Consider the following 44982-nt stretch of genomic DNA (forward strand, 5'->3'; position numbering starts at 1 on the left):
CCGCCACCCCCGGCGCCCTGCCCGCCAGTTCGGCGCTGCCCGCGACCGTCCCTGCCGTCGCCGCGGCCGTCCACCCCGTGGAACCGGCCGAACAGGTCACCACCGACCAGGACGCGTCCGACCGGGACGCAGTTGAGCGGGACACGACCGGCTCTCGGAACGATCAGGCCGGCACCGCCCAGCGCGACGCCCCTGCCCAGCACCCCACCGGGCGCGACACCACCCCGGACGCCACCGGACGCGACACAGGGCCCGGCTCCGCCCAGAACGCGGGAAGGGACACGTCCCCCGACACCCGGCAGGAGACCTCCGACCCGAACACCCGGCGGGCCCCCGTCGCGGCCACCGACCAGCAGACGATCGTCGCCCCGCCGCGTACGGACACGACCGCGCCGCCCCCGCCACCCGCGCGCCAGGCCCACGGCGACCGGCCCGCCGACGTGATCGTCGCCCCTGCCCGGCCGCACGACGTGCCAGGACTCCCCGCCCATGACCAGGCCCCCGCGGCGAGAACGCAGACGCCCCGCACACCCGCCCCGGAGACCGACCCGCCCGCGCAGAACGGACGGCCCCAGGGCGAGGACGGCCGCCGGCCGGCCGACGCGAGCCCGGCCGGCGAGACCGGCCAGTCCCCCGAGCGTGGGCCCGGCCAGTCCCCGGAGCGGGTGGGGGCGCAGCCGCCCGAACGGGTAGGTGCCCAGTCGCCGGAGCGTTCGGGCGAGACGGCCGGTCGCGGCGCCGCGCACGACCAGAACACCCGCCCCAAGGCGGCCGAGCACGCGCCCGAGGCGGGAGTGGCGCCGCAAGAGGCGCGGCGGCCGCTCGTGGCGGCGTCAGGCGGGCCGGATGCCGTGCTGGTCGGCGGGCACCCGGCGGTGGCGCCTTCGCGGCCGCGCAGCTTCGCCGAGGCCGCGGCGACGTTCCACCGCTGGACCCCCGGCAACGGCGAGGGCCTGGCCGACGGCCCCAACCGCATCGAGCGGCTGCTCACCGGCCAGGGTGACGGACGGGCAGGCGTCACCCGGCCGGATCCCGAGTTTTTGCTGCCCGGCTGGGCCCTGATCAACGAGCTGCCCACGGTGCGCGCCGACGAGGCGACGGCCCTGACCCTGGCGCAGATGCACGCGAGCCTGCCGAGGGAGAATTCGAGGGTCGCGGTCGAGAACCTGGCAGAGGAGCTGTTCAACAACAGGTACGCCGTGGACGCCGTGGTGGAGCTCTACCAGGACGCCCAGCGCCAGGGCATGGCACCGGAGGCGGCACGCGGCAGTGCCATGCTGGCCGACGCGCTCCGTCTCGCGATGCCCCACGACGCTCTCCGCTGGCTCGGCTACCGGCATCGGGCGCTGCTGGACGTGACGACCCCGGAGGACGCGCGCACGCTCGGGCTGCTGGTCAACATGATGTCGCCGCACCTGAGCGTCGAAAAGCTCCACACCTACCTGTCCCCTTGGATGCAACAAGAGGGGCTCATCCGCTACCACCAGGTGCTACCGCTCGTCCGGGCGGCGGACGCCGCCGGATTCCTTCCTCCTGGGCTGCACTCCGTGGGCGAGTTCCATGCGGTGATGGCGGCGTTCCGGCAGGTGGAGCCGGAGCTGTGGACGGGCGTGGTGGCGTCGGTGAAGCTGGGCGTCGACGGGCTCAGCCCGGCCGACGCCCGGATGCTCGGTTCGCTGCACGGCATCGCCGGGGTGCCGGACGTGCCGCCGGGGATGCCCCATCGGCAGCCGCTCGAGAGCCTGGCGCACCAGCTGGGTCAGGGAGGATCGGTCGAGCAGCTGCTCCGTCTGGCCGCGGACGCCCGTGAGCACGGCTCCGACCCGACGCGGGCGGCAGACCTGCAGGAGCTCCATGAACTGCTGGCGACGCATCGGGCGCGCGATCCCCACCTGTGGGACGGCCTGCGGCTGGCCGACGACCACCACCTTCCCGCCGTGCGCGACGACCAGGCACGTGTCCTGGGCAGGCTGGCGGAGCTCGCCGGGCCTGCCCCGGATCGGCCGGCCTGGGTGTTCGACCCGCTGCGCCGGCTCGCGTACGACGCCGGGCTCGGGCACTCGGTGCCGGAGCTGGTGCGGCGGGCGGAGCAGGCCGGGCGCGCCGGCCTCGATCTCTCCCGCCTGGTGAACCGCCGGCAGGTGGTGGACGCGCTGCGGGACCTGGGCCCGCGCGACCCGTACGGCGTGGCGGGCGACGGCCGCCCGATGCCCCTGCGTGACGCCGAGCCCGGCCTGCACAACGTGTCGCCCGAGGAGGCGCGCGCCGCGCGGCGGTTCGCGGAGCACCACTGGGAGGAAGCCTTCCGGGACGTGAATCGCATCTTCAACCGCGGCGCCCACACGGCTCCCGAGGAGTGGCGAGCGGCGAAGGCCGAACTCGGCATGTGGAGTGATCACTGGAGGGCGTGGGGGCGCTGGCCGGACGTCCCCGAGATGTCGTTCACCGGCGATTTCGCCGCCTACCGGCGCGCTTACGAGCGGGCACTGGCGCGGGTGGCCGACGGCGAGACGCTGATCCCGTACATGATGCATGACGTCACCGCGGGCCTCGGTACGCATGACCGCGGGTACGGGTTCGCCGTGAAGATCGAGTTCGACCTGCCGGCCAGGATCAAAGACGACGCCCTCGCGACCATCGACGCTGCCCTGCGCCAGGCCCGGCTGATCGACGGCGAGCACGGGTGGCAGCTGCTGAGGAGCGCCCCGGCGCACAGCGTGCTGGTCTCACCCCTCATGCACGACGTGCGCTCGACGTGGTCGAACCTGAAGCAGGCCGTCGAGATCATCAACGCTTTCGGCGGCGTCGCGACGTACCGGACCGCCGCCCGCGTCGAGGTGAGCACCGGTCCCATCGGCCACATGGTGGACGCTCAGCGCGCCCTGGCCACATATGTCGATCACCACGCCGACACGCTCTTTCGGCTGGCGCAGAACCCGGAACGTGAGGAGCACAACGGGTTGTGGCGGCGCGAGCCGAATGAGGAGCCGCTCGGCCGGGACGCCTCGGTGGAGGAGATCCTGCGCGGGCACGGCCGGTTCGACGCGATCGACATGACCGGCATCCGAGGCGGGGATGATGACCGGGTCGAGTTCCGGCTGTGGGATGGCTCGCTCGATCCGGCCGTCATCCAGACGCAGGTGAAGCTCTCGCTGGCGATCGTGGAGGCCGCGGTGCGCAACGCGGGCATGGAGGCGCTGCCGAACGGCGGCCACCTGGACGCCGTCGGCAGTCACGACGTCTACCGCGAAGCGGGCGCCGCGGGGGACCTCACGGAGATGGGCAGCCTGAGCTTCCGGATGCTGGCGGACGAACTGTTCTGGCGGGCCGATGACAAGGAGCAGCTGCTGGCGCTGTTCGCGGCGACCCGCTGGCCGTCGAGGCAGCCGTGGCAGGGGCCGCCGACCTTGCCGGCGAGGCCGACCAGAGAAGACTTGTCCGTTGTATACGATAAGTTCCTCTATGACTGATCTGACGCTGGGCGCGGCCCATCGGACCTTGCGCGACAAGGTCACCAAGGAGCTTCGCCGCCGCATTCTCTCCGGCGAGCTGGCCCAGGGTGAGCGACTGGTCGAGGACCGGCTGGCCGCCGCACTCGGCGTCTCGCGCAACCCCGTACGCGAGTCCATCAGGGTCCTGGCCGCCGAGGGCTTCATCGAGGTCGTCCCCCGGCTCGGCGCCACCGTGGCGCGTCTGTCGGCGGAGGAGGGCGAGGAGCTCTTCGACGTCCGCATGGCGATCGAGGGTCTCGCGGCGCGGCTGGCCGCGCGCAAGCACACCCCCGAGGCCGTGGCGAAGCTGCGCCACGTGCTGGAGCAGGCCAAGGCCGCGGTGGAGAGCGGCAGACTCGAAGAGGTCGCCGACCTCAACACCGCCTTCCACCTGGCGGTGGGCGAGGCGGCGGGCAACTCCTACCTGGCGCTGATGATGACGCCGATGCTACAGCGGGCGCAGTGGGTCTTCAGCCAGACCGCCTCCGTACGCGGCCCGCACTCGTGGCAGGAGCACCTCAGCCTGTGCGAGGCGATCGAGGCAGGCGACGAGGACGAGGCGCAGGCCAGGGCGGTCGCGCACGTGGCGGCGGCACGGCGGTCGTTCCTCGCGGCGGCGAGCCGGAAGCCAAAACCGGCAAACGATTAGGAAACACTCAGGTAACGACATAGGGTAACGAAACACCACTGAAATGTCAGACCTTGTATACAGTCTCCTAAACGTTTAACCGGAGGCACCATGCGACCGTCACCCAAGGTCGTCGCGGCGCTCGTCACTCTCCCCCTTGCCCTGACGGCCTGTGGCGGAGGCGGAACGAGCAGCACCCCCGCGGCACCTAGTTCCATAGCGACCGCCTCGGCCGACCACCGGCCGGTCAAGGCCGGTGGCACGCTCAACATCGCGCTGAACGCCGACCCCGACGCACTGGACCCGAGCGTCTCCACCACGCTCGTGGGCCGCGAGGTCTTCACCAGCATGTGCGAGAAGCTCTACGACATCGACGCCTCATCCGCCCTCGTCCCGCAGCTCGCCGCGGCCCCGCCCGAGCTGTCCGACGACGGCAAAGAGGTGACGATCAAGCTACGCGAGGGCGTGAAGTTCAACGACGGCACGCCGCTGGACGCCGAGGCGGTCAAGAAGTCGCTGGACCGGCACCGTACGTGGGAGAAGTCCGCCCGGCAGGCCGACCTGGCCGCGGTGTCGAAGGTGACGGTGGCGGACCCGTCCACGGTCAAGCTTGAGCTGACCCAGGCGTTCACGCCGCTGACCGCGCAGCTCGCCGACCGCGCCGGCATGATCATGTCGCCGAAGGCGCTCGACTCCGAGGGCGACAACTTCGGCGCGAACCCGGTGTGCGTGGGCCCGTTCACGTTCGCGAGCAGGACCTCGGGCAGCCAGATCGTGCTGGAGAAGTCGCCCGACTACTACGACGCCGCCAAGGTCAAGCTGGACAAGCTCGTATACAAAATCATCGTCGACCCGAACGTGCGGGCCGCGAACCTCAAGTCCGGCGACGTGCAGGTGGCCGACCAGCTCGCCACCAACACCGTCAAGGGCGTTCAGGCCGACCCCAACCTGACCGTCGTCTCCGGTGGCGGCCTGGGCTACTACGGCTTCCAGATCAACATCGGCAACGTCAAGGGCTCGACCGCGAAGCCCGGCCCCGTGGACACGCCGCTGGGCAAGAGCCCGCAACTGCGCGAGGCGTTCGAGCTGGCGCTCGACCGGGACGCGATCAACAAGACCGTCTACAACGGGCTGCACGAGGTGGACTGCTACCCGGTGCCCGGCGACAGCCCGTACCGGGCGAAGGACCTGCCGGCCTGCCCCAAGCGTGACCTGGCCAAGGCCAAGCAGCTCGTGGAGGCGTCCGGCGTGCCGACGCCGATCACGGTCACCATGGCCACCCCGAACGACGCCGTCAACCAGCGCCTCGCGCAGGTCATCCAGTCGATGACCAAGGAGGCCGGCTTCGACGTCAAGGTGCAGACGGCCGAGTTCGTCAGCGTGCTGGAGCAGGGCAAGGCGGGTAAGTTCGACGTGCTGCTGAGCGGCTGGTCGGGCCGGGTCGACCCGGACGGCAACCTCACGAACCTCATCACCACGCAGGGCAGCAACAACTACGCCGGCATGTCGGACCCCGGCATCGACGACCCGATCAAGCAGGCCGCGGCCGAGACCGACCAGGCCAAGCGCGCCGAGCTCTACGGCGCCGCCATGAAGAAGGCCGCCGAGCTGCGGGGCGTCGTGTACCTGTACCACAACCTGTACTACCTCGGCATGAACAAGAACGTCGCGGGCGTCCAGTACTTCAAGGACGGCCTGCCGCGCTTCGTCACCGCCGGGTTCGCCGCCTGATGCTCTGGTTCATCCTCCGGCGCTGCGGGTCGGCCGTGATCGTGCTGTTCCTGTCGAGCGTGCTGATCTTCCTGGGCGTACGGGCGCTGCCCGGTGATCCGGCCACCGTCATGGCCGGCCAGGAGGCGTCGCCCGCGGCGATCGAGGCGATCAGGCACGAGTTCGGCCTGGACAAGCCGCTGCCCGCGCAGTATCTCGACTACCTCGGCCAGACGCTGACCGGCAACTTCGGGCGTTCGACGCAGGACCAGCTCCCGGTGGCCGACATCCTCCTGGAGCGGCTGCCGGTGACGCTGGAGCTGTCGGCGCTGGCCATGCTGGTCGCGGTGATCGTCGGCGTGGGCGCGGGCATCGTGGCCGCCGTACGGCGCGGCAAGGTCGCCGACTACCTGGCCACCGGCTTCGGCCTGGCCGGGTTGTCGGTGCCGCACTTCTGGCTAGGCCTGCTCGGCATCCTGCTGTTCGCGGTGACCTGGCGGGTGCTGCCCGCCTCCGGGTACGTCCCCTTCACCGAGGACCCCGTGCAGAACCTGCAGCGGATGATCCTGCCCGCCGTCGTGCTCGGCACCGGCTTCGCCGCGATCCTGATGCGGCAGACCCGCTCGGCCATGCTGGGCGCGCTGTCGGCCGACTACGTCAGGACCGCGCGCTCGAAGGGCCTGCCCGAGGTCAAGGTCGTCGGCGCGCACGCGCTGCGCAACAGCCTGACGACCGTGGTGACCGTGCTCGGCCTGCAGCTCGGCGCGCTGATCAGCGGCGCCGTGGTGACCGAGCAGATCTTCGTCATCCCGGGTTTCGGCAAGCTGACCGTGGACGCGGTGCTGACCAGGAACTATCCCGTCATCCAGGCGGTCGTGCTGGTCACGGTCGTCGGATACGTGCTGGTCAACCTGCTGGTCGACATCGCCTACGCCTTCCTCAACCCGCGGATCCGGTTGTCGGGAGGCGGCCATGACTGAGGTGATGCGCAGGACGCGGCTGTGGCGGCGCTTCCGCCGCAGGCCGATGCCGATGGCCGGGCTCGTGCTCGTGGTCGCGTTCGTGCTGCTGGCGCTGCTCGGGCCGCTCGTGACGGGCGACCCGGCGGCGCAGGACTACATGGCCACGCTGGCGCCGCCGTCGGGCGCCCACCCGATGGGCACCGACGACCTGGGCCGCGACGCGTTCGCCAGGATCGCGCACGGCGCGCAGGTCTCGCTGCAGGCGGGCGTGCTGTCCACGCTGCTCGCGATGGTGGTCGGCATCCCGATCGGGCTGGTCGCCGGGTTCTACCGGCGCTGGCTGGACCCGATCGTGATGCGGCTGGTGGACGTGACGCTGGCCTTCCCGTTCCTGGTGTTCGCGGTGGGCCTGGCCGCCATCATCGGCCCCTCGCTGAAGGGCGTGGTGCTGGCGCTGGGCTTCTCCCAGCTGCCCGCCGTCATCAGGATCACCCGGGGCGAGGTGCTGGCGGTCAGGGAGATGGACTACGTGGCCGCGGCCGTCGCCGACGGAGCGGGAGACGGGCACATCATCTTCCGCTACGTGCTGCCGAACTGCCTCAGCCCGCTCATCGTGCAGGCCACGGTGGCGATCCCCGCCGCGATCATCGGCGAGGCCACGCTGTCGTTCCTCGGCCTGGGCGTGCAGCCGCCGACCCCGTCGTGGGGCGTGATGCTGACGACCGCTCAGCAGTATCTGAGCGACGCGCCCTGGCTGGCGATCTGGCCCGGCCTGATGATCGCCCTGGCCACGCTCGGCTTCAACCTGCTGGGCGACGGGCTGCGTGACGTACTGGACCCGAGGAGCGCCCGATGAGCCTGCTGGAGATCAGCGATTTGAGCGTGGGCTTCGCCACCGAGGACGGGCTCGTCCAGGCGGTCAGGGACACCTCGCTCACCCTGGACGAGGGCGAGATCCTGGCGCTGTGCGGCGAGTCCGGCTGCGGCAAGTCGGTCACCGCGATGTCGGTGCCGCGGCTGCTGCCGCCCGAGACGACCCGGCTGAAGGGCTCGATCACGCTGGACGGCCGCGAGCTGACCACGCTGCCCGAGCCGGAGATGCGGCGGGTGCGCGGCAAGACGGTCTCGGTCGTCTTCCAGGAGCCGATGACCTCGCTCAACCCGTCGTTCACGGTCGGCTACCAGATCAGCGAGGTGCTGCGGCGGCACGAGAAGCTGTCGCGGCAGGCCGCCGCCGCGCGCGCGGTCGAGCTGCTGGAGCTGGTCGGCATCCCGGCGCCGAAGCGGCGCATGAAGGAGTACCCGCACCAGCTGTCCGGCGGCATGCGGCAGCGCGTGATGATCGCGATCGCGGTGGCCTGCTCGCCGCGCGTGCTGATCGCCGACGAGCCCACCACGGCGCTCGACGTGACGATCCAGGCCGGCGTGCTCGACGTCTTCCGCGACCTGCGCGACCGGCTCGGCACCGCGATCATCCTCATCACGCACGACCTGGGCGTGGTGGCCGACATCGCCGACAGGGCCGTCGTCATGTACGCCGGCCGCGCCGTCGAGCAGGCCCCGGTGACCGAGCTGTTCGCCAACCCGCGCCACCCGTACACGCTGGGCCTGATGAAGGCCCTGCCGTCGGCGGCGGTCAACGGCCGGCTGGCGGAGATCCCCGGCATGGTGCCGTCGCCGCTGTCGGACCCCGACGAGTGCGCCTTCCACGACCGCTGCCCGCGCGCCCAGGCGGACTGCCGGCTGTCCAGGCCGCCGCTCACCCGCCAGGGCGATGGCCACCTGGCGGCCTGCTACCACCCGGGAGGTGACCGGTGATCCTGCGCATCGACAACCTGGTCAAGCACTACGGCCCCGTACGCGCCGTGGACGGCCTGTCGCTGGAGATCGGCGAGGGCGAGGTGCTCGGCCTGGTCGGCGAGTCGGGCAGCGGCAAGTCCACGGTCGGCAAGTGCGTGCTGCGGCTGACCGAGCCGACCGCCGGTTCGATCGAGCTGGCCGGCCGGGACATCACCCACCTGTCGCGGCGGGCCATGCGGCCGCTGCGCAGGGACGTCCACATGGTCTTCCAGGACCCGTTCTCCTCGCTCAACCCGCGCTTCACGATCGAGCAGATCGTGGCCGAGCCGCTGCTGCGGCACAAGGTGGGCGACCGGCGCGAGGTGGCGGCCAAGGTGGCCGCCATGCTGGAGAAGGTCGGCCTGCGCCAGGAGATGCGCAGGCGCCACCCGCACGAGCTGTCCGGCGGGCAGCGGCAGCGGGTGGGGCTGGCCAGGGCGCTCGTCCTGGAGCCGAAGCTGGTGGTGGCCGACGAGCCGGTCTCGGCGCTGGACGTGTCGGTGCAGGCATCGGTGCTCAACCTCATCACCGACCTGCAGCGGGACATGGGCTTCTCGTGCCTGTTCATCACCCACGACCTGTCGGTGGTGGAGTTCCTGGCCGACCGGATCGCGGTCATGTACCTGGGCCGGATCGTCGAGTCGGGGCCGACGGCCGAGATCTTCGCGCAGCCGCGGCATCCGTACACGCAGGCCCTGCTGTCGGCGGCGCCGGTGGCCGACCCGGTCAAGCAGCGGGAGCGGCGCAGGATCGTGCTGGGCGGCGACGTGCCGAGCCCGGTCGATCCGCCGGCCGGGTGCCGCTTCCACACGCGGTGCCCGCTGGCGTACGACGAGTGCCGCACCACCGAGCCCCTCTTGAACGACCCACGTGGCAGCGCTCACCCCGCCGCCTGCCACCTGGTAACGGCGGATCGCGTCCCCGACGCCGCCGCCCCCCGATGAGAAGGAGAAAGTCTTGTTCACCACCAGGCCCGAGCTGTCGGGCGACTTCGGCATGGTCGCCAGCACGCACTGGCTGGCCTCGGCCACCGGCATGGGCGTGCTGGAGCGCGGCGGCAACGCCTTCGACGCGGCGGTGACCGCCGGGTTCGTGCTGCAGGTCGCCGAGCCGCACCTGAACGGCCCCGGCGGCGAGGTGCCGATCCTGCTGTGGAGCGAGGAGGAGCAGAAGGTGTCGGTCGTGTGCGGGCAGGGTGTGGCGCCCGCCGCGGCCACCATCGAGCGCTTCGCCGAACTGGGCCTGGACGTCGTGCCCGGCACGGGCCTGCTCGCGGCCACGGTGCCCGGCGCGTTCGGCGGCTGGATGCTGATGCTGGAGCGCTGGGGCACCTGGGAGCTGGCGGACGTGCTGGCGCCGGCCATCCACTACGCCGAGCACGGCGTGCCGGTGCTGGAGCGCATCTCGGCCACGATCTCGTCGGTCGAGGGCCTGTTCAGGGACGACTGGCCCACCTCGGCGGCGACGTGGCTGCCCGGCGGGAACGTTCCCAAGCCGGGCGCGAAGCTGGCCAACCCGGTGCTGGCGGCGACGTACCGGCGGCTGGTCGCCGAGGCCGAGGCGGCGTCGAGCACCCGTGAGGGCCGCCTGGAGGCCGCCAGGAAGGTCTGGTACGAGGGTTTCGTCGCGGAGGCGATCGCCGAGTTCAGCGCCAAGACGGCCTGGCGCGACAGCTCGGGCGAGGTGCACGGCGGCCTGCTGACCGGCGACGACCTCGCGGGCTGGCGGGCGTCGGTGGAGGAGCCGCTGACCTACGACTACCAGGGCCACACCGTGGCCAAGACGGGCCCGTGGGGTCAGGGCCCGGTGTTCCTGCAGCAGCTCGCCCTGCTGGACGGCACCGGCCTGGAGTCGATGGAGTTCCTCGGCGCCGACTACGTGCACACCGTGACCGAGGCGGCCAAGCTGGCCTTCGCCGACCGCGAGGCCTGGTACGGCGACACCGGCGTGCCCATGGGCGACCTGCTGCGCCCGGCCTACAACGCCGAGCGGCGGACGCTGATCGGCGCGCGGGCCAGCCTGGAGCTGCGGCCGGGCGCCCCCGGCGGGCGCACGCCCAGGCTGCCGGTCTTCCCCGGCCCCGGCACGTTCAGCGCCGCGCCCGGCGTTTCGGGCGGCCGCAAGCCGCAGGGGGTCGGCGAGCCGACCGTGGCGCGTGACGGCATGGTCAAGGGTGACACGTGTCACGTGGACGTGGTCGACCGCTTCGGCAACATGGTCTCCGCCACGCCCAGCGGCGGCTGGCTGCAGAGCTCCCCCACGATCCCGCAGCTCGGCTTCTGCCTGGGCACCAGGGCGCAGATGTTCTGGCTGCAGGAGGGCGTGGCGACCGCGCTGCGGCCGGGCGCGCGGCCGCGTACGACGCTGTCGCCGTCGTTCGCGCTCAGGGACGGCAAGCCGTGGCTGGCGTTCGGCACCCCGGGCGGCGACCAGCAGGACCAGTGGAGCCTGAACTTCTTCCTCGCGGTCGTGCACGGCAAGCTGAACCTCCAGGAGGCCATCGACGCCCCCATGTTCCACAGTGAGCACTTCCCCAGCTCGTTCTTCCCGCGCGGCTCCCGTCCCGGCGTCATGCACGTCGAGGACCGCGTGGACCCTGCCGTCGTCGCGGAGCTGCGGCGGCGCGGGCACGAGGTCGAGACGCAGGGCCCGTGGTCGCTCGGGCGGCTCAGCGCGGTGGCCCGCGACGGCGACCTGCTCAAGGCCGCCGCCAACCCGCGTGGCGCCCAGGGCTACGCCGCCGGCCGATGACCCTCCACGACCTGCTCTTCCTGGCGGGGGCGGGCCTGCTGGCCGGCGTGGTGAACGCGCTGGCCGGCGGCGGCACGCTCGTGTCCTTCCCGGCGCTGCTCGCGCTGGGCTACCCGGGCCTGACCGCGACCGTGACCAACGCGGTCGCGCTCTGGCCCGGGTACCTGGGCGGCGTGCTCGGCTACCGGGCCGAGCTGCGCGGCCAGCAGCGCCGCGCGACCGTCCTGTCGGTCGCGGCGGTGCTGGGGGCCTGCGTGGGCAGCGCGCTGCTGCTGCTCACGCCGGGCCGGCTGTTCGAGTCGCTGGTGCCGTGGCTGGTGGGCTTCGCCAGCCTCGCGCTGCTGGCCCAGCCCTGGCTGCGCAAGCACCTCGGCGGTGAGGAGGGCGGCGGGACCAGCCGCCTGGTGTACGCGGGGGTGTTCGTCGGCGGCTGCTACGGCGCCTACTTCAACGGCGGCATGGGCGTGGTGCTGCTGACCGTGCTCGGCATGTTCCTGCACGACAACCTGCACCGCGTCAACGCGGTACGCGCCGCGCTCTCGCTGGTCATCAGCTCGGTCTCGGTCATCGCCTTCTCGCTGTTCGGCCCCGTGCGCTGGCAGGCCGTGGCGGTGATCGCGCCGGCCAGCCTCGCGGGCGGCTTCCTCGGCACCCGCGTGGCCCGGCTCATGCCGCCCGCCGTGCTGCGCGGCGTGGTCGTCGTGTTCGGGCTCGGCGTGTCCATCGCCCTGGCCCTGCGCTGACGGGCTCAGGCGACCGGCTCAGGCGATCGGTTCACGCACCCGGTTCATGCGACGGTGGCCTCGATGAGGTCGTCCACCACCTCCGCCAGGTCGTTGCCCCGCTCGTACGCCCTGCGCTGCCGCATCGCCCCCGACCCGGCACGCAGCAGCCGGTCGAGGCCCTCCTGGACGAACCGCAGGTCACCGGCGTCGGCCAGCGCCGGGCGTACGTGCTCAAGTAGCCGCCCGGCCAGCACCGCCGCGGGGAGGAGCGAGCCGTCGCGCACGTCGAGGATCTCGCCCTGCAACCCGTAGCGCGCCGCCCGCCAGTACGCGGCGCGCAGCACCTCCCCCGGCACCGGCGGCCCCAGGTCACCGCGCCTGACCGCGCCGAGCGCGGTGACCACGAGCGCCCGGATGAGCCCGATCATGGTGAGGCTGTCGGCCACGTCGAGCGGCACGTCGGCCACCCTGATCTCCACGGTCGGCAGGAAGGGCGACGGCCTGGCGTCCCAGTAGACGGTCTTGGCGTCGAGCAGCGCCCCCGACCTCGCCAGGGCCTGCAACGCGCCCTCGTACGCCCCATAGGAGGGGAAGTACGGCGGCGCGCCCGAGACCGGCCAGCGCCCCCAGCTGATCACCCGCCAGGAGGCGTAGCCGGTGTCGCGGCCCACGAAGAACGGCGAGTTGGCGGCGAGGGCGATGAGCGTCGGCAGCCAGGGCCGCAGGTGGTTGCCCACGTAGACGGCGTGCTCCGGATCGGGCACGTCCACGTGCACGTGCAGGGCGCAGATGCTGATCTCGTCCTGCAGCGCCCGGTAGAGCACGCGGCCCTGAAGGTAGCGGTCGTCGTCGGTGAGCGGCGGCGGCATCACGTTGCCGAGCACCGGGATGCCGCTGGCGACGACCGCGAGCCCACACGAGCGGGCTGCGCCCGCCACCTCCTTGCGTGCCGCGCGCAGCCGCCGGCCCAGTTCGCCCAGGTCGGCGGAGGGCGGTGTGCGCGCCTCCACCTGGAAGCGGGTGATCTCTTGCACCACGTCGAGCACGTCCGTAGCGGCGGCCAGGACCTCGGCCGCCCGGGGGGCGACGTGGCGGGTGCGGGGATCGACGACGAGGTATTCCTCTTCGATCCCGATGAGCGGAATCATGCCCACACCTCGCTGGGAGTCCACATCTCCGTAGGGAGTTGTGCCCCCACCTCACCGCCCGGAAAACCCGGGTTGTCAGGGTGTGAACTCGACGGGGCCGTAGAGCGCGTGGTCGTTCTTGGTGGACATCGCCCAGTAGCGGTCGCCGTAGGACCAGTGCCACCACTCGGTGGGGTAGTTGACCAGGCCGGCGGCCTCCAGCGCGACGCCGAGCAGCTTGCGGTGGGCGCGGGCGTCGTCGGAGATGTCGGGGGCGGCCGTGTAGCAGGCGCCCTCGCTCTGCTCGGGGTTGTCGTTGACCTCGGTGCCCATGTCGTACTCGGCGCCGTCGGGCGAGACCAGGGTGAGGTCGACCGCGGCGCCCGCGGTGTGCGGGGCGACCTCGACGGGAGAGACGTAGCGGCTGGCGGCGACGTACGACTCCTCGGGCGTCAGCCCGGTCAGCGTGGCCCGGTAGCCGTCGAAGATGCGGCGCTGGGTGGCGACCGGCCGGTAGCCCTCGACGACGAGCAGGTGGTATCCGGCGGGCAGCAGGCTCTCGGCGTGTTCCAGCCGCCGCAGCACCCCGGCCCGCAGGTGGGCGTAGGCGCCCTGGTCGTCGGCCAGGCGGGTGTCGACGCGGAGCCGCCCGCGTACGTCGACCAGCGGTTCGCCGATCTCCTTGACCGGGATCGAGGTCACACGGGAGTCGGAGATGAGCACGACATCGTTCGGGGACTGCCACATGGGCAGTGATTCTCACACAGTGTCGGAGAAGACCTGCTCCCGGGCCTGCTCCAACGCCGCCACGAGCGCGCCGCGCAACACCGGGTTGCCCGCCACCCGAGTGGTGACGACGGTCGGCGGGGTGGGGCAGAGCCTGGCCACCGCCTCCTGCACCTTCGCGGCCAGGCGCGCGCCGCCCGCCCTGCCGACGTCGCCGCTGAGCACGATGAGCCCGGGGTCGAGCACGACGCTGACGGCCGCCGCGCCGACGGCGATGCGCGCCGCGACCGCGTCGAGGAAGCCGTCGTCGCCCCCGCGCAGCAGGTCGGGCACGGTGTTGCCGGTCACGCCGTGCGCATCGGCGAGGCCGCGCAGCGCGGCGTGGCCCACCAGTCGCTGGTAGGAGCCCGACTGCGGCTCTGCGACGTCGGTCGGCAGCGGCTCGCCGGGCACCGGCAGCCAGCCGATCTCGCCCGCGCCGCCGGTGCTGCCCCGGTGCAGCCGGCCGCCGAGCATGACGCCCATGCCCTGGCCGACGCCGGCCCAGATGACCACGAAGTCGTCGTGGCCGACGGCCGCGCCGTAGCGGTGCTCGGCGAGCGCGACGAGGTTGACGTCGTTCTCGATGGTGACCGACGCGCCGAGCGTCTGGCGCAGGCTGGCCAGCACGCCGACGTGCCAGGAGGGCAGGTCGTACGACCAGCGCACGTCCCCGCTGCCGGGATCGACCACGCCGCGACTGCCGATGACGAACGCCCGCAGCCGCGACAGGTCGATGTCGGCCGCGTCGCAGGCCCGGCGCACGGCGGCGTGCACGGCCTTGACCGGGTCGCGCCCGTCGGCGGGGTCGAGGGTGATCTCGATCACCGTGCGGCCTGTGATGTCCGCCACACCGACCTTGAGGCTGTCGGGCAGGACTTCGAGGCCGGCGACGTACGCGCTGGACGGGACCACGGCGTACAGGGCCGCGTGCGGGCCTCTGCCGCCCGCCCGCTCGCCTGCCACCTGGACCAGGCCCCGCTCTTCCAGTCGAGCGAGAAGCTGACCTGCCGTTACCTTGGACAGGCCGGTCCGCTCGCCGAGCTCGGCGCGGGTGAGCGGGCCGTCTCCGAGGAGCAGTTCGAGTGCCGCGCGGTCGTTCAGCCGGCGCAGCAGCCGGGGGGTTCCCGGGTCTCGGCTCATCGGTGCCCTCTCTCCGTCACGATCGGCTAACGAGCGTTTCTTTTAAGAAAGTTTCTTGTTAGTTTAACACCATCGTTCGGCATATGACGATCAGCCTGGTGCGGACCCCTGGCCAGCACCCGGGAAGGGAGAACCCTGTGAGGATCGCGAAGATCACAGCCGCTGCGGCCACCTCGGCCGCACTGGCTTTGGGCCTGGCCGCCTGCGGCGGAAGTGAAGAACCCACCACGTCCTCACCCAGCGCCGCCGCCTCGGGCCCCGCCTTCGCGGGCAAGACTTTGAGCGTGTGGCGTCTCGGCGACAGCAACCCCGCCGCGGCGAAGTACATGGAGGAGCTCAACGCCGAGTTCAAGGCCAAGACGGGCGCGGACGTCAAGCTCGAGTGGATTCCGTGGCCCCAGGTGGCCGACAAGTTCGCCGCCGCCGCCACCGGCACCGGCCCCGACGTGACCGAGATCGGCAACGACCAGGTCCCCATGTGGCAGAGCCAGGACGCGCTTGAGCCGCTCACGGACATCGCCCGCGAGGGCGACCGCGCCCAGATCCCCGAGAACCTCTACGGCTACGAGACCGTGGACAACGAGATCTACGCCATCCCATGGGGCGCCGGCGCCCGCGCCGTGCTCTACCGCAAGGACTGGTTCGAGGACCTCAAGATCGAGGTCCCGAAGACCTGGGACGAGCTCGTCGCCGCCGCCAAGAAGATCCAGAAGGAGAAGGGCGAGGGCGTGGACGGCTTCGCCTTCAACGGCGGCTCCGACGCCAACCACCTCCTGGCCGCGTTCGCCTGGTCCGAGGGCGGCGAGTACGCCGTCAAGGAGGGCGACAAGTGGGTCGGCAAGCTCACCGAGCCCGGCTTCGCCGCGGGCTTCGCCACCTACACGGGCCTCGTCCAGGACGGCCTGTCCAGCAAGGCCAACCTCACCCAGAACACGACCGACATCCGCAAGCGCTTCGCCAACGACAAGGTCGCGATGTACCTCACCGCCGGCTGGGACCTGCCCGGCATCGAGGAGGACTCCAAGGGCAAGCTGAAGGGCGACAAGCTCGGCTTCTTCCCGCTGCCCGCCAAGAGCGGCGGCGTGGCCCCGTCCTTCTTCGGCGGCAACGACATCGCGCTGTGGGGCGGCACCCAGCAGGCCGAGCTGGGCAAGGAGTACATCAAGCTGGCCACCAGCAAGACCTGGGCCGACCGCTACGCCAAGGAGGGCGGCCTGCTCCCGGTCTACCCCGACACCCTCTCCGCGCTGAACGAGGACCCCGCCCAGGGCGCCTTCGCCCAGGCCTTCGCCAAGGCCAAGGCGTTCCCCGCCGACCCCAACTGGTCGGAGGCCGACGCCACCAAGGCCGTGCTGCAGAACGCGGCCCGCGACGTCATCGAGGGCAAGAAGGACGCCAACACTGCCCTGGCTGACGCCAACAAGGAACTCGAAGAGATCCTGAACCAGTAACGATGGCCGACACGACGACGGTCGCCCGGGGCACGGACTCCTCCCCCGCCCCGGGCCACCGGAAGAAGAACCGCCGGGCTCCGCGCGCCGGGGGCCTGCCGGACTGGAGCATCCCGTACGTCCTGCTCGTCCCCGGTCTGCTGGTCATCGCCGGGCTGCTGCTCTACCCGATGGTCCAGCTCGGCGTCATGGCCTTCCAGAAGGTCGGCCTCGCGCAGATCAGGGGCACCAGGCCCGCCGAGTGGGTGGGGCTGGAGAACTTCGAGAAGGTCCTCAGCAACGACATCTTCTGGTCGGCCCTGCGCAACACCGTCGCGTTCGCGGCCGTCGCCGTCAGCATGACGCTCGTCGTCGGCACCGCCGTCGGCGTGCTGCTGCACCGGCTCAGCAAGCGGATGTCGCTGTTCGTGGTCATCGGCTGCATGTTCGCCTGGGCCGTGCCGCCCGTCGCGCAGGGCGTCATCTGGCGCTCCCTGTTCGACGCCGAGTCCGGCATCATCAACTGGGCGCTCAACCTGCTGCCCGACTGGCTCGCCGCGCCGCCCGACGGCCAGACGAGCTGGACCGGCACCCCCTGGCTCAACGACACCATCCCGCTCTACATCGCGCTGGTCGTCTGCGTGGTGTGGGCCGGCTTCCCGTTCGTCGCCGTCTCGGTCCTGGCGGGTCTGAAGGGCATACCCAACGAGCTGTACGAGGCCGCCAGGGTGGACGGCTCCGGCCCGTGGCACACGTTCAGGAAGATCACGCTGCCGCTGCTCAAGCCGGTCTTCGCGGTCCTGACGATCCTGTCGATCATCTGGGACTTCAAGGTCTTCAGCCAGCTCTACGTCCTGATGAACGGCCCGACGAACCGCGACGGCTTCAACCTGTCCATGTACGCGGTCGCCGAGGCGTTCCGCCCCCCGCAGAAGCTGGGCACCGGCGCGGCCATCTCGGTGGTGCTGACGATCATCCTGCTCATCGTCACCGTCGTGTACGTCCGGCAGATCGTGAAGCAGGAGGAGATGTGACCCCCCTCGCCCGCAAGAGGCTCGGCAAAGTCCTCCTGAACACCGCCGGAGTGCTGGTCTTCCTGTGCGCGGTCTTCCCCGTCTACTGGATGGTCTCCACCGGCTTCAAGGAGAACGACCAGATCTTCACCACGGAGTTCATCCCGTTCCCGACGCACTTCACCTTCGACCACTTCGCGCGGGTGCTGACCGAGGGCGTCGCGAACAACTCCATCTGGCTCTACATGCGCAACAGCGCGATCGTGGCGCTCGGCACCGTGGTCATCGGCTCGGCCTTCGCGCTGCTGTCGGCCACCGCCATCGCCCGCTTCCGCTTCAAGGGCCGCGGACTGTTCCTGGTGGTGCTGCTCGTCGTGCAGATGCTGCCCTCCGAGGGCCTGCTCATCCCGCTCTACATGATGGTCAAGCGGGTCGGTCTCGGCGACCAGCTCGTCGGGCTGATCGTCACCCAGGTCGCGCTGACGCTGCCGTTCGGGGTGTGGATGCTGCGCACGTTCGTCGCCGCCGTGCCCAAGTCGCTGGAGGAGGCGGCCTGGATCGACGGCGCGGGACGCATGACGACGTTCTGGCGGGTGCTCTTCCCGCTGGTCGCGCCCGGCCTGGTGGCCACCAGCATCTTCTCGTTCATCACCGCGTGGAACGACCTGGTCTTCGCCCTCTACCTGATGTCGGGGTCGGAGGGATACACGATGCCGGTCGCCCTGCAGTACTTCTTCGGTCAGAAGGGCGTCGACTGGGGCGCCATCATGGCCGGCTCGACCCTGATGACGCTGCCCGTCGTCGTCTTCTTCCTGCTCGTGCAGCGCCGCATGGTCTCCGGCCTGGTGGCCGGCGCCGTCAAGGGCTGAACGACCCGCACTGGGTCCACGCACGGGGTCCACGCACGGGGTCCACGCACGGGGTCCACGCACGGCCCTTCGCCGTGCCCAATCTTCCTGCCAACTGATGAGGAGCCATGAGTCAGAGTGATCGGGGGCTGCGCCGCCTCGCGGCCGGCACGCTGCTCGTCGCCTTCCAGGGCACCACGGCGCCCCCGTGGGTGCTGCGCGAACTGGAGCACGGCCTGGGCGGGGTGACGCTCTTCGGGTTCAACGTGGCCGATCCCGGCCAGGTGCTCGACCTGACCACCGCGCTGCGGTCCGCCGGCGAGCCCGTCATCTCGCTGGATGAGGAGGGCGGCGACGTGACGCGGCTGGCGTACCACGTCGGCAGCCCCTACCCCGGCAACGCGGCGCTCGGGGCCGTGGACGACGTCGAGCTGACCAGGCGCGTCTACCGCGCCATCGGCTCCGAGCTGGCCGCCTGCGGCATCAACCTCGACATGGCGCCCAGCGCCGACGTCAACAGCGAGGCCGACAACCCGGTCATCGGCACCCGGTCGTTCGGGCCCGAGCCGGGGCTCGTCGCCCGGCACACCGTCGCCGCCGTCGAGGGCCTGCAGTCCGTACGCGTGGCCGCCTGCGTCAAGCACTTCCCCGGCCACGGCGCCACCCGCGTCGACTCGCACCTGGCCGTGCCCGTCGTGGACGTCGGCATGGACGTGCTGCGCGAGCGCGAGCTGGCGCCCTTCCGCGCCGCCATCGGGGCGGGTGCCAAGTCGGTGATGACCGCGCACGTCGCGGTGCCGGTCGTGACGGGTGACACGCCCGCCACGCTGTCCGGCGCCGCGCTCACCGGGCTGCTCAGGGGCGAGCTCGGGTACGACGGCGTGGTCGTCACCGACGCGCTCGACATGCACGCCATCACCCGCAGCGTCGGCCTGGCGGGCGGTGCGGTCATGAGCATCGCGGCCGGGTCCGACCTGCTGTGCCTCGGGCCCTTGCCGACGTACGACGACGTGCAGGGCATCATCGACGCGGTCGTCGCCGCCGTGCGCGAGGGGCGGCTGCCGCTGGAACGCCTGGAGGAGGCCGCGGGCCGGGTCGCCGCGCTGCGGTCCTGGTTCGGCGAGGGGGAGCCGATCGCGGCCGAGCAGAACGTCGTCGGCCTGCACGCCGCCCGCCGCGCCGTCCGGCTCACCGGCCGCGCCAAGCCGCTCGTCGAGCCGCTGGTGATCGAGGTGGACACGCCGCCCACCATCGCCGTGGGCGACGTGCCGTGGGGGGTGGGGCCATGGCTGCCCGAGGCGGAGATCGTCCGCGTCAAGCCGGCCGCCGCCGACGCGCCCGCCCTGCTCGCCAAGGCGGTGGACCGCTCGCTCGTCGTCGTGGTCAAGGACGCGCACCGCCACCACGAGAGCCGCGAACTGGTCTCCGCCCTGGTGACCGCCCGCCCGGACACAACCGTGATCGAGATGGGCCTGCCGGTCTGGCAGCCGGACACCGCCGCCTACATCGCCACGTACGGCGCCGCCCGCGCCAACGCCCAGGCCGCCGTGGAACTCCTCACCGCCTGACCGTGTCCCCGCCCTGCCGGCGCCCCGGCGGGGCGGGGGTCAAGGGGCCAGGAGTTCTTCGCGGGCCTCGTCGAGGGCGGCCAGGACCGCGCCGCGGCGTACCGGATTGTCGTCCGTGACCGTGGTCGTCACCACCTGGGGACGTACGGGGCAGATGCGGGCGACCGCCTCCTCCACCCGGGACGTCAGCGCCTCCCCACCGGCGTGCCCCACCTCGCCGGACAGCACCACGAGCCCGGGGTCGAGGATCACGCACACCGCCGCCACCCCCAGCGCCAGCCGGTGGGCGATCTCGTCGAGCAGCGGCTCGCCCTCGGCCCCCGCCGCCACCGCGACCTTGACGCACTCGGTGGCGCTGCCCACCGCGAACCCGTAGCTGCGCGCCAGCTCGGTCACCGCCTCCGCGCTGACCAGTGACTGCAGGCCGCCCGCCAGCGAGGGCAGCCGCCCCGGCTCGGTGCGGATGTCCTCGGGCAGCGGCACTCCGGGCACCGGCAGGTAGCCGATCTCGCCCGCGCTGCCGGACCGCCCGCGGTGCAGCCGCCCTCCGAGCATGATGGCCAGCCCCAGCCCCCGGGACGCCCACAGCAGCACGAAGTCGTCCAGACCCTTGGCCGCTCCGTCGGCCCGCTCGGCGATGGCGGCGAGGTTGACGTCGTTCTCGATGGTGACCTTGCGCCGCAGGTCGCCCGCCAGCGCCTCGTGGATGCCCTCGTGCCAGCCGGGCAGGTCGAAGGAGAAGCGCACGTCGCCGCTGCGCGGATCGACCACGCCGGGGGTGCCGATCACCACGCCGCGCAGCTTCGACAGGCTGACCTTGGCTCCTCTGCACGCTTTGACGATGGCGTCGTGCACGACGGAGACCGGGTCGTCGTCGGCGCCTGGCTCGACCACGACCTCGGAGATCGTGCGGCCGTGGATGTCGGCGACGGCCGCGGAGATCAGCTCGGGCCCGACTTCGAGGCCGGCGACGTACGCGCTGGAGGGGATCACGGCGTAGAGCGCCGCGTTGGGCCCCCGCCCGCCCGCCTGGGTGCCGACCACCTCGACCAGCCCGCGCTCCTCCAGCCGCGCCAGCGTCTGGGATGCCGTCACCTTCGACAGCCCGGTCAGCTCGCCGATCTGGCCACGCGTCATGGGGCCGGTCGCCAGCAACAGGTCCAGCGCGGCCCGGTCATTGATCTCCCTGAGCAGTCTGGGCACACCAGGGCGTCGCTCCACGCTGAATCCCGCCGTCGCACTCGAAGGACCGTTATCGAAAAGGTTGTTGGAAGTTTAGCGCTCCGCCTTTCACCCGCCGTCGCAGGTGACACGTGGCCAGGTATGGCCGATGATCGCAGTTTCCCACCCGTTCTGACGACCTTGCGCCTAACCAGTCTTGACCAGGAGGGATAATCGAGAACATGCGCCTATCCGCTCGTGTCGACTACGCCCTCCGTGCCGCCGCTGAACTGGCCGCCGCCGGTGCAGGCCCGACCACTGTGGGCGAGCTCGCCAAGGAGCAGGACATGCCGCCCAAATACCTTGAGAACATCCTGCTGCAGATGCGCAGGGCCGGGCTCGTCCGCGGCCAGCGCGGCCCCGAGGGCGGCTATGTCCTGGCCCGCCCGGCGGCCGAGATCTCGCTGGCCGACGTGATCCGCGCGGTCGACGGCCCGCTGGCCAACGTGCGGGGCGAGCGCCCCGAGCACGTCGGCTACCGCGGGCCCGCCGAGTCGCTGCAGCAGGTGTGGATCGCGTTGCGGGCGACCGAGCGGTCGATCCTGGAGGAGGTCACACTGGAGCAGGTGGCTTCCGGCGCCCTCCCCGAACGCATCCGCCAGCTGGCCGCCGACCCCGCCGCCTGGGACTGACCCCCCTCAGCCCGCCGCGCCGTCAGTGGGGGTGAGTGCCTCGCGGCGGCGGCGGAGGCGCTCGTCCTGGCCGAGGTCCTTCAGCCGCTCTGCGCCGAACGCGTGCAGCGGCTCGGGCATGCGGTAGCGCTCCCCCGGCTCCCGTACCAGGATCGCCCGGTCGGCCAGCGACTCCAGGAGCTGCGGCGACTGCCAGGTCGGCAGCCGGTCGTCCCCACACACCTCCTTGGCCGCGACCGCGTCGAAGCTCCCGGTGAAGACCGAGGCCCGCGCCCACAGCAGCCGTTCGGCGGTGGTGCAGAGCCGGTGGGTCCAGGCGATGGTGACCCGCAGCGCGTGCTCCCCTGGCTGCTCCAGCACCTGCCGCCCGCCGGAAGAGCCGCCGTACGCGTGGTGATCGCTCGCGGAGAAGTGCGCGTCGAGACGCCGGGCCAGCACCTCGACCGGCAGCTCGCGCAGCCGCGCGGCGGCCAGCTCGATGGCGAGCGGCAGCCCTTCGAGCCGCCGGCACACCCGCAGCACGGCCTGCTCATCCAGCCCGGTGACCGCGAGCCCGGGCACCGCCGCGACGGCCCGCTCGGCGAACAGCGCCCCGGCGTCCTCAAGAGTGAGCGGCGGCACCGGCAGCACCCGCTCGCCACGGCAGCGCAGCGGCCGTCGGCAGGTGGCCAGCACCCGCAGCCCCGGCGCGGCGGCCAGCAACGCCGTGACCACCGCCGCACACGCTGCCATCACGTGATCGCACCCGTCCAGCACCAGCAGCGCCTCCCGCTTGGCGAGGCGACGCGCCAGCCCCTCGATCGGCGTCCCCGCGCTCGCGGCAGGGAACAGGGCGGAGGCGATCGCGTACGGCAGCGCCCCCGCCTCCTGCGGCGCCGGCACCAGCCACGCCCCACCGGTGTCCCGCAGCTCGGCGGCGGCCCGCAGCGCGAGCCTGGTCTTGCCGGCGCCACCCGCCCCCGTCAGGGTCACCAGCCGTGACCGGCCGAGCAGCTTCTCGACGGCGGCCACCTCCGTGAGGCGGCCGACCAGCGGCGTGGTCTCGCCGGGCAGGTTCCCTCGCCGGCGGCTGGCGTGCATAAAGCTCACCTCATCGGGCTCGGCCTGCGTTCCAGTGTGCCCGAGCGACTCCCGCACCGTCACCAAAAGTGAGAAGACGGCCACTCAGAGCAGATCGCCGCGAGACGTTCACTTCCTGGAGAAGGAGAAGGCGACGTCGTCCAGCGCCTCACCGGAGGCGCTGATCAGCGTCCTGACGGGCGTCCCCGTGGCGTCGGCCATGACGACCCGGGCCTGGTCGCCCTCGCGCAGGGTGACCAGGAGGTGGCGTCCGTCCAGCCAGCCGTGGAAGGCGGCGCCGGCCGGCAGGCGAGCCTCGCCCTTCTTGACCCCGGTCCGCTCATCCCAGAAGCAGATATTTCGCGACTTGCCCGGACAATCCGTGGAGAACACCGCGCCGAGCGGCGTCCGCACGGCTCCCCCGATCCCCAGCTCGCCCACGCCCTCGAAGCTCCGCAGGACGGCCCCGTCGAGGTCCAGCACGCGCACAGCGCCGGAGCCCGCCTCCTGAAGCACGCTCGCGTGATCGGATCCCCAGGCGTACCTGGAGCCGCGCGGGCCCGGCGCCTCGGTGACCTCGACGGCCCCCGTGACCGCGTCCACGACCGCGAAGCCCAGCGTCCGTGTCTCGGCGTCCTTCCCTGTGTCGTACTCGATGACGGTCGCGAGCAGCCGCCGCCCGTCCTCGGCCCACACCGGGCTCATGAGCGTGCGCGGCTTGTCCACGGTCCGCGGCTTGCCGTCCCGCCCCAGAGCCCGGTCGCGGATCGTGATGCTCTCGAAGTCGTTACTGATCAGCCGCGTACGCGACAGCGACGCCACGAACCGGCCGCCAGGCGAGACGACGGGCTCCTCGATGTTGCCGAACAGGGAGAAGGACCCGGTCACGGGATCGCGGACGTACCCCGGGGCCCACTCGACGGCCGAGCTGTAGGAGGAGACCCAGAGGGGATCGGCGGGGTTCTCGTGCAGCACGATCCCGGTGTCGGGCACCTTCACCTCCGTGACCGGCTCGGGAGCCATCGTCCCGGGGCTGGGCGTGGGCAGCGGCGCGGAGGCGGCGGCGGGCGGGCGCGGTGCGGCCTCGGGCGCGGGACGTAGCAGCAGCACGGCGACGCTGACGGCAAGGGCCGCGCCGACCGCAGCGACCCCCAGCGGCCACCGGCGCGGGCGAGGCGGTGCGGCCGACTGCCGGCCCAGGGCGAGCAGCCGCTGCTCGCCGGTGTCGTGCGGCGCCTGGCCCGGATGCCCGAGCAGGGTGAGCAGCGCCTGCGTCGCGGTGGGCCGCGCATCCGGGTCCTTGTCCAGGCAGCGCGCGGCCAGCTCGCGCAACTCGCCGTCGAGGTCACCGAGGTCGGGCTCGGCGGTCAGGATGCGGGCGATCAGCGCGGGCAGCGCGCCCGTCCCGAACGCCGGGCGTCCCGTGGCGGCGGCCACCATCGTCCCTGCCCAGGCGAACATGTCGGCCGCCGGCCCGATGGGCGCCCCGCCGAACTGCTCGGGCGCCATGTACGGCGGCGTCCCCACGACGTGCTGCCCGTCGGCCTCGATCTCCTCCATCGCCCTTGAGATGCCGAAGTCGATCACCCGAGGCCCGTGCCTGCTGAGCAGCACGTTGCCCGGCTTGAAGTCGCGGTGCACCACGCCGGCCTGGTGGATGGCGGCCAGCGCGGTCAGCGTGCCGATCGCCAGGCGGCGCAGTTCGGCCCCGCGCAGCGGCCCCCGGCGGACGAGCACGTCGGCCAGCGCCGGCCCGTCGACGTACTCACTGACCACGTACGGCGTGCCCGCGTACTCCCCGCTGGCCAGCACCTGCGCGGTGCAGAACGCCTTGACCCGGCGCGCGTACCCGATCTCCTGCCGGAAGCGGTCGCGCGCCTCGGGGTCGTCGAGTCCCGAGCCGAGCATCTTGATCGCGACCGGCGTCCCCGCGGGCGCCTCGCCGAGGTAGACGACGCCCTGGCCGCCCTGGCCCAGCCGCCCGACGACGCGGTGGCCGTCCACCTCGGCGGGGTCGCCGGCGAGCAGCGGGTTCACGAGCCCGGCTGGTACGCGAACTGGAGCATGTGCGGCTTGTCCGTCGCGAGGTCGGCCAGCACGCGTACGGTCTCTCCGAGCAAATCGATGATCTTGATCTGCATGGTGCCCTTCTTCTTGCCCTGGTCCTGCACCAGCAGGTGCTTCTCGTTGAACCAGCCGAGAAAGGCGCCCTCTCCCTTGGTGAACGGCACCGTCGCCTGCCGGGCGCCCGTACGGACGTCCCAGACGCAGTACTCCTTCTCGCTGGGGCAGATCGTGGCGAGCCGGGCGCCGGACGGGGAGAACCACTCGCCGCCCTTGGGATGGCCCACCCAGTGCATCGTCTTACTGACCTGTCCGGACATGTCGTAGAACGCGATGCCCTTCTGCCGGCCGTCCCAGTAGGTGCGCACCACGGTCCCGTCGGGGGCGAAGGTGTGCACGAGGGTCGCGTCGTCGGCGTACTCGGTCTTGACGTGCACGGCCTTGCGCGCCGCGACGTCCACGACCACGAAACCGACGACCAGTTCCGGCTTCTTCTCCGTGTCATAGACGGAGAGCAGCAGCTTGGAGCCGTCACGGGACCAGAACGGCCGCATCGTGTTCAGCGGCTTCTTCACCGTGCTGACCACGAAGGACTCGCCCGTCGTCAGGCTGGTGAACTTGACCTGGTCGGTGTCGGTCCCCTGGAACTTGATGAGCGGGTTCAGCGCCACCCAGTCACCGGCGGGCGACAGCAGCGGCTGCTCGTACTTGCCGACGGCCTTGAAGGCGCCGCTCCTGTCACGGACGTAGCTGGTGAAGTCGCCCGAGGCACCCAGGTACGACACCAGCCGCATCGCGTCGCCCGGATGCTCGTGCAGGACGCCGTCGATGTCCTTGATCTCCAGGTCGGCGGCCGCCTTCTCCTCGACCTCGTCACGGGGGGCCGCCGTCTGCGAAATCGCCACTGTGGGCGTCGCCGTAGGGGTTGCGGCCACCTGCCGTACGGTGGTGGTCCTGTCGCCGGTGAGGACGTAGACGCCCGTACCTGACAGCAGCGCCCCCACCACGAACGCCGCCACCGGCACGGCCAGACCCCGCAGCCCCCGGCCCGGCGCCTTCTTCTCCACGAGGTCGCCCGATGGGGCGGCCAGTAACGACGTCTGCCCGACCAGCCGCAGCAGCACGTCGCCGGCGGCCGGCCGGGCATCGGGGTCCTTGTCGAGGCAGCGCACGATGAGGTCGTGCAACTCCCCCAGGTCTGGCAGCACGGGCGGCTGGTCCGTGATGCGCTCGACGGTGGCGCTCATCGAGCCGCCCTCGAAGGGCGAGGCGCCGCTGACGGCGAACACCATGGTCGCCGCCCACGAGAACACGTCGGCGGCCGGCCCGGCGTCGCCGCCGCGTAAGCGTTCCGGCGCGGTGTAGGCGGGCACCGCCACCTTCCTGGTCGACACGGACGCCGCCGCCAGCGCCTGCTCCAGGCCGGCGTCGACCACGCGCGGCCCGTCGGGGCCGAGCAGCACGTTGCCCGGCCGGATGTCGCCGTGCACCAGCCCCGCCTGGTGGACTGCGACGAGCGCGGTGATGGTCCCGGCCGCCAGCCGGTGGAGCCCCACTCCGTCGAACGTCCCGCCGGCCTCTTCGAGCGCGGGCCCGTCCACGAACTCGGTCACGAGGTACGCCCGCCCGTCCGCCGCCCCGGCGTCCAGCACCTGCGCGGTACCGACCGCGGAGATGCCACGCAGCGGCTCCATGGCGGCCAGGAACGGCCGGGGCTCGACCTCAGGTGGCAGCAGCCGGACCACCACCGCCTCACCGGCCTCCGACCGCCCCAGGAACACGTGAGAGGCCAGCCGCCCGGTCAACCGGTAGCCCGCGACCGCGTTCGGTTCTCCCGCCCGTAAATCCGTGATCTCCGGCATGCGCCGCCCAAGCCTTCCATCAAGGCCACGTCCAGATCGTCATTATGACCAGCGAGACCACGGAAAGCAGCCATCCGCGGCGAATCATCACGGACAGTACCCGGCCGATACCGAGGGGAGGCGGGCGCGGGGGTGTCGCACGAGGATTCCTACACTGGGAGGCGTGCCAGAAGGAGACGCCGTCTACCGCACGGCCGCCCGCCTGCGGGGCGCGCTCGACGGCCGCGTGCTGGTGCGCTCCGACTTCCGCGTCCCCCGGCACGCCACCGCCGACCTGTCGGGACGCGCGGTCATCACCACGCGCTCACGCGGCAAGCACCTGCTCACCCGCGTCGAAGGCGACCTCACGGTGCACACCCATCTGCGCATGGAGGGGAGCTGGCTGGTCATGCCGACCGGCCGCCGCACCAGACCAGGCGACCAGGTGCGGCTGATCCTGGCCAACGAGGAGTGGCAGGCGGTCGGCGTGCGGCTGGGGATGGTCGATCTCGTCAGAACGGCCGACGAGGCGCGGCTGGTGGGGCATCTGGGGCCTGACCTGCTCGGCCCGGACTGGGACCTGGAAGAGGCCGTGCGAAGGCTGCGAGCGGCACCCGGCAGGACCATCGGGGAGGCGCTGCTCGATCAGCGCAACCTGGCGGGGATCGGCACGATCTATCGCGCCGAGACCCTTTTCCTGCGCGGAATCTGGCCGTGGAAGAAGGTCGGGGAGATCGAGGATCTCGAAGGGGTCGTGTCGCTCGCCCAGCGGCTGCTGGAGGCGAACAAGGGGCATGCGGGCACGGTGACCACAGGTGATCGCCGCCCGGCGAACGCGACCTGGGTCTACGGCAGGGCCGGGAGACCCTGTCGCCGATGCGGCACCCGCGTCAGCCGTGGGGAGATGGGGGCGCAGCCACAGGAACGGCTGATCCTGTGGTGTGCGGGCTGCCAGCCTCGCTAGGCAGCCACCATGTCCTTGACCTCTGGGAACACGGAGTCGGAGATCGCCCCGCCCACCGGCTCGGAAAGGGCCAGGCGCTCGTGCTCGGGCACGTCGGCCAGCACAGGAGTGGCCTGCAGCTCCGCCAGCGCGAACTGGTCGGACACCTCACGCAACACCTGCGAAAGCGGCACGCCGAGCGCGCCGCAGATGGACGCGAGCAGCTCGGACGAGGCCTCCTTCTGGCCGCGCTCCACCTCGGACAAGTAGCCGAGCGAAACCCGGGCCAGCGTGGACACCTCGCGTAGCGTGCGCCCCTGCCGGACCCGCAACCGCCTCAGCACGTCGCCGAGCAGCTGACGCAGCAGAATCATCTGTCGCTCCCTCCCCGGCGCGGATGACTTCACCACGCCCCGCGCGATCGGTTCGTGCCGCACATCGGTCTTCTTAGCTTCGTACATACTCCTCGCCGTCATCATGGGGCTTCGCCGGCCCTGAACCGCCGCTCGTGGCTCGTTGCGCGACTCATCAGGCCCGCCTGCCGGGCGCTCGGTGCTTGCAGTTGGCTCACGGACCTCACTCACAGCTCCACCGTACCCGTATCCACCGACACCGCGTCAGACCGCACATCGCATGTTCGCTCGGGACGTAACACGGTAATCACCCGGAATGTTCCCCTATGTTCGCCTTCAGCACACCTGAGAGGAGATCGACTGCCTCGTCCACCGTCTCTACCCTGATACGTTCGCGCGACCCCTGAAGTCTCAATTCCCGCGCCCATTCTCGGCCTCCTGGCCCCGCGACGCCGATGTGGACCGTGCCCACGGGCTTGCCGTCCTGCGGCTCCGGCCCGGCCACCCCCGTCACGGCCAGCCCGTACGTGGCCCCGCACAGCCGCGCCACCCCCGCCGCCATGCCCGTGGCCACCTCGGGGTGCACCGCGCCCTCACGCCGCAGCAGCTCCGCCGGCACCCCCAGCAGCTCGTGCTTGAGATCGGTGGCGTAGGAGATCACCCCGCCGCGGAACGCCTTCGACGCCCCGGGCACCGAGGTGATCGCCGCCCCGATGAGCCCTCCGGTCAGCGACTCGGCCACCGCCACCGTCGCGCCCCCGCCGACCAGCAGGTCGAGCATCTCGGCCACGTCTGCCATGGATCACTGCCCCTCGCGTGCTCGCCTCGCCACCTTGCGCAACCGGATGGCGCGGACGACGTAGTCGACGCCCGTGCCCACGGTGACCACGACCGCCGCGCCCATCACCGCCCACCGTACGGGACCTGGCACGAACGGCAGCAGGTAGAGGACGATGGCCGCGATCTGCAGCACGGTCTTGACCTTGCCGCCGTAGCTGGCCGGGATGACCGCGTGGCGCAGCAGCACGAACCTGAGCGCGGTGATGCCCAGCTCTCTGCCGAGGATCACGATCGTGACCCACCAGGGCAGCTCCTGCAGGATCGACAGGCAGACCAGCGCGGCCCCGATGAGCGCCTTGTCGGCGATCGGGTCGGCGATCTTGCCGAAGTCGGTGATGAGGCCGTAGCGCCTGGCCAGCTCCCCGTCGAGGTGGTCGGTGATCGAGGCCACCGCGAAGACGGCCAGCGCGGCCACCCGCCAGCCCGTGCCGGGCATGAAGAGGCAGACGACGAAGAAAGGGACGAGCGCCAACCGGAGGACCGTGAGGACGTTGGCGATGTTCCACGGGCTGACGACCCGGCGCTCGTCCCGTTTCATGGACCGGCCTTGATGCGCGCGATGAGATCGACGCCCTCGGCGTCGACCGCGACCGCGCGCACGATCTGCCCCTTGACCAGGCCGATGCCCTGGACCGTGACCGAGCCGTCGACCTCGGGCCCCTGGTGGGCGGCCCTGCCCTCGTAGCCGCCGTCGCCCAGGTCGTCCTCGATCAGCACGTCGAGCTCGGTGCCGATGCGTTCCTCCGCGCGCTGGGCGGTCAGCTCCTCGGCCAGCTCGGTGAGCACGCGTACGCGCTCGTCGACGACCTCCTGGGGCAGCTTGCCCGGCAGGGTGGCCGCCTCGGTGCCGTCTTCGTCGGAATAACCGAACACGCCGATCACGTCGAGCCTGGCGGCCTCGAGGAAGGTGACCAGGTCGGCGAACTCCTCCTCGGTCTCGCCGGGGAAGCCCACGATGAAGTTGGAGCGCACGCCCGCCTCGGGCGCCCGCTCGCGGATGCCCTCCAGCAGGCCCAGGAAGCGCTCGGGGTCGCCGAAGCGGCGCATCCGGCGCAGCACGGTGCCGCTGGCGTGCTGGAAGGACAGGTCGAAGTAGGGGGCGATGCCGTCGGTGCCGCTGATCACGTCGATCAGGCCGGGACGCAGCTCGGCCGGCTGGAGGTAGCTGACGCGCACCCGCTCGACGCCCTCGATGGCGGCGAGCTGCGGCAGCAGCTTCTCCAGCGACCTGAGGTCGCCGAGGTCCTTGCCGTAGGACGTGGAGTTCTCGCTGACCAGGACGAGCTCGCGCACGCCCCGGTGGGCCAGCCAGTCGGCCTCGGCGAGCAGCTCGTCGGGCCTGCGGGAGACGTAGGAGCCGCGGAAGGCGGGGATGGCGCAGAACGTGCAGCGCCGGTCGCAGCCGGAGGCGAGCTTGAGCGAGGCCACCGGGCTCTCGTCGAGCCGCTTGCGCAGCACGCGCGGCCCGCTGGCGGGCGCGAGGCCCGCCGGCAGGTCGCCGTGGCCGGGGATGGCGGTCGCGGGCGCGGCGGCGGCCCGCTCGACCGGCGTGATGGGCAGCAGCGTGCGGCGGTCGCGCGGGGTGTGGGGCTTCAGCGGGCGGCCGGCGACGACGTCGTCGAGCCTGCCGCCGATCTCGGCGTAGTCGTCGAACGAGATGACGGCGCTCGCCTCGGGCAGTGCGTCGGCCAGCTCGTTGCCGTAGCGCTCGGCCATGCAACCCGCGGCGACCACCTTGGCGCCGGAGTCGGCGGCGGCCAGGAGCGTGTCGATCGAGTCTTTCTTGGCTGAGTCGATGAAGCCACACGTGTTGACGACGACGACCTCGGGATCGTCGTCGTCGAGCTGCCAGCCGGCAGCCTCGAGTCGCGCGGCCAGCTCCTCGGAGTCGACCTCGTTGCGTGCGCAGCCCAGAGTGATCAGCGATGCGGTTCGGCGGGATGACATGGTGAACACTACGGTATCGGGAGTTGGCCACCACCCGATGCACGGGCTCCCCCGCCGGCCGCATCGCGGCCCCTCACCTGGCCTATCGCGACTGGGGTTTCTGCGGCCCGAACGAGCGCCGCAGCACGTCTCCCCTGCCGCCGAGACCCTTCACCCGCTTGCCGTTGACGTGCAGCGTCACGGCTCCGGCGTCGGCCAGCAGCACGTTGACCTTGTCAGGCGCACGCCAGGTCGAGGTCCTGCCCGCCTTGAGCGTGCCGGCGAAGAGCTTGCGCCCCTTGGCGTCGTGCACGTTGACATACGACGACCGCTTGGCCTTGATACGGATCGTGACCATGTTCTTGGCCGCCATCTTCGACGGGGCCGGCTTGGGCGCCTCGGTGATGGGCGTGTTCGGCGGGACGCTGGGCCGGGCCGAGGCGGCGCGCACGTCTCCCGTACGGACCTGGTCGCCGCCACCTCCCAGCACCCGCATCATGCCGAAGACCACCACGATGGCCAGCGCCACCCCCAGGGCCATCGTCCAGTTGGGCCCCCGCCGCTCCGGCAGGTTGATCTTGCGGTCGGCCTGGAAGACCGACGACGCCGGCATGGGCTGCGGAGCCCCGCCGTGCTGCTGGTCATAGAGATGGACGGTGGCCTCGGGGTCGAGCCCCACGGCCTTGGCGACCGCCCTGACGTGCCCTCTGGCGTAGAAGGCACCTCCGCAGTCGCCGTATTCGTCCCGCTCCATGCAATGGATGATCGCCTCGCGAATCCTGGTCGCCGCAGCGACCTGCGCGACCGTCAGCCCTGCCGACTGCCTGGCTGCCGCCAGCATGGCCCCGATGCTCTGCTCCTGCACAGCGAACGCCCCCCACCACACCGACTACTCTTCGTGGTAGGAGATATTCAATCAGTTATCGCCAGGCAAGCACGCATTGGGGTCATTCGCCACGCAGACTCGCCAGCAAACCCGCGAGGTCGTCGGGCTTGACGAGCACCTCGCGGGCCTTCGAGCCCTCGCTCGGGCCGACCACGTCGCGGCTCTCCAGCAGGTCCATCAGGCGTCCCGCCTTGGCGAAGCCGACCCGCAGCTTGCGCTGCAGCATCGAGGTCGAGCCGAACTGGGTGGTCACGATCAGCTCGGCCGCCTGGATGAGCAGGTCGAGGTCGTCGCCGATGTCCTCGTCGATCTCCTTCTTGACCGGCGCCGCCGCCACGTCGTCGCGGTATTCGACCTGCATCTGCTCCTTGCAGTGCCCGACGATCTCGGCGATCTCCTTCTCCGAGACGAACGCGTTCTGGATGCGGATCGGCTTGCTCGCGCCCATCGGCAGGAAGAGCGCGTCGCCCTGGCCGACCAGCTTGTCGGCGCCCGGCTGGTCGAGGATGACCCGCGAGTCGGTCAGCGAGGAGACCGCGAACGCCAGCCGCGAGGGCACGTTGGCCTTGATGAGGCCGGTGACCACGTCGACCGACGGCCGCTGGGTGGCGATGACCAGGTGGATGCCGGCCGCGCGGGCGAGCTGCGTGATGCGCACGATCGAGTCCTCGACGTCGCGCGGCGCGACCATCATGAGGTCGGCCAGCTCGTCCACGATGACCAGCAGGTACGGGTACGGCTGGTAGACGCGCTCGCTGCCGGGCGGCGGCTGCAGCTTGCCCGCCCGCACGGCCTTGTTGAACTCGTCCACGTGCCGGAAGCCCGAGGCCGCCAGGTCGTCGTAGCGCCGGTCCATCTCGCCCACGACCCATTCGAGGGCCTCGGCGGCCTTCTTCGGGTTGGTGATGATGGGGGTGATGAGGTGGGGGATGCCCTCGTACACGCTGAGCTCGACCCGCTTGGGGTCGACGAGCACCATGCGCACCTCGTCGGGGGTGGCGCGCATGAGGATGCTCGTGATCAGGCCGTTGACGCAGACGGACTTACCGGCGCCGGTGGCGCCGGCGATGAGCAGGTGGGGCATCTTGGCGAGGTTCGCCACGATGGTGCGGCCCTCGACGTCCTTGCCCAGGCCGACGATCATGGGGTGGTGGTCGGCCTGCGCCACCTGCGAGCGCAGCACGTCGCCGAGTGCCACGAGGTCCTTGTCGGCGTTCGGGATCTCGACCCCGATAGCCGACTTGCCGGGGATAGGCGACAAAATCCGGACATCGGCGGACTTGACGGCGTACGCGATGTTCTTCGTGAGCGCCGTGACCTTCTCCACCTTGACCGCGGGCCCCAGCTCGATCTCATAGCGCGTCACCGTCGGCCCCCGGGTGAACCCGATGACCTGCGCGTCGATGCCGAACTGCTCCAGCACGCTGGTCAGCGCGTTGACCACGGTCGTGTTGGCCTTGGTCTGCGGCTTGGGCGCGGTGCCCGGCTTGAGGTGGGCCAGGTCGGGCAGGCTGTAGGGGCCTGCCTGCGGCGACAGCACGAGCTGCTCGACCTTGCGGGGCGCGGGGGTGGGCTGCGGCGGCTCAGGACGCCTCTCAGCCTCGGGAACGGGCGTCTCCTCCTCGTCGGTCAGCCCGGGCACGATCTCCGGCGAGTGGTCGGGCCGCTTGTCCTTCTCGGCGAGCACCGGCGTGTCGTACGGCTTGATGATGTCGCCGCGCTCGCCGTCTTCGCCCTTCTTCGTCTTGACCCGCTTCTTTGCCGGCGACTTCGGCGTCTCTGGCTCCGCGTGCCGCTCGAACAGCAGATGCTTGAGCTCGGCCAGCCGCTCGGGGATGCGGTGGACGGGCGTGGCGGTGATCACCAGCACCCCGAACCCGGACAGGAGCAGCAGCAGCGGGATCGTCACCCACGCCGGCAGGATGCTCATCGGCGGCGCCGAGACCAGGAACCCGACCATGCCGCCGGCCTGCGCCACCTTGTCCATGCCCTGGCCCTGGCCGGCCGGGTAGGGGGTGCCGTTGGAGACGTGGATGACGCCGAGCACGCCGACCAGCAGCGCGGCCCAGCCGATCACCATGCGGCCGGTGTCGGCGGAGTGGTCGGGGTGGCGCAGGTAACGCCAGGCCAGCAGGCCGAGCAGCAGCGGCAGCACCCAGGCCAGCGAGCCGAACACGCCGCGTACGGCCGCGTCGACCGCTCCCGACACCGCGCCGTCCGAGGCGCGCCAGGTCATGGCCGCGAGCACGATCGCGCCCGCCAGCACCGTGAGCCCCACGCCGTCGCGCCGGTGCGCCGGGTCGAGCTCGCGGGCGTTCTTGCCCACCGCCCGCGCGGCGCCGCCGATGCCGTTGGCGAACAGCATCCACAGTCCCACGATCAGCTTCCCGATCATGGTGAGTACCCATGTGATCGGGTCGGGATGGGTCACCGGGGATTTACGGCCGGACGCGGATGCCTTCGTCCTGGACCGTCCCGCCTGCGTCGTCCCGCGCTTGGCGGGGGTCGAGCGAGACGAGGTCGACCGCTTCGCCGGCCCCTTCGATGCGCTTTTCGGCGTACGGGTGGCCATGATGCCAAAGGTACGACGGAGACACCTCGGTACGCGCGTAGGCTCGCCGGTGTCCTGACATGTGATCACCCGAACAGTGACGCGCAGGCACGCTCGGTCGCGTCCCCGCACGGTCGGGACCGCCTCGAACGCACGTCGCGGGTCCGGCCGCGCTTGATGTGGGTGGCGGCTCGAAGCCGATCCAGCGGCGTGGGGGAGTCCAACTGCGCGACCATGGCGGCCTTCTCACAACTGGAGGTATCAACGGCATCGGTCTGCCACTCTGAGAGTGACCGAACTGCCACATCGAGTGATGTTCTAGGACGCAGAGTGGACACGACCAGAGTGTCGAGTACGGCCTTCGACGGCACTCCGCAAGCACCGGCGCACGCGCGCAAGTTCGTCCGCCAGGTGCTCGGCGAGTGGCGCCTGAGCCACCTCGCCGAGGACGCCGTCCTGCTGACCAGCGAGCTCGTCACGAACGCCGTGCTGCACGCGGGCACCGGCGTCGAGCTGACCTGCCGGCTGGACGTCGACGCGACCCCGGCCAAACTCGAGATCGAGGTCGACGACCACCATCCCGCGCGCACGATCCCGCCCGCCGGGAAACCGCCCTCCGGCGACGCGACCTCGGGCCGCGGCCTCGCGCTGGCCGGGATGCTGGCCGACGCGTGGGGCGTCACCTACACCAAGCGCGCCAAACGGGTCTGGGTACGCATGGAGATCGGCGACGGCTTCGAGCCCCCCGAGCAGCCGGGCCAGCTCGGCATGCTCCCCGTCGTGCCGCTGGAGACGCTGCACGTGGGCGTGCTGGTGGCCGACCTCGACGGCGTCGTGGAGTCGTGGAACACCGAGGCGGAGAAGCTGCTCGGCTGGCAGGCCGAGCAGGTCGTCGGCCGCTCGCTCAAAGACCTGGTGGCCTGGCAGGGCCACGGCCCCTACGCGCTGTCGCTGATCGACACGCTGGCGCTGTGCCGGTGGCGGGGCGAGGCGCGCATGCGCCACCGCGACGGCGGGCTCGTCCCCGTCTACGTCTCCCAGCTGCGCAGCAGGGGCCACGCGGGTGATCGCAGGTCGATCTGGATGGTGGTGCCCGCCGAGCACCGGAGCGTGCTGACGCCGCCGTCGGCGCCGCTGCGCAGGGAGGCGGGCCGGCGGATCAAGGAGCTGCTCGACCATGACCTGCCGTTCACCGAGCTGCTGGACACGATCGCGAAGATCGTCCAGGTCTCCAGTGGGGGCGAGGCGGCGTACGTGCTGCTGTCGGCCGAGAACGGCAACAGGTTCGGGGTGGCGGCGGGCGCCGGCGCGACGGCGGGGCTGGTCGGGGTGCTGGCCGCGGGCGTGTTCGGGCCCGAGTGCAGGACGCCGGTGATGGTCGAGGACCTGCTGGCCGGCGACGTCGAGCTGGCCGACCAGCTGCGGGCCAGGTCGATGGCGTGCGCGCCGCTGCTGGTCGGCGGCGCGGTGATCGGCTACCTCGTGGTCACCGCGGCCAGGCCGGGCCACTTCGACCAGGAGCTGACGATCAGCCTGCAGCACATCGCCGGTCAGGTGGCCGTCCCCGTGCAGCGGGGGCGGCTGGCCGAGCAGGACCGCGCGCACAGGGGCCGGCTGTCGTTCCTGGCCGAGGCGGGCGAGCTGCTGGCGGGCGTGCACGACGAGGAGCTGATCGCGGCGCTGACCGCGCAGCTCGTGGTGCCCAAGATCGCGACGTGGGCGGCCGTCTATCTCACCGACCTGACCGGCATGACCAGGCTCGCGCACGTCTGGCACAGCGACGAGCGCAACAACGCCGACCTGCGCAAGTCGCTGCCCGCCATCCCCCGCTCGGCGCTCGACCAGGTCGACTGGCCGATCGGCCCGGAGAACGTGCTCGCCTTCCCGCTGCTGACCCAGGGCAGGTCGTACGGCGCGCTGGTGATCGGCCGCACCGAGCCGACGCTGCCCCTAGAGCTGGCCGACCTGCTGGCGGACCTGTGCCGGCTGGTCTCGCTCAACCTGCACACCGCCATGCTGTACGCCCGCCAGGCCACCACCTCCCGCGTGCTGCAGCGCAGCCTGCTGCCCATGCGGGTGGCGCCCATGCCGGGCCTTGAGTCCGCGGTCGTCTACGAGCCGGCCGAGGAGGGCGCCGACGTCGGCGGCGACTTCTACGACCTGTTCACCGTGGCCGACCACTGGTGCTTCGCGCTGGGCGACGTGTGCGGCAGCGGCCCTGAGGCGGCCGCGGTGACCGGCCTGGCCAGGCACGCCGTACGCCTGCTCGCCAAGGAGCACTACACGGTCTCCGACATCCTCGACCGGCTCAACCACGCGCTGCTGGAGGAGGGCGACGAGGGCAGGTTCCTCAGCCTGCTGTGCGGCGAGCTGACCCCGCTCCCCCAGGGCGGCGCGCTGTGCACGATCGCCTCGGCCGGCCACCCGCCGCCGCTGCGGCTGCGGCCCGGCGGCGAGGTACGCGCGATGGCGACCCCGCAACTGCTGCTCGGCATCGAGGCGAACGCCCGCTTCCACGTCGAGACGTTCGAGCTGGCGCCCGAGGAGGTGCTGCTGTGCGTCACCGACGGGGTGACCGAGCGGCGCAACGGCGACCGGCTGCTCGACGACGGCGACGGCCTGGCCGCGCTGCTGTCGGGCTGCACGGGGCTGAGCGCGCACGCGGTGGCCGAGCGGGTGCGGCACGCGGTCGAGACGTTCGCCCCCGATCCGTCGCAGGACGACGTGGCCCTGCTGGTCATCAAGGCCTCCGCCGCCCTGCGTCAGGGCGTCAGGTGAGTCAGCGGAACCGGTAGGTGGTGGTGGAGGTGCGGCGCTCGCCCGGCCGCAGCACCGTGGAGGGGAACTGCTGCTGGTTCGGCGAGTCGGGGAAGTGCTGGGTCTCCAGGCACAGTCCGGCGAACGGCCCGTACGGCGTGGCGGCCCCGTCGAGCATGCCGCCCGCGTAGAACTGCACGCCCGGCTCGGTGGTGGTGACCTCCATGGTCAGGTCGCCGCCCGTCACCGTGACCCCGCCGTCGAGCACGAAGCAGTGGTCGTAGGCGCCCTCGAAGCGCTCGCCGACGGCGTGCGGCTCGGTGAAGTCGAACACCGTGCCCTTGACCGGCGCCAATTCGCCCGTGGGGATCTTGTCGTCGTCGACCGGCAGGTAGTGCTCCGACTCCATGCGGACCACGTGGTCGAGCACGTCGCCCTCGCCCTTGAGGTTGAAGTAGGAGTGGTTGGTCAGGTTGACCACGGTCGGCGCGTCGGTCTCGGCGGCGTAGTCGATGCGCAGCGCGTCGTCCTCCAGCGTGTACGTCACCGACGCGCTCAGCGTGCCGGGGAAGCCCTGGTCGCCGTCGGGGCTGACGAGCGTCAGCGTCACCGACGAGTCGCTGCGCTCGGCGACCGTCCACACCTTGCTGTCGAAGCCCTCGGTGCCGCCGTGCAGGCAGTTGGGCCCGTTGTTGGCGGGGAGGGCGAACTCGGCCCCGTCGAGGGTGAAGCGGGCGCCGGCGATGCGGTTGCCGTAGCGGCCGACGACGGCGCCGAAGTAGCGGCTGCGGGTGCGGTAGTCGTCGAGCGTGTCGAGCCCGAGCACGACGTTGACCCCCGACACCTCCAGCCTGCGCACGATGGCGCCGTACGTGAGCACCTCGGCGCGCAGCCGCCCCGACGACAGCTCTATCTGCTCGACCTGCCGGCCAGACGGCAGCGTTCCGAAGATCATTTCTGTGCCCTTCCCGTGGACTCGCGGACTATGAGGGCCGTGTCGAGGGTCACCGTCGCGCCCTCGCCCCCCGACTGCAGCAGCAGATCGACCGCCATTCTGCCCGCCTGCACGGCCGGCATGGCGACCGTGGTCAGCTTGGGCCGGTTGAGCCGTCCCGGCAGGATGTCGTCGAACCCGATGACACTTATCTGGTCTGGTACCCCTATCTCCATCGCCGACAGCCCCTCGATGAGCCCGAGGGCCACGAGGTCGTTGTAGGCGAGCACGGCGGTGGCGCCGCAGGCGGCCACCTCGGGGGCCACCGACAGCCCGCCGGCCTCGGTCGGCTGGTTGGGGCCGAAGAAGATCAGGTCGAGCCCTGGGGTCTCGGCGGCCACGCCCTGCATCTCGTTGCTGGTCCACGAGCCGATCGGGCCCGAGACGAGCGCGATCCTGCGGTGGCCGAGCCCGGCCAGGTGCTCCAGCGCGAGCTTGGCGCCCTGGGCGACGTTCATGAGCACGGACGGCATGCCCTTGATGCGCCGGTTGACCACCACGAACGGCACGTCCTCGGCCAGGCGCTCGATCATCTTGTTCGACAGGCGGGGGCTGCACAGCAGGACGCCGTCCACCTGTTTGGTGAACGTCCTGATCAGCTCCTCCTCCACGCGCGGGTCCTCGTCGGTGTCGGCGACGAACACGTGGTAGTCGCGGCCTCTGGCCTGCGACTGGGCGGCCTTGATGAGCGGCGGGAAGAACGGGTTGGCGATGTCGGCCACGATGAGGCCCATGTTGTACGTGCGCCCGGTGGTGAGCGCTCTGGCCGCCCGGTTGGGCCGGTAGCCGAGGTCGTCGGCCGCGGCCAGCACGCGGCTCCTGGTGGCGGGGTTGACCAGGTGCGGCGCGGAGAAGGTGCGCGACACAGTCGACACGTGAACGCCGCAGGCACGGGCCACGTCCTTGATCGTCGCCGCCATCGCCGTCCTCCCTTGCAAACGGTTGCCACAGTAAACCCTGGCCGTCCCGGATAACGGCGTCAAGGTTTCTGCAACCGGTTGCTACGGCAGGCGGCGGCTCACCCGGCCGGGTTCACCACTTCCCGCCGAGTTCGTTCAGCGTGAAGATACCGCCGGCGCGGTTGTGCAGGGGCTCGTTCAGGTCGGGCTCGCCCTGCTCGGCGATGAGCGAGGCGGCGAACGGCTCGGAGGAGTCGTGCGAGACGTACCCGATCGCCTTGGCCTCCTCCAGCGACCACCAGCGGCGCGGGCTGTCGGAGACGCCCCACACGACGTGGTAGCCGTCGGCGGTCAGGCCCGCCTCGACGAGCCTGGTCAGGTCGTCGGCGGAGATCCAGGTCGCCAGGCCACGGGTGTCCACGGGGCCCTCGTTGCAGGTGCCGAGGCGGATGACGGTGACGTTCATGCCGAAGCGGTCGTGGTAGAGGCTGCCGAGCGCCTCCATGACGACCTTGCTCACGCCGTAGAAGGTGTCGGGGCGGGGGAAGGCGTAGTCGGGCAGGTCGGCGCCGTCGGCCGGGCGGGGGTGGTAGCCGGCGGCGTGGTGGCTGCCCATGAGGACGAGGTGCTCGACCCCCTCCTTGCACGCCGCCTCCATCAGCACCTGCGTCCCCTCGATGTTGGCCCGCAGGATGTCGGCCCAGGGGTGCTCCCTGCTCTGACCGCCGAGGTGCAGCACGGCGTCGACGCCCTTCATGGCCGCGGCCACGGCGTCGGGGTCGGCGAGGTCGGCCGTCACCCATTCCTCGCCGGGCCCCGGCTCGATCGGTTGAATGTCGGAAAGCCGCAGCGTGCGGCCTTCGCGGGCGAGCCGGGGCCGCAGCAACGTCCCGACCTTTCCCGCGGCTCCCGTCATGAGAATGCGCATGCATCCATGATGTACACGATTCTGGCCGAAATTCACATCCTTGAATGTTGACCGTGAGCCGCGTCACTAGTTACGTTCACAGGCACACATTCAAGTCCACGACTCATGTCCACGTATGTGAACAGGAGGCGGTCTGATGTCACGTCGTTTGCTGGGGGTCGCGCTCGCCGCGACCCTCGCCGTAGGACTGACAGGCTGCGGTTCCGGGGGATCGTCAAGTTCGGGGGACAACACGCTGGAGATCTGGATCAGGCAGCCGCCCGATTCCGACTCCGCCAAGACCGCCAAGAAGCTGGCCGACGCATTTACCAAGGCGAGCGGGGTTCCGACGAAAGTCGTCGCGCTTTTCGACGACTTCGAGACCAAACTGAACCAGCAGGCGGCACAGCGGCAACTGCCCGACATCGTCATCAACGACACCGCGCAACTCGGCACCATGGTGTCACAGGGCTGGCTCCAGCCCGTCGACAAAGCCACCCTGGCGGGCGCCGACCAGCTCGCGGAAACCGCGTGGAAGGCCGCCGCCGGCAGCGACGGCAAGTATTACGCCGCGCCATTCTCCGCCCAGTCGTTCGCGTTGATCGTCCGTAAGGACTGGCGCGAGAAAGTCGGCATGGAACCGCCCGCCACGTGGGAGGACCTGTCCAAGCTCGCCGTCGCGTTCACCGAGCGGGACCCCGACGGCAACGGCGAGAAGGACACCGCCGGCTTCGTCGCCCCCGCCGGCACCAAGCGCGGCTACGCCTCCTGGTACGCCTCCTCCCTCATCTACGCCAACGGCGGCGACTTCCTCGCCTCCGCGGGGAACGGCAAGTACACCGCCACCGTCAACGACCCCAGGACCGTGGAGGCCGTCCAGTTCCTGCAGGACCAGTTCTGCACGACCAAGACCGTCAACCCCGGCGCCGTCAGCAACGACACGACCGTCACCCACGAGGTGTTCGAGAAGGGGCAGGGCGGGATCTACCTGGTCGGCCCGTACGTGCTGGCCCGGTTCGTCAACAGCATCGGCACCGACAAGATCGAAGTGCTGCCCGTGCCCAAGGGCCCGTCGGGCGGCCCCGGCACCCTCGGCGAGGGCGAGAACGTCTACATGATGGCCGGCTCCGAGAACCAGGAGGGGCAGAAGAAGTTCGCCGAGTTCGCCATCTCCCCCGAGGGCCAGCGCATCGGCATGAACAAGGACGCCAACGGCGCCATCGTCCGCCTGCCGGTCAACACCACCGTGGACATGGCCGCCGAGCGGCAGGACGCGCGCTGGAAGGTGTTCCAGGAGTCCTACGAGCACGCGGTCTACGCACCGCCGGTGCCCAACTGGGCGCCGATCCGCCAGACCTCGGCCGACTCCATCAACGCCGTGTGGGCCGACTGCTCAGCCGACGTCAAGACGGCCATGGATGAGCTCAACAACAAGCTCACCCAGGAACTGCAGAGCCAGAAAGCCTCATGACCTCGACACTCACCCCGGCGCGCGGCCGGAGCGCGTCCCCCGGCCACCCATCGCGAGCGGTGCGGTGGCGGGGGCCGCTGATCGCCTGGCTGTTCCTGGCGCCCGCGCTGCTGCTCTTCCTGTACTTCAAGTTCATCCCCATGTTCGTGGGGCTGTGGAAGAGCCTGTTCAAGGTGCAGACCTTCCTCGGTGACGAGTGGGTCGGCCTGCAGAACTACCAGACCATCGTCAGCGACGACGAGTTCGCCTCGGCCATCTGGCACAGCGTCGTGCTCGCCCTCGGCACCACGGTCGGCTCGATCGTGCTCGGCCTCGGCCTGGCGCTGCTCATCGAGGGGCCCGCCCGCTACCTGTGGTTCGTCAGGACCGCTGCCTTCCTGCCGGTCGTCACCACGATGGCGGCCGTGGCCGAGGTGTGGCGCATCATGTTCCACCCCGCCGACAGCGGGATGCTCAACGTCATCATCGGCTGGGCGGGCATCGACCCGCAGCCCTGGCTGGCCAGCGAGAACTCCTCGCTCTGGTCGATCATGCTGATGAGCATCTGGCGCGGGACGCCGTACGACATGATGATCTTCCTGGCCGGGCTGGTCGGCGTGGACCGCGCGCTGTACGAGGCGGCCGCCGTGGACGGCGCCTCCACCTGGCGGCGGCTGCGCCACATCACGCTGCCGGCGCTGCGGCCGGTGTTCTGGATCCTGTTCACCCTGGCCGCCATCCGCGGGCTGCGGGTCTTCGTCGAGGTCTACGTGCTCACCAACGGCGGCCCGAACGGCTCGTCCGAGGTGCTCATGACGTTGATCTACAAGCTCGGCTTCCAGAAGAACGAGCTGGGCGTCGCCTCGGCGGGCGGGATCGTGCTGTTCCTCGCCACGCTGGCGCTCACCGTGATCGTGCAGATGCTGCGCAGGAGGCAGGCGACATGAAGTTCGACAGCGCGCTGGGCCTGGAGGCGCGGCGGGGCCCGGTCGCCCGCGTCGGCAAGGTCCTCATCTACGCCGCGATGGTGATCGTCTTCACCGGGCCGCTGGTCGGGCTGCTGATGAGCTCGTTCAGCAAGACCCTCGACCCGACCTCCTTCTCTTTGTGGCCGGACGAGTTCACGCTGGAGAACTTCATCCAGGCCAAGGACAAGAACGTCTACCTCTACCTGCTGAACTCCTTCATCGTCGTCGGCTTCGGGCTGCTGCTGCAGGTGCTGGTGAGCGTCTTCGCGGCGTACGCGCTGGCCCGCAAGAAGTTCCGCGGCATGACGTTCGTGATGCTGCTCATGCTCACCACGATGATGCTCCCCGAGGAGATCATCGCGATCCCGCTCTCCCTCGTCCTCGCCGACATGCCGCTGCTGAACGTCAACCTCATCGGCACGTACGCGGGCATGATCCTGCCCGTCGGCGCCTGGGGCTTCTCCATCCTCGTCATGACCGAGTTCATGAAGGAGGTGCCGGTGGAGCTGGAGGAGGCCGCGCGCATCGACGGGGCCGGCGAGCTGCGCATCTTCGCGACCATCATCGTGCCGCTGTGCCGCCCGGCGCTCGGCGTGATCGGCGTCTTCGGCTTCACCATGATCTGGGACCAGTACCTGCTCCCGCTGATCGTGGCCCCCGAGTCGGACATGTGGACCCTGCCCATCGCGCTACGCTCGCTCCGCTCCGACGAGGAGGTCGGGATCGGCGTGCTGCTGGCCGCCTCGCTGCTGGCGCTGCTGCCGTCGATCATCGCCTTCCTCGCCTTCCAGCGGCAGTTCATGCGCGGTCTCACGAGCGGCGCGGTCAAGGGTTAGGCGTCCATGTATCTGGACGCTATCCAATATCCTGGATGTCCGAAGCCGCCGAAGGATACGAGATGGGATGAGCATGGAGCAGCCCCCGCTGGTCAAGTCCGCGGAGCGGACCGTACGCATCCTGGAGACGCTCGCCGAGTCGCACGACCACCTGACGCTTTCCGAGCTGCAGCAGCGCACCGGGTTCCCGCGCAGCAGCCTGCACGCGCTCATGCGCACACTCGTCGAGCTCAACTGGGTCGAGACCGACTCGGCCAGGTCCGCCTTCGGGATCGGCCCCCACGCGCTGCTGACCGGCACGGCCTACCTCGACAAGGACCCGGCGCTGCCGTTCGCCCAGGACTGCCTGGAGGACCTGCGTGACGAGATCGGGCAGACCGTGCACTTCGCCCGGCGCGACGGCGCCCACGTCCTCTACCTCGCCACCCGCGAGTCCCGCGAGGCCGACCACGTCATCCCCCGCGTCGGGCGGCGGCTGCCCGCCCACGTCACCGCGCTCGGCCAGGTGCTGCTCGCCCAGCTCACCGACGACGAGGTGGTCGCCCTGCTCCCGACCCCGCTCGTCGCGCTCACCGAGCACACCATCACCGACCTGACCAAGCTCACCGGCGAGCTCGACCAGGTCCGCACCCGCGGCTGGTCCTACGAACGCGAGCAGGGCACGCCCGGCGTGGCCTGCGTGGCCGTCGCGGTCGACTACCGCATCCCGGCCACCGACGCGATCAGCTGCTCGATGCCCGCCGGGCTGCCGCCCGCCGAGGTCGAGCGCATCACCGAATCGATCATCAAACACACCCGCAAGCTGGCTGCCACCCTGCGCAGGGAGGGCATCCGCTAGCCCCAGGAAGGACCGTTGATGCGGTTAGACGGCGTTCTCTTCTTCCCCGTGACCCCCTTCGGCCAGGACGGCGGCCTCGCCGAACCCGTCCTCGCCCGCCACGTGGCCGCCGGGGTCGCCGCCGGAGCCGGAGGAGTGTTCGCCGCGTGCGGCACCGGCGAGTTCAACGCCCTCGACCCCGCCGAGTACACCCTGGTCGTCTCCACCGCCGTCACCGCCACCGCCGGCCGCGTCCCCGTCTTCGCCGGAGCCGGCGGCCCGCTCCCCACCGCCCGCGCGCTCGCCCGGGCCGCCGCCTCCCAGGGGGCCGACGGCCTGCTGCTCATGCCGCCCTACCTGGTCACCGGCCCCACCTCCGGTCTCATCCAGTACGTCCGCGACGTCGCCTCCGTCACCGACCTGCCCGTCATCATCTACCAGCGCGGCACCGCCCGCTTCACCCCGGCCGCCGTCGCCACGCTCGCCGCCGACGTGCCCCAGGTGATCGGCTTCAAGGACGGCCTGGGCGACTTCGACCTGCTGCAACGCATCATCCTGACCGTCCGCCAGGCCACCTCCGAGCCCTTCACCTTCTTCAACGGCCTCCCCACCGCCGAACTGACCGTGCCCGCCTACCGCGGTCTCGGCGTCACCCTGTACTCCAGCGCCGTCTTCGCCTTCGCCCCCGAGATCGCCCTCGCCTTCCACAAGGCCGTCACCGGCGGCGACGAGGTCCTGGTCCAACGCCTGCTGACCGACTTCTACCTCCCCCTCGTCCAGCTCAGGGACCTCGCCCCCGGCTACGCCGTCTCCCTGGTCAAGGCGGGCGTACGGATGCGGGGGCTGGAGGTGGGCGGCGTCCGAGCCCCCTTGGTGGACCCCGAGGGAGAGCACCTGGAAAAGCTGGAACGAATCCTCACCACCGGCCTCTCCCTGACCGGCTCCTAGTCCGAAAATCGGAGAATTAGTGGGCAGGCGGCAGCGGACCCCGGCGTGCTGTGGCTGGTCGGGGTCGGTAACCAGCTGGCCGGATCAGGC

36 protein-coding genes and 1 pseudogene are annotated in these 44982 nt (G+C 71.2%); 21 read left to right on the forward strand and 16 right to left on the reverse strand.

Translation table 11 applies throughout. The features are described 5' to 3' along the window. The 9 genes and pseudogenes from ABZW11_RS39495 to ABZW11_RS39535 all read left to right on the forward strand — a co-directional run. Positions 1-3470, forward strand: a pseudogene (locus tag ABZW11_RS39495) (hypothetical protein); the annotation flags it as partial. Next, positions 3463-4140, forward strand: coding sequence for a GntR family transcriptional regulator (locus ABZW11_RS39500; protein WP_355429288.1), 678 nt, complete (start codon positions 3463-3465; stop codon positions 4138-4140). The pseudogene ABZW11_RS39495 and the gene ABZW11_RS39500, both read left to right, overlap by 8 nt. A 90-nt stretch (positions 4141-4230) precedes the next feature. After that, complete coding sequence (locus ABZW11_RS39505) at positions 4231-5850, forward strand: ABC transporter substrate-binding protein (protein WP_355429291.1); 1620 nt, start codon at positions 4231-4233, stop codon at positions 5848-5850. Next, a complete protein-coding gene (locus tag ABZW11_RS39510) occupies positions 5850-6809 on the forward strand; it encodes an ABC transporter permease (RefSeq protein ID WP_345398858.1) in 960 nt (319 codons plus the stop codon). The genes ABZW11_RS39505 and ABZW11_RS39510 overlap by 1 nt, the downstream gene beginning before the upstream one ends. Further along, entirely contained in the window at positions 6802-7647 is an 846-nt protein-coding gene (locus ABZW11_RS39515; protein WP_345398855.1) for an ABC transporter permease, read from the forward strand. The genes ABZW11_RS39510 and ABZW11_RS39515 overlap by 8 nt, the downstream gene beginning before the upstream one ends. Beyond that, positions 7644-8609, forward strand: a complete 966-nt coding sequence (locus tag ABZW11_RS39520) for an ABC transporter ATP-binding protein (RefSeq protein ID WP_355429295.1) — start codon at positions 7644-7646, stop codon at positions 8607-8609. Before ABZW11_RS39515 ends, ABZW11_RS39520 begins: the two co-directional genes overlap by 4 nt. Continuing rightward, complete coding sequence (locus ABZW11_RS39525; RefSeq protein ID WP_355429298.1) at positions 8606-9574, forward strand: oligopeptide/dipeptide ABC transporter ATP-binding protein; 969 nt, start codon at positions 8606-8608, stop codon at positions 9572-9574. The genes ABZW11_RS39520 and ABZW11_RS39525 overlap by 4 nt, the downstream gene beginning before the upstream one ends. A 52-nt stretch (positions 9575-9626) precedes the next feature. Further along, entirely contained in the window at positions 9627-11381 is a 1755-nt protein-coding gene (locus tag ABZW11_RS39530; RefSeq protein WP_355429379.1) for a gamma-glutamyltransferase family protein, read from the forward strand. Continuing rightward, entirely contained in the window at positions 11378-12124 is a 747-nt protein-coding gene (locus ABZW11_RS39535; protein WP_355429301.1) for a sulfite exporter TauE/SafE family protein, read from the forward strand. Before ABZW11_RS39530 ends, ABZW11_RS39535 begins: the two co-directional genes overlap by 4 nt. Positions 12125-12168: 44 nt before the next feature. Here the strand turns inward: ABZW11_RS39535 and ABZW11_RS39540 are convergent, their stop codons facing one another. The 3 genes from ABZW11_RS39540 to ABZW11_RS39550 all read right to left on the reverse strand — a co-directional run bounded on the left by ABZW11_RS39540 (position 12169) and on the right by ABZW11_RS39550 (position 15141). After that, complete coding sequence (locus ABZW11_RS39540) at positions 12169-13254, reverse strand: glutamate--cysteine ligase (protein ID WP_355429304.1); 1086 nt, start codon at positions 13252-13254, stop codon at positions 12169-12171. 75 nt (positions 13255-13329) lie between these two features. Beyond that, entirely contained in the window at positions 13330-13980 is a 651-nt protein-coding gene (locus tag ABZW11_RS39545) for a M15 family metallopeptidase (RefSeq protein ID WP_355429307.1), read from the reverse strand. Between the two features lie 12 nt (positions 13981-13992). Beyond that, positions 13993-15141, reverse strand: a complete 1149-nt coding sequence (locus ABZW11_RS39550) for an ROK family transcriptional regulator (protein WP_355429310.1) — start codon at positions 15139-15141, stop codon at positions 13993-13995. A gap of 137 nt (positions 15142-15278) precedes the next feature. Here ABZW11_RS39550 and ABZW11_RS39555 point away from each other — a divergent pair, with 137 nt between their 5' ends. The 4 genes from ABZW11_RS39555 (at position 15279) to ABZW11_RS39570 (ending at position 20000) form a co-directional block, all read left to right on the forward strand. Further along, positions 15279-16592, forward strand: a complete 1314-nt coding sequence (locus tag ABZW11_RS39555) for an extracellular solute-binding protein (RefSeq protein ID WP_355429312.1) — start codon at positions 15279-15281, stop codon at positions 16590-16592. 2 nt (positions 16593-16594) lie between these two features. Continuing rightward, positions 16595-17605, forward strand: coding sequence for a sugar ABC transporter permease (locus ABZW11_RS39560; protein ID WP_355429315.1), 1011 nt, complete (start codon positions 16595-16597; stop codon positions 17603-17605). Beyond that, a complete protein-coding gene (locus tag ABZW11_RS39565) occupies positions 17602-18453 on the forward strand; it encodes a carbohydrate ABC transporter permease (protein WP_355429317.1) in 852 nt (283 codons plus the stop codon). The genes ABZW11_RS39560 and ABZW11_RS39565 overlap by 4 nt, the downstream gene beginning before the upstream one ends. Positions 18454-18560: 107 nt before the next feature. Continuing rightward, positions 18561-20000, forward strand: a complete 1440-nt coding sequence (locus ABZW11_RS39570) for a glycoside hydrolase family 3 protein (RefSeq protein ID WP_355429320.1) — start codon at positions 18561-18563, stop codon at positions 19998-20000. Positions 20001-20039: 39 nt separating this feature from the next. On the opposite strand, the gene ABZW11_RS39575 is transcribed toward ABZW11_RS39570, so the two are convergent. Then, the gene (locus ABZW11_RS39575) at positions 20040-21221 is read right to left on the reverse strand and encodes an ROK family transcriptional regulator (protein WP_355429323.1); all 1182 of its coding nucleotides are present in this window, start codon (positions 21219-21221) and stop codon (positions 20040-20042) included. A gap of 182 nt (positions 21222-21403) precedes the next feature. Here ABZW11_RS39575 and ABZW11_RS39580 point away from each other — a divergent pair, with 182 nt between their 5' ends. Then, positions 21404-21853 carry an Rrf2 family transcriptional regulator gene (locus ABZW11_RS39580; RefSeq protein WP_345398828.1) on the forward strand — a complete coding sequence of 150 codons (450 nt, stop codon included), beginning with the start codon at positions 21404-21406 and terminating at the stop codon, positions 21851-21853. A 6-nt stretch (positions 21854-21859) separates the two neighbouring features. Here ABZW11_RS39580 and ABZW11_RS39585 read toward each other — a convergent pair whose 3' ends face one another. From ABZW11_RS39585 to ABZW11_RS39595, 3 genes are all read right to left on the reverse strand, one after another. Then, a complete protein-coding gene (locus ABZW11_RS39585; protein WP_355429326.1) occupies positions 21860-22933 on the reverse strand; it encodes a hypothetical protein in 1074 nt (357 codons plus the stop codon). A 108-nt stretch (positions 22934-23041) separates the two neighbouring features. Then, positions 23042-24949 (reverse strand): serine/threonine-protein kinase, encoded by a 1908-nt coding sequence (locus ABZW11_RS39590; protein ID WP_355429329.1) that lies wholly within the window; start codon positions 24947-24949, stop codon positions 23042-23044. Next, complete coding sequence (locus ABZW11_RS39595; protein WP_355429332.1) at positions 24946-26838, reverse strand: serine/threonine-protein kinase; 1893 nt, start codon at positions 26836-26838, stop codon at positions 24946-24948. The genes ABZW11_RS39590 and ABZW11_RS39595 overlap by 4 nt, the downstream gene beginning before the upstream one ends. Before the next feature lie 163 nt (positions 26839-27001). Between ABZW11_RS39595 and ABZW11_RS39600 the strand changes: the two genes are divergently transcribed. Further along, positions 27002-27781, forward strand: coding sequence for a DNA-formamidopyrimidine glycosylase family protein (locus ABZW11_RS39600; protein ID WP_355429335.1), 780 nt, complete (start codon positions 27002-27004; stop codon positions 27779-27781). On the opposite strand, the gene ABZW11_RS39605 is transcribed toward ABZW11_RS39600, so the two are convergent. The 6 genes from ABZW11_RS39605 to ABZW11_RS39630 all read right to left on the reverse strand — a co-directional run bounded on the left by ABZW11_RS39605 (position 27778) and on the right by ABZW11_RS39630 (position 34337). Continuing rightward, positions 27778-28134, reverse strand: a complete 357-nt coding sequence (locus ABZW11_RS39605; protein ID WP_345398809.1) for a helix-turn-helix transcriptional regulator — start codon at positions 28132-28134, stop codon at positions 27778-27780. The two genes, ABZW11_RS39600 and ABZW11_RS39605, sit on opposite strands and share 4 nt — an antisense overlap. 286 nt (positions 28135-28420) lie before the next feature. Further along, positions 28421-28912, reverse strand: coding sequence for a nicotinamide-nucleotide amidohydrolase family protein (locus tag ABZW11_RS39610; RefSeq protein ID WP_355429339.1), 492 nt, complete (start codon positions 28910-28912; stop codon positions 28421-28423). 3 nt (positions 28913-28915) lie between these two features. Continuing rightward, positions 28916-29491, reverse strand: a complete 576-nt coding sequence (pgsA, locus tag ABZW11_RS39615; RefSeq protein WP_355429342.1) for a CDP-diacylglycerol--glycerol-3-phosphate 3-phosphatidyltransferase — start codon at positions 29489-29491, stop codon at positions 28916-28918. Then, positions 29488-30900 carry a 30S ribosomal protein S12 methylthiotransferase RimO gene (rimO, locus tag ABZW11_RS39620; RefSeq protein WP_355429344.1) on the reverse strand — a complete coding sequence of 471 codons (1413 nt, stop codon included), beginning with the start codon at positions 30898-30900 and terminating at the stop codon, positions 29488-29490. The genes pgsA and rimO overlap by 4 nt, the downstream gene beginning before the upstream one ends. 82 nt (positions 30901-30982) lie before the next feature. Next, complete coding sequence (locus ABZW11_RS39625; RefSeq protein WP_355429347.1) at positions 30983-31744, reverse strand: RodZ domain-containing protein; 762 nt, start codon at positions 31742-31744, stop codon at positions 30983-30985. Positions 31745-31826: 82 nt separating this feature from the next. Further along, the gene (locus tag ABZW11_RS39630) at positions 31827-34337 is read right to left on the reverse strand and encodes a DNA translocase FtsK 4TM domain-containing protein (protein WP_355429350.1); all 2511 of its coding nucleotides are present in this window, start codon (positions 34335-34337) and stop codon (positions 31827-31829) included. Positions 34338-34646: 309 nt separating this feature from the next. Here ABZW11_RS39630 and ABZW11_RS39635 point away from each other — a divergent pair, with 309 nt between their 5' ends. Continuing rightward, positions 34647-37094 carry a SpoIIE family protein phosphatase gene (locus ABZW11_RS39635; RefSeq protein WP_355429353.1) on the forward strand — a complete coding sequence of 816 codons (2448 nt, stop codon included), beginning with the start codon at positions 34647-34649 and terminating at the stop codon, positions 37092-37094. A 1-nt stretch (position 37095) separates the two neighbouring features. Here the strand turns inward: ABZW11_RS39635 and ABZW11_RS39640 are convergent, their stop codons facing one another. The 3 genes from ABZW11_RS39640 to ABZW11_RS39650 form a co-directional block, all read right to left on the reverse strand. Then, on the reverse strand, positions 37096-38028 hold the full coding sequence (locus tag ABZW11_RS39640) for an aldose epimerase family protein (RefSeq protein WP_355429355.1): 933 nt from the start codon (positions 38026-38028) through the stop codon (positions 37096-37098). Then, on the reverse strand, positions 38025-38987 hold the full coding sequence (locus ABZW11_RS39645; RefSeq protein WP_355429358.1) for a LacI family DNA-binding transcriptional regulator: 963 nt from the start codon (positions 38985-38987) through the stop codon (positions 38025-38027). The genes ABZW11_RS39640 and ABZW11_RS39645 overlap by 4 nt, the downstream gene beginning before the upstream one ends. Positions 38988-39099: 112 nt before the next feature. Then, positions 39100-39894, reverse strand: coding sequence for an NAD(P)-dependent oxidoreductase (locus ABZW11_RS39650; protein ID WP_355429361.1), 795 nt, complete (start codon positions 39892-39894; stop codon positions 39100-39102). A 136-nt stretch (positions 39895-40030) separates the two neighbouring features. Between ABZW11_RS39650 and ABZW11_RS39655 the strand changes: the two genes are divergently transcribed. The 5 genes from ABZW11_RS39655 to ABZW11_RS39675 all read left to right on the forward strand — a co-directional run bounded on the left by ABZW11_RS39655 (position 40031) and on the right by ABZW11_RS39675 (position 44892). Continuing rightward, positions 40031-41344, forward strand: a complete 1314-nt coding sequence (locus tag ABZW11_RS39655) for a sugar ABC transporter substrate-binding protein (protein WP_355429364.1) — start codon at positions 40031-40033, stop codon at positions 41342-41344. Next, entirely contained in the window at positions 41341-42270 is a 930-nt protein-coding gene (locus ABZW11_RS39660; protein ID WP_355429367.1) for a sugar ABC transporter permease, read from the forward strand. The genes ABZW11_RS39655 and ABZW11_RS39660 overlap by 4 nt, the downstream gene beginning before the upstream one ends. Continuing rightward, the gene (locus ABZW11_RS39665) at positions 42267-43127 is read left to right on the forward strand and encodes a carbohydrate ABC transporter permease (RefSeq protein ID WP_355429370.1); all 861 of its coding nucleotides are present in this window, start codon (positions 42267-42269) and stop codon (positions 43125-43127) included. The genes ABZW11_RS39660 and ABZW11_RS39665 overlap by 4 nt, the downstream gene beginning before the upstream one ends. A 67-nt stretch (positions 43128-43194) precedes the next feature. Next, on the forward strand, positions 43195-43965 hold the full coding sequence (locus ABZW11_RS39670; RefSeq protein ID WP_355429373.1) for an IclR family transcriptional regulator: 771 nt from the start codon (positions 43195-43197) through the stop codon (positions 43963-43965). 18 nt (positions 43966-43983) lie between these two features. Beyond that, positions 43984-44892, forward strand: coding sequence for a 5-dehydro-4-deoxyglucarate dehydratase (locus ABZW11_RS39675; protein ID WP_355429376.1), 909 nt, complete (start codon positions 43984-43986; stop codon positions 44890-44892). Positions 44893-44982: the final 90 nt, after the last annotated feature.

The organism is Nonomuraea sp. NPDC004580, assembly GCF_040609855.1.
Classification (GTDB): domain Bacteria; phylum Actinomycetota; class Actinomycetes; order Streptosporangiales; family Streptosporangiaceae; genus Nonomuraea; species Nonomuraea salmonea.

What these genes read in the sequence shown, in the direction of transcription:
- ABZW11_RS39510 (WP_345398858.1), top strand. Translation starts at nt 5,850, where the DNA reads ATGCTCTGGTTCATCCTCCGGCGCTGCGGGTCGGCCGTGATCGTGCTG.
- ABZW11_RS39500 (WP_355429288.1), top strand. Translation starts at nt 3,463, where the DNA reads ATGACTGATCTGACGCTGGGCGCGGCCCATCGGACCTTGCGCGACAAG.
- ABZW11_RS39650 (WP_355429361.1), bottom strand. Translation starts at nt 39,894, where the DNA reads ATGCGCATTCTCATGACGGGAGCCGCGGGAAAGGTCGGGACGTTGCTG.
- ABZW11_RS39655 (WP_355429364.1), top strand. Translation starts at nt 40,031, where the DNA reads ATGTCACGTCGTTTGCTGGGGGTCGCGCTCGCCGCGACCCTCGCCGTA.
- ABZW11_RS39550 (WP_355429310.1), bottom strand. Translation starts at nt 15,141, where the DNA reads ATGAGCCGAGACCCGGGAACCCCCCGGCTGCTGCGCCGGCTGAACGAC.
- ABZW11_RS39580 (WP_345398828.1), top strand. Translation starts at nt 21,404, where the DNA reads ATGCGCCTATCCGCTCGTGTCGACTACGCCCTCCGTGCCGCCGCTGAA.
- ABZW11_RS39585 (WP_355429326.1), bottom strand. Translation starts at nt 22,933, where the DNA reads ATGCACGCCAGCCGCCGGCGAGGGAACCTGCCCGGCGAGACCACGCCG.
- pgsA (WP_355429342.1), bottom strand. Translation starts at nt 29,491, where the DNA reads ATGAAACGGGACGAGCGCCGGGTCGTCAGCCCGTGGAACATCGCCAAC.
- ABZW11_RS39645 (WP_355429358.1), bottom strand. Translation starts at nt 38,987, where the DNA reads ATGGCGGCGACGATCAAGGACGTGGCCCGTGCCTGCGGCGTTCACGTG.
- ABZW11_RS39545 (WP_355429307.1), bottom strand. Translation starts at nt 13,980, where the DNA reads ATGTGGCAGTCCCCGAACGATGTCGTGCTCATCTCCGACTCCCGTGTG.
- ABZW11_RS39570 (WP_355429320.1), top strand. Translation starts at nt 18,561, where the DNA reads ATGAGTCAGAGTGATCGGGGGCTGCGCCGCCTCGCGGCCGGCACGCTG.
- ABZW11_RS39505 (WP_355429291.1), top strand. Translation starts at nt 4,231, where the DNA reads ATGCGACCGTCACCCAAGGTCGTCGCGGCGCTCGTCACTCTCCCCCTT.
- ABZW11_RS39630 (WP_355429350.1), bottom strand. Translation starts at nt 34,337, where the DNA reads ATGGCCACCCGTACGCCGAAAAGCGCATCGAAGGGGCCGGCGAAGCGG.
- ABZW11_RS39520 (WP_355429295.1), top strand. Translation starts at nt 7,644, where the DNA reads ATGAGCCTGCTGGAGATCAGCGATTTGAGCGTGGGCTTCGCCACCGAG.
- ABZW11_RS39610 (WP_355429339.1), bottom strand. Translation starts at nt 28,912, where the DNA reads ATGGCAGACGTGGCCGAGATGCTCGACCTGCTGGTCGGCGGGGGCGCG.
- ABZW11_RS39640 (WP_355429355.1), bottom strand. Translation starts at nt 38,028, where the DNA reads ATGATCTTCGGAACGCTGCCGTCTGGCCGGCAGGTCGAGCAGATAGAG.
- ABZW11_RS39660 (WP_355429367.1), top strand. Translation starts at nt 41,341, where the DNA reads ATGACCTCGACACTCACCCCGGCGCGCGGCCGGAGCGCGTCCCCCGGC.
- ABZW11_RS39560 (WP_355429315.1), top strand. Translation starts at nt 16,595, where the DNA reads ATGGCCGACACGACGACGGTCGCCCGGGGCACGGACTCCTCCCCCGCC.
- ABZW11_RS39535 (WP_355429301.1), top strand. Translation starts at nt 11,378, where the DNA reads ATGACCCTCCACGACCTGCTCTTCCTGGCGGGGGCGGGCCTGCTGGCC.
- ABZW11_RS39670 (WP_355429373.1), top strand. Translation starts at nt 43,195, where the DNA reads ATGAGCATGGAGCAGCCCCCGCTGGTCAAGTCCGCGGAGCGGACCGTA.
- ABZW11_RS39605 (WP_345398809.1), bottom strand. Translation starts at nt 28,134, where the DNA reads ATGATTCTGCTGCGTCAGCTGCTCGGCGACGTGCTGAGGCGGTTGCGG.
- ABZW11_RS39595 (WP_355429332.1), bottom strand. Translation starts at nt 26,838, where the DNA reads ATGCCGGAGATCACGGATTTACGGGCGGGAGAACCGAACGCGGTCGCG.
- ABZW11_RS39675 (WP_355429376.1), top strand. Translation starts at nt 43,984, where the DNA reads ATGCGGTTAGACGGCGTTCTCTTCTTCCCCGTGACCCCCTTCGGCCAG.
- ABZW11_RS39530 (WP_355429379.1), top strand. Translation starts at nt 9,627, where the DNA reads ATGGTCGCCAGCACGCACTGGCTGGCCTCGGCCACCGGCATGGGCGTG.
- ABZW11_RS39665 (WP_355429370.1), top strand. Translation starts at nt 42,267, where the DNA reads ATGAAGTTCGACAGCGCGCTGGGCCTGGAGGCGCGGCGGGGCCCGGTC.
- rimO (WP_355429344.1), bottom strand. Translation starts at nt 30,900, where the DNA reads ATGTCATCCCGCCGAACCGCATCGCTGATCACTCTGGGCTGCGCACGC.
- ABZW11_RS39515 (WP_345398855.1), top strand. Translation starts at nt 6,802, where the DNA reads ATGACTGAGGTGATGCGCAGGACGCGGCTGTGGCGGCGCTTCCGCCGC.
- ABZW11_RS39540 (WP_355429304.1), bottom strand. Translation starts at nt 13,254, where the DNA reads ATGATTCCGCTCATCGGGATCGAAGAGGAATACCTCGTCGTCGATCCC.